51 protein-coding genes, 1 pseudogene and 3 riboswitches (2 of these 55 only partly in view) are annotated in these 56,664 nt (G+C 73.6%); of the genes and pseudogenes, 32 read left to right on the forward strand and 20 right to left on the reverse strand.

The window, feature by feature from the left end; translation table 11 throughout:
* The 3 genes in view from thiM to thiD are tightly spaced (each overlapping or abutting the next) and all read left to right on the forward strand, a layout consistent with a single transcriptional unit that may run on beyond the window.
* Positions 1-440 carry the 3' portion of a hydroxyethylthiazole kinase gene (gene thiM / locus ABD644_RS08200; protein ID WP_344688269.1) on the forward strand. The gene continues 373 nt to the left of window position 1, outside the view, so 440 of the gene's 813 nt are visible here — the last part of the coding sequence; the start codon falls outside the window, past its left edge; the stop codon is at positions 438-440.
* Complete coding sequence (gene thiE, locus ABD644_RS08205; RefSeq protein WP_344688270.1) at positions 437-1,111, forward strand: thiamine phosphate synthase; 675 nt, start codon at positions 437-439, stop codon at positions 1,109-1,111. Before thiM ends, thiE begins: the two co-directional genes overlap by 4 nt.
* Complete coding sequence (thiD, locus tag ABD644_RS08210; protein WP_344688271.1) at positions 1,108-1,917, forward strand: bifunctional hydroxymethylpyrimidine kinase/phosphomethylpyrimidine kinase; 810 nt, start codon at positions 1,108-1,110, stop codon at positions 1,915-1,917. The genes thiE and thiD overlap by 4 nt, the downstream gene beginning before the upstream one ends.
* Before the next feature lie 8 nt (positions 1,918-1,925).
* Here thiD and bluB read toward each other — a convergent pair whose 3' ends face one another.
* The 3 genes from bluB to ABD644_RS08225 form a co-directional block, all read right to left on the reverse strand.
* Positions 1,926-3,683: a 5,6-dimethylbenzimidazole synthase gene (bluB, locus tag ABD644_RS08215; RefSeq protein ID WP_344688272.1), complete on the reverse strand. Its 1,758-nt coding sequence runs from the start codon at positions 3,681-3,683 to the stop codon at positions 1,926-1,928.
* The gene (gene thiC / locus ABD644_RS08220) at positions 3,680-5,425 is read right to left on the reverse strand and encodes a phosphomethylpyrimidine synthase ThiC (protein WP_344688273.1); all 1,746 of its coding nucleotides are present in this window, start codon (positions 5,423-5,425) and stop codon (positions 3,680-3,682) included. The genes bluB and thiC overlap by 4 nt, the downstream gene beginning before the upstream one ends.
* Positions 5,419-5,531: riboswitch (TPP riboswitch) on the reverse strand. Its footprint overlaps the gene before it by 7 nt.
* Positions 5,532-5,619: 88 nt before the next feature.
* The gene (locus ABD644_RS08225) at positions 5,620-6,399 is read right to left on the reverse strand and encodes a S1 family peptidase (RefSeq protein ID WP_344688274.1); all 780 of its coding nucleotides are present in this window, start codon (positions 6,397-6,399) and stop codon (positions 5,620-5,622) included.
* Positions 6,400-6,512: 113 nt separating this feature from the next.
* On the opposite strand from ABD644_RS08225, the gene ABD644_RS08230 reads away from it, so the two are divergent.
* Genes ABD644_RS08230 through ABD644_RS08240 form a run of 3 tightly spaced genes read left to right on the forward strand, consistent with a single transcriptional unit; the run spans position 6,513 to position 8,379 of the window.
* A complete protein-coding gene (locus tag ABD644_RS08230; protein WP_344688275.1) occupies positions 6,513-7,064 on the forward strand; it encodes a histidine phosphatase family protein in 552 nt (183 codons plus the stop codon).
* Positions 7,055-7,582: a bifunctional adenosylcobinamide kinase/adenosylcobinamide-phosphate guanylyltransferase gene (cobU, locus tag ABD644_RS08235; RefSeq protein WP_344688276.1), complete on the forward strand. Its 528-nt coding sequence runs from the start codon at positions 7,055-7,057 to the stop codon at positions 7,580-7,582. Before ABD644_RS08230 ends, cobU begins: the two co-directional genes overlap by 10 nt.
* 38 nt (positions 7,583-7,620) lie before the next feature.
* A complete protein-coding gene (locus ABD644_RS08240; protein ID WP_344688277.1) occupies positions 7,621-8,379 on the forward strand; it encodes an adenosylcobinamide-GDP ribazoletransferase in 759 nt (252 codons plus the stop codon).
* A 7-nt stretch (positions 8,380-8,386) separates the two neighbouring features.
* Here ABD644_RS08240 and cobN read toward each other — a convergent pair whose 3' ends face one another.
* Both cobN and ABD644_RS08250 read right to left on the reverse strand, forming a co-directional pair.
* Positions 8,387-12,016, reverse strand: a complete 3,630-nt coding sequence (cobN, locus tag ABD644_RS08245) for a cobaltochelatase subunit CobN (RefSeq protein WP_344688278.1) — start codon at positions 12,014-12,016, stop codon at positions 8,387-8,389.
* Positions 12,017-12,067: 51 nt separating this feature from the next.
* A riboswitch (cobalamin riboswitch) is annotated at positions 12,068-12,137 on the reverse strand.
* Positions 12,138-12,214: 77 nt separating this feature from the next.
* Complete coding sequence (locus ABD644_RS08250; protein WP_344688279.1) at positions 12,215-13,279, reverse strand: alpha/beta fold hydrolase; 1,065 nt, start codon at positions 13,277-13,279, stop codon at positions 12,215-12,217.
* Here ABD644_RS08250 and ABD644_RS08255 point away from each other — a divergent pair.
* From ABD644_RS08255 to ABD644_RS08270, 4 genes are all read left to right on the forward strand, one after another.
* On the forward strand, positions 13,278-13,484 hold the full coding sequence (locus ABD644_RS08255; protein ID WP_344688280.1) for a hypothetical protein: 207 nt from the start codon (positions 13,278-13,280) through the stop codon (positions 13,482-13,484). The two genes, ABD644_RS08250 and ABD644_RS08255, sit on opposite strands and share 2 nt — an antisense overlap.
* Positions 13,485-13,497: 13 nt before the next feature.
* Positions 13,498-14,661 carry a precorrin-3B synthase gene (locus tag ABD644_RS08260; protein ID WP_344688281.1) on the forward strand — a complete coding sequence of 388 codons (1,164 nt, stop codon included), beginning with the start codon at positions 13,498-13,500 and terminating at the stop codon, positions 14,659-14,661.
* A gap of 97 nt (positions 14,662-14,758) precedes the next feature.
* On the forward strand, positions 14,759-15,379 hold the full coding sequence (locus tag ABD644_RS08265) for a precorrin-8X methylmutase (protein WP_344688283.1): 621 nt from the start codon (positions 14,759-14,761) through the stop codon (positions 15,377-15,379).
* Positions 15,376-16,878, forward strand: a complete 1,503-nt coding sequence (locus tag ABD644_RS08270; protein WP_344688284.1) for a precorrin-2 C(20)-methyltransferase — start codon at positions 15,376-15,378, stop codon at positions 16,876-16,878. The genes ABD644_RS08265 and ABD644_RS08270 overlap by 4 nt, the downstream gene beginning before the upstream one ends.
* A 6-nt stretch (positions 16,879-16,884) precedes the next feature.
* Here the strand turns inward: ABD644_RS08270 and ABD644_RS08275 are convergent, their stop codons facing one another.
* Both ABD644_RS08275 and ABD644_RS08280 read right to left on the reverse strand, forming a co-directional pair.
* Positions 16,885-18,540 carry an ATP-binding protein gene (locus ABD644_RS08275; RefSeq protein ID WP_344688286.1) on the reverse strand — a complete coding sequence of 552 codons (1,656 nt, stop codon included), beginning with the start codon at positions 18,538-18,540 and terminating at the stop codon, positions 16,885-16,887.
* A gap of 96 nt (positions 18,541-18,636) precedes the next feature.
* A complete protein-coding gene (locus ABD644_RS08280; RefSeq protein WP_344688287.1) occupies positions 18,637-19,368 on the reverse strand; it encodes a cobalt-precorrin-6A reductase in 732 nt (243 codons plus the stop codon).
* A 26-nt stretch (positions 19,369-19,394) separates the two neighbouring features.
* Here ABD644_RS08280 and ABD644_RS08285 point away from each other — a divergent pair, with 26 nt between their 5' ends.
* The gene (locus ABD644_RS08285) at positions 19,395-20,486 is read left to right on the forward strand and encodes a cobalt-precorrin-5B (C(1))-methyltransferase (protein ID WP_344688289.1); all 1,092 of its coding nucleotides are present in this window, start codon (positions 19,395-19,397) and stop codon (positions 20,484-20,486) included.
* On the opposite strand, the gene cobM is transcribed toward ABD644_RS08285, so the two are convergent.
* Entirely contained in the window at positions 20,483-21,226 is a 744-nt protein-coding gene (gene cobM / locus ABD644_RS08290; protein ID WP_344688291.1) for a precorrin-4 C(11)-methyltransferase, read from the reverse strand. The two genes, ABD644_RS08285 and cobM, sit on opposite strands and share 4 nt — an antisense overlap.
* Positions 21,223-22,458, reverse strand: coding sequence for a precorrin-6y C5,15-methyltransferase (decarboxylating) subunit CbiE (gene cbiE / locus ABD644_RS08295; protein ID WP_344688293.1), 1,236 nt, complete (start codon positions 22,456-22,458; stop codon positions 21,223-21,225). The genes cobM and cbiE overlap by 4 nt, the downstream gene beginning before the upstream one ends.
* 51 nt (positions 22,459-22,509) lie before the next feature.
* Between cbiE and ABD644_RS08300 the strand changes: the two genes are divergently transcribed.
* The 16 genes from ABD644_RS08300 to egtD all read left to right on the forward strand — a co-directional run bounded on the left by ABD644_RS08300 (position 22,510) and on the right by egtD (position 39,007).
* Complete coding sequence (locus ABD644_RS08300; RefSeq protein ID WP_344688294.1) at positions 22,510-23,469, forward strand: cobalamin biosynthesis protein; 960 nt, start codon at positions 22,510-22,512, stop codon at positions 23,467-23,469.
* Positions 23,466-24,968 (forward strand): cobyric acid synthase, encoded by a 1,503-nt coding sequence (locus tag ABD644_RS08305; RefSeq protein ID WP_344688296.1) that lies wholly within the window; start codon positions 23,466-23,468, stop codon positions 24,966-24,968. The genes ABD644_RS08300 and ABD644_RS08305 overlap by 4 nt, the downstream gene beginning before the upstream one ends.
* A gap of 54 nt (positions 24,969-25,022) precedes the next feature.
* Positions 25,023-25,164: riboswitch (cobalamin riboswitch) on the forward strand.
* A gap of 71 nt (positions 25,165-25,235) precedes the next feature.
* On the forward strand, positions 25,236-27,284 hold the full coding sequence (locus ABD644_RS08310; protein WP_344688298.1) for a putative cobaltochelatase: 2,049 nt from the start codon (positions 25,236-25,238) through the stop codon (positions 27,282-27,284).
* Position 27,285: 1 nt separating this feature from the next.
* Positions 27,286-27,900 (forward strand): cob(I)yrinic acid a,c-diamide adenosyltransferase, encoded by a 615-nt coding sequence (gene cobO / locus ABD644_RS08315; protein WP_344688300.1) that lies wholly within the window; start codon positions 27,286-27,288, stop codon positions 27,898-27,900.
* Positions 27,901-27,914: 14 nt separating this feature from the next.
* The gene (locus ABD644_RS08320; protein ID WP_344688302.1) at positions 27,915-29,321 is read left to right on the forward strand and encodes a cobyrinic acid a,c-diamide synthase CobB; all 1,407 of its coding nucleotides are present in this window, start codon (positions 27,915-27,917) and stop codon (positions 29,319-29,321) included.
* Positions 29,308-29,697 carry a cobalamin biosynthesis protein gene (locus ABD644_RS08325; protein ID WP_344688303.1) on the forward strand — a complete coding sequence of 130 codons (390 nt, stop codon included), beginning with the start codon at positions 29,308-29,310 and terminating at the stop codon, positions 29,695-29,697. Before ABD644_RS08320 ends, ABD644_RS08325 begins: the two co-directional genes overlap by 14 nt.
* A complete protein-coding gene (gene cobC / locus ABD644_RS08330; RefSeq protein ID WP_344688304.1) occupies positions 29,694-30,848 on the forward strand; it encodes an Rv2231c family histidinol phosphate aminotransferase CobC in 1,155 nt (384 codons plus the stop codon). Before ABD644_RS08325 ends, cobC begins: the two co-directional genes overlap by 4 nt.
* A complete protein-coding gene (gene cobT / locus ABD644_RS08335; protein WP_344688305.1) occupies positions 30,734-31,828 on the forward strand; it encodes a nicotinate-nucleotide--dimethylbenzimidazole phosphoribosyltransferase in 1,095 nt (364 codons plus the stop codon). The genes cobC and cobT overlap by 115 nt, the downstream gene beginning before the upstream one ends.
* Entirely contained in the window at positions 31,825-33,024 is a 1,200-nt protein-coding gene (gene cobA / locus ABD644_RS08340; RefSeq protein WP_344688307.1) for a uroporphyrinogen-III C-methyltransferase, read from the forward strand. Before cobT ends, cobA begins: the two co-directional genes overlap by 4 nt.
* Positions 33,025-33,081: 57 nt before the next feature.
* Positions 33,082-33,378 carry a type II toxin-antitoxin system VapB family antitoxin gene (locus ABD644_RS08345; protein ID WP_344688308.1) on the forward strand — a complete coding sequence of 99 codons (297 nt, stop codon included), beginning with the start codon at positions 33,082-33,084 and terminating at the stop codon, positions 33,376-33,378.
* Positions 33,375-33,704 carry a type II toxin-antitoxin system PemK/MazF family toxin gene (locus tag ABD644_RS08350; RefSeq protein ID WP_344688309.1) on the forward strand — a complete coding sequence of 110 codons (330 nt, stop codon included), beginning with the start codon at positions 33,375-33,377 and terminating at the stop codon, positions 33,702-33,704. Before ABD644_RS08345 ends, ABD644_RS08350 begins: the two co-directional genes overlap by 4 nt.
* 454 nt (positions 33,705-34,158) lie before the next feature.
* On the forward strand, positions 34,159-34,341 hold the full coding sequence (locus ABD644_RS08355) for a hypothetical protein (RefSeq protein ID WP_344688310.1): 183 nt from the start codon (positions 34,159-34,161) through the stop codon (positions 34,339-34,341).
* Positions 34,342-34,864: 523 nt separating this feature from the next.
* Positions 34,865-36,070, forward strand: a complete 1,206-nt coding sequence (egtA, locus tag ABD644_RS08360) for an ergothioneine biosynthesis glutamate--cysteine ligase EgtA (protein ID WP_344688311.1) — start codon at positions 34,865-34,867, stop codon at positions 36,068-36,070.
* Positions 36,067-37,344 carry an ergothioneine biosynthesis protein EgtB gene (gene egtB / locus ABD644_RS08365; protein WP_344688312.1) on the forward strand — a complete coding sequence of 426 codons (1,278 nt, stop codon included), beginning with the start codon at positions 36,067-36,069 and terminating at the stop codon, positions 37,342-37,344. The genes egtA and egtB overlap by 4 nt, the downstream gene beginning before the upstream one ends.
* Positions 37,344-38,042, forward strand: coding sequence for an ergothioneine biosynthesis protein EgtC (gene egtC, locus ABD644_RS08370; protein WP_344688313.1), 699 nt, complete (start codon positions 37,344-37,346; stop codon positions 38,040-38,042). Before egtB ends, egtC begins: the two co-directional genes overlap by 1 nt.
* Entirely contained in the window at positions 38,039-39,007 is a 969-nt protein-coding gene (egtD, locus tag ABD644_RS08375; protein WP_344688314.1) for an L-histidine N(alpha)-methyltransferase, read from the forward strand. Before egtC ends, egtD begins: the two co-directional genes overlap by 4 nt.
* Before the next feature lie 189 nt (positions 39,008-39,196).
* On the opposite strand, the gene hemA is transcribed toward egtD, so the two are convergent.
* The 3 genes and pseudogenes from hemA to ABD644_RS08390 form a co-directional block, all read right to left on the reverse strand.
* Positions 39,197-40,474, reverse strand: a complete 1,278-nt coding sequence (gene hemA, locus ABD644_RS08380) for a glutamyl-tRNA reductase (RefSeq protein WP_344688315.1) — start codon at positions 40,472-40,474, stop codon at positions 39,197-39,199.
* Between the two features lie 338 nt (positions 40,475-40,812).
* Entirely contained in the window at positions 40,813-41,772 is a 960-nt protein-coding gene (locus ABD644_RS08385; protein WP_344688316.1) for an IS30 family transposase, read from the reverse strand.
* A 47-nt stretch (positions 41,773-41,819) separates the two neighbouring features.
* A pseudogene (locus ABD644_RS08390) lies at positions 41,820-43,070 on the reverse strand (IS256 family transposase).
* 214 nt (positions 43,071-43,284) lie between these two features.
* Between ABD644_RS08390 and ABD644_RS08395 the strand changes: the two are divergent.
* Together ABD644_RS08395 and pabB are read left to right on the forward strand one after the other, a co-directional pair.
* On the forward strand, positions 43,285-43,731 hold the full coding sequence (locus ABD644_RS08395) for a tRNA-specific adenosine deaminase (RefSeq protein ID WP_344688318.1): 447 nt from the start codon (positions 43,285-43,287) through the stop codon (positions 43,729-43,731).
* A complete protein-coding gene (pabB, locus tag ABD644_RS08400) occupies positions 43,728-45,488 on the forward strand; it encodes an aminodeoxychorismate synthase component I (protein ID WP_344688319.1) in 1,761 nt (586 codons plus the stop codon). The genes ABD644_RS08395 and pabB overlap by 4 nt, the downstream gene beginning before the upstream one ends.
* A 210-nt stretch (positions 45,489-45,698) precedes the next feature.
* Here the strand turns inward: pabB and ABD644_RS22700 are convergent, their stop codons facing one another.
* From ABD644_RS22700 to ABD644_RS08410, 3 genes are all read right to left on the reverse strand, one after another.
* A complete protein-coding gene (locus ABD644_RS22700) occupies positions 45,699-45,965 on the reverse strand; it encodes an SRPBCC family protein (RefSeq protein WP_425547416.1) in 267 nt (88 codons plus the stop codon).
* 520 nt (positions 45,966-46,485) lie between these two features.
* A complete protein-coding gene (locus ABD644_RS08405) occupies positions 46,486-46,797 on the reverse strand; it encodes a type II toxin-antitoxin system PemK/MazF family toxin (RefSeq protein WP_344688320.1) in 312 nt (103 codons plus the stop codon).
* On the reverse strand, positions 46,787-47,020 hold the full coding sequence (locus tag ABD644_RS08410) for a hypothetical protein (protein WP_344688321.1): 234 nt from the start codon (positions 47,018-47,020) through the stop codon (positions 46,787-46,789). Before ABD644_RS08410 ends, ABD644_RS08405 begins: the two co-directional genes overlap by 11 nt.
* A gap of 618 nt (positions 47,021-47,638) precedes the next feature.
* Here ABD644_RS08410 and ABD644_RS08415 point away from each other — a divergent pair.
* Entirely contained in the window at positions 47,639-48,391 is a 753-nt protein-coding gene (locus ABD644_RS08415; protein ID WP_344688322.1) for a tyrosine-protein phosphatase, read from the forward strand.
* An 18-nt stretch (positions 48,392-48,409) separates the two neighbouring features.
* Here ABD644_RS08415 and ABD644_RS08420 read toward each other — a convergent pair whose 3' ends face one another.
* Positions 48,410-49,591, reverse strand: a complete 1,182-nt coding sequence (locus ABD644_RS08420) for a thiolase family protein (protein WP_344688323.1) — start codon at positions 49,589-49,591, stop codon at positions 48,410-48,412.
* A 74-nt stretch (positions 49,592-49,665) separates the two neighbouring features.
* Here ABD644_RS08420 and ABD644_RS08425 point away from each other — a divergent pair, with 74 nt between their 5' ends.
* Positions 49,666-50,883, forward strand: a complete 1,218-nt coding sequence (locus ABD644_RS08425; protein WP_344688324.1) for an acyl-CoA dehydrogenase family protein — start codon at positions 49,666-49,668, stop codon at positions 50,881-50,883.
* An 18-nt stretch (positions 50,884-50,901) separates the two neighbouring features.
* On the opposite strand, the gene ABD644_RS08430 is transcribed toward ABD644_RS08425, so the two are convergent.
* From ABD644_RS08430 to ABD644_RS08445, 4 genes are read right to left on the reverse strand one after another with little or no spacing between them, the layout of a single operon-like run.
* Positions 50,902-52,389, reverse strand: coding sequence for an AMP-binding protein (locus tag ABD644_RS08430; RefSeq protein WP_344688325.1), 1,488 nt, complete (start codon positions 52,387-52,389; stop codon positions 50,902-50,904).
* Between the two features lie 3 nt (positions 52,390-52,392).
* Positions 52,393-53,868, reverse strand: a complete 1,476-nt coding sequence (locus ABD644_RS08435) for a hypothetical protein (protein ID WP_344688326.1) — start codon at positions 53,866-53,868, stop codon at positions 52,393-52,395.
* Positions 53,865-55,235, reverse strand: a complete 1,371-nt coding sequence (locus ABD644_RS08440) for an acetyl-CoA carboxylase biotin carboxylase subunit (protein ID WP_344688327.1) — start codon at positions 55,233-55,235, stop codon at positions 53,865-53,867. Before ABD644_RS08440 ends, ABD644_RS08435 begins: the two co-directional genes overlap by 4 nt.
* 10 nt (positions 55,236-55,245) lie before the next feature.
* On the reverse strand, positions 55,246-55,764 hold the full coding sequence (locus ABD644_RS08445) for an acetyl-CoA carboxylase biotin carboxyl carrier protein (RefSeq protein WP_344688328.1): 519 nt from the start codon (positions 55,762-55,764) through the stop codon (positions 55,246-55,248).
* 196 nt (positions 55,765-55,960) lie between these two features.
* Here ABD644_RS08445 and ABD644_RS08450 point away from each other — a divergent pair, with 196 nt between their 5' ends.
* Positions 55,961-56,664, forward strand: the 5' portion of a protein-coding gene (locus ABD644_RS08450; protein WP_344688329.1) for a FadR/GntR family transcriptional regulator. Its footprint extends 61 nt past the window's final position; the window shows 704 of its 765 coding nt (coding positions 1-704); its start codon is at positions 55,961-55,963; the stop codon falls past the right edge of the window.

Raw genomic sequence — 56,664 nt, forward strand, 5'->3', positions numbered from 1 at the left:
GCGGGAACGCCTCGGAGGTGATGGCGCTCGCCGGCGCAGGCGCGGGCGGGCGGGGCGTGGACAGCACCGCGGGAACCGATGACGCCGCCACCGCCGCCGCCGAGCTGGCCCGGCGGACCGGTGGCGTGGTGGCCGTCAGCGGGGAGGTCGACCTGCTCACCGACGGAACGCGAACCGTCCGGGTGGGTGGCGGTTCGGTGCTCCTGACGAGGACGACGGGTGCCGGGTGCGCGCTCGGCGCCCTCGTCGCCGCCTACGTCGCCGCCACCGACGACCCGCTGACCGGAGCGGTCGCCGCCCACGCCCACGTGGCACTCGCCGCGGAACGAGCCGCGGCGACGGCCGCCGGACCGGGCACGTTCGCCGCCGCGTGGCTCGACGCACTCGACGCGGTCGACGCCGACGCGCTGGCGAAGGCAGACGTGCGCGTCGCCCGATGAGACCGCCGTTTGACCCGACGCTCTACCTGGTCACCGACACGCAGCTGTGCGCGCCGCGGCCGGTGGCCGACGTCGTCCGGGCGGCGGTGGCCGGTGGGGTGACCGCGGTGCAGGTGCGCGACAAGGGCGCCTCCCGTCGCGACCTGCTCGCCCTCACCAGGGCGGTGCAGGAGGCGGTCGCGGAGGTCCCGGGGGTGGCCGTCGTGGTGAACGACGCGGTCGACGTCGCGCTGCTGGCCGCCGCCGACGGCGTGCATGTTGGCCAGGAGGACCTGCCGGCCACCGAGGTGCGGGCCCTGATCGGCCCCCGACGGCTGCTCGGCCTGTCGGTGTCGTCGCCCGCCGAAATCGCTGCCGCCCTGGCACTGCCGACCGGGACGCTGGACCTGGTCGGCGTGAGCCCGGTGTGGGGAACGCCGACCAAGCCCGATGCCGGACCGGCTCTGGGCCTGGACGGGACCCGCGAGCTGGCGGCCGCCGCCCGCGCCGGGGGGCTGACCGCCGTGGCCATCGGTGGCATCGGCGCCGACCGGGCCGCAGAGGTCGCGGCCACCGGGGTCGACGGCATCTGCGTGGTGTCGGCCCTCTGCGCGGCGGCCGACCCGGCGTCCGCGGCCCGGAAGCTGCGTCGAGAACTCTCCCGAGGCGTGCCCGCCGAGGTGTACCGGTGACCGCCGTGGCCCTCACCGTCGCCGGTAGCGACCCCAGCGGTGGCGCCGGCGTGCAAGCAGACCTGAAGACGTTCAGCGCGCTGGGCGCCTACGGCACCGCCGTCCTCACCGCGCTGACCGCGCAGAACACCCGTGGGGTCACCGGGGTCCATCCGGTCCCGGCCGCGTTCGTCGAGCTGCAGCTGCGTACCCTGCTCGACGACGTCGAGGTGCACGCCACCAAACTCGGCATGCTGGGCACCGCCGAGGTGGTGCGCGAGGTGGCCGCCGTGCTCGCCGAGCGCCGTCCCGGCCCCGTCGTCTGCGACCCCGTGATGGTCGCCACGAGCGGGGACCGGCTGATCGACGAGGCCGCGGTGTCCGCCGTCCGCGACGAGCTGCTGCCGCTCGCCGACCTGGTCACACCGAACGTGCCGGAGGCCGCGGCACTACTCGACGTCGCCCCGGCCACCGACGTCGACGCCCTCCCGGAGCAGGCCGTCGCCCTCCTGACGCTGGGACCGCGCGCCGTGCTGCTCAAGGGCGGGCACCTCGGCGGCGAGGAGAGCGTCGACGTGCTGGCCTCCGCTCAGGGCGTGCACGTCACCCGGCGCCCGCGGGTGCCCACGACCGCGACTCACGGCACCGGGTGCACGCTCTCCTCGGCGATCGCCGCGCTCGCGGCCTGCAGGCCAGGCGCCGGGTGGCCCGTGCTCGTCGACGGCGCCCGCGACTACCTGCAGCGGGCGCTGCGGGCCGGGAATGGGCTCGACATCGGCTCCGGCCACGGTCCGGTGCACCATTTCGCCGGGATCTGGCCTGACTGACCGGCGCGTCAGTGGTCGGCCCGCGCGGCACCGCGCCGCAGCGCGAGGCCGTCGAGGAGCAGGCCGGTGGCCAACGCCGCACCGACGCCTTCGCCGGCGCGCATCCGCAGGTCGAGCAGCGGCTCGACGCCCAGGTGCTGGAGCACGAGGGCATGCCCGCCCTCGCGGCTGCGCTGGCCGGCGACCAGGCAGGCCTGGACGGCAGGTTCGAGCTGCACCGCCACGAGGGCCGCGAGTGAGACGGCGAAGCCGTCGAGGACGACGACCGCGCTCGCCTCCGCTGCACCTCGTGCGACCCCTGCGAGCACCGCCAGTTCGGGGCCTCCGAGCTCGGCCAGGGTGAGCAGCGGGTCCGCACCCAACGTCGGGTGCGCCCGTCGTGCCCGGTCCACCGCGGCGGACACCGCCGCGTGCTTGCGCTCGAGCATTGCCGCGTCCGCGCCGGATCCGAGACCGACCACCGCGGCGGGGTCGGCACCGAGCAGCCCGCAGGCGAGGGCGGCCGCCACGGTCGTGTTCGCGACGCCGATCTCCCCGAGCGCGACGATGCCGGTCGCGCCCACGTCCCTCCCCAGCCGGTGCCCGGCCTCGACGAGGTCGTGCGTGTCCGCGAGCGTCATCGCCGGCGCGTGCACCAGGTCCCCGCGGGGTCCCGGCGGCCGCAGGCCCGTGACACCGGGGACGGGTGTCCCGGCCACCCCTGCGTCGACGATCCGCAGCTCCAGGCCGACCGATCGGGCGGCGACGGCGCCGAGCGAGGTCCCGTGGACGGCGGCGTCCAGCACGTCCCGGGTGACCGACGAGCGGTAGGGAGAGACCTCGTGCACCGCGACGGGATGGTCCGCGGCGGCCAGGAGGAGCACCCCTCCGGCGGCCGCACCGCGGCCCAGCGCCACGGCGCGGTCGATCGCCCGGTCCAACACCCCCAATGAGCCGGGCACGGTGAGCAGCCGGTCCGCCTCGTCCCGGGCGCCGACCACCGCGAGCTGGTCGGGCGCGCGCATTCGCGATGGCGGCGCGGGGGGCGCCCCGCCATCGTCGGGCCAGCGGTCGGTGAGCACGACGTCGCACAGCGGGAGCCGCCGTGACCAGCCCGCGCGTTCCAGCCCGGGCGCCGGCGGGCGCTCGTCGGGCCAGCCGAGGCACAGCCAGCCCAGCGTGACCACGCCGTCGGGCAGGCCGAGCAGCGCGGCCAGGTCCTCCGGGCGGAAGAGGGTGACCCAGCCGACGCCCAGCCCCTCCGCCCGGGAAGCCAGCCACAGGTTCTGGATCGCGGCCGCGCAGCTCCACAGGTCGGCGTCGGGGAACGTGGCCCGGCCCAGCACCCCGGCTGCCGGGGTGCGCCGATCACAGCAGACGACGATCCCCAGCGGGGCCTCGCGGACGCCCTCGAGCTGCAGGTCGAGCAGGCGGCGGCCCGCGTCCGCGTCGAGTCCGGCCGCTTGGCGCAGCCGCTCGCGGTCGGTGAGGACCGCTGCCCGGTCCCGGACCTCCGGGTCGCGGACGATCAGGAACCGCCACGGCTGGCTGTGCCCGACCGACGGGGCGGCATGGGCCGCCCCGAGTACCCGGTCCAGCACCTCACCGGGCACCGGGTCGGGCCGGAACCGGCGGACGTCGCGCCGGGCCCCGATGGCCTCGTACAGCCCCGCCCGGAGACCCGGTGTCAGCGCCCAGCCGGTGGGGTCGGCAGCTCGCTCAGAGGCGGCCGACCCGTCACCGACGAGCGGCACCGGCCGGGGCCACACCCGCTCGCCCGGGGTCACGGTGCTACGTCGCCAGCGGCAGCTGGATGCGGCCGCCGTGCGCGGTGAACTCGGCCGCCTTCCTTCAGCCCCGCCTCGATCGCCTCCTCCGACGTCAGCCCCCGCTCCTCCGCGTAGCGGCGCACGTCCTGCGAGATGCGCATCGAGCAGAAGTGCGGGCCGCACATGGAGCAGAAGTGCGCCGTCTTGGCCGGCGCCGCGGGCAGCGTCTCGTCGTGCATCGACCGGGCGGTGTCGGGATCCAGGGCCAGGGTGAACTGGTCCTCCCAGCGGAACTCGAACCGGGCGTCGGACAGCGCGTCGTCCCACGCCTGAGCGCCGGGGTGGCCCTTGGCGACGTCGGCGGCGTGGGCGGCGATCTTGTAGGCGATCATCCCGTCCTTGACGTCGTCCCGGTCGGGCAGTCCCAGGTGCTCCTTGGGCGTCACATAGCAGAGCATCGCCGTCCCGTGCCAGGCGATCATCGCCGCGCCGATCGCCGAGGTGATGTGGTCGTAGCCGGGCGCGACGTCCGTGGTGAGCGGGCCCAGCGTGTAGAAGGGCGCCTCGTGGCACAGGTCGAGCTGCAGGTCCACGTTCTCCTTGATCTTGTTCATCGGCACGTGGCCCGGGCCCTCGATCATCACCTGGACGTCGTGGTCCCAGGCCACCGTGGTCAGCTCACCCAGGGTGCGCAGCTCGGCCAGCTGCGCCTCGTCGTTGGCGTCGTACACCGAACCCGGCCGCAGCCCGTCGCCGAGGGAGAAGGTGACGTCGTAGGCACGCAGGATCTCGCAGAGCTCGGCGAAGTGGGTGTAGAGGAAGTTCTCCTGGTGATGGGCCAGGCACCAGGCCGCCATGATCGACCCCCCGCGGCTGACGATGCCGGTCTTGCGCCGGGCGGTGAGGGGCACGTACCGCAGCAGGACGCCGGCGTGCACGGTCATGTAGTCGACGCCCTGCTCGCACTGCTCGACCACGGTGTCGCGGTAGACCTCCCACGTCAGCTCCTCGGCCTTTCCGCCGACCTTCTCCAGGGCCTGGTAGATCGGCACTGTGCCGATCGGCACCGGGGAGTTGCGCAGGATCCACTCGCGGGTGCTGTGGATGTTGCGGCCGGTGGAGAGGTCCATGACCGTGTCCGCGCCCCACCGGGTCGCCCAGGTCATCTTGTCCACCTCCTCCTCGATGGAGGAAGCGACGGCCGAGTTGCCGATGTTGGCGTTCACCTTCACCAGGAACTCCCGGCCGATGATCATCGGCTCGGACTCCGGGTGGTTCACGTTCGCCGGGATCACCGCTCTGCCTCGGGCGACCTCGGCACGCACGGTGTCGACCGACACTCCCTCCCGGACGGCGATGAACTCCATCTCCGGGGTGATCAGACCCCGCCGGGCGTAGCCGAGCTGCGTCACGGCCGCGTCGCCGACAGCCCGCCGGGGGCGGCGGCCATCGCCCCCGAAGACCGCGTCGAGGTTGCGCAGGTCACCGGGACGGCGCCCGTCGTCCTCGGCTCGGACCGGTCGTCCCTCATAGATCTGGGTGTCCGCGCGCTCGGCGATCCACGCCGCGCGCACGGCCGGCAACCCGGTGCGGACGTCGGTCTCTGCGGCCGGGTCGGTGTACGGACCCGACGTGTCGTACAAGACGACGGAGTCGCCGGTGCTGAGCACGACCTCGCGCATCGGTACCCGCATGTCCGGACGCGGGCCCGCCAGGTACGTCTTGCGGCTGCCTGTGAAGGTGGTGGACGGAGCTGTCACGGGGATCCCCTCCCTACGCCGGTACGAACCGGATCAGGTTGTGGCGGTCAGCGGCCGTCTCAGCCGTCTTCTCAGCCCGGTACGCCGGGCTCCCGCGGTGGCGGGACCACTGTAGGGCAGCCAGGCACCCGGGATCGGACCGGCTGTGCCGGCCTCGACGCGACGCGGCAGCTCGCGGAACGCGCGCCCCGTGGTCAGGGCAGGTCGGTCACCACGGAGCTCACCCAGCCGGCGACGACATCGACCCGGGCGGTCGTCTCCTGCAGCCGGTGGGGGCAGTTCGGGCCGCCGCTCTCCACCGAGACCAGGATCGGGCTCGAGCCGCTGGGAGTCGCGAAGTAGGGCGCGCCCGAGTCGTACGGGCACGCACTCGTGGTGGGCGCGGGCCAGTAACCCTTCACCAGGACGTCGACCGTCTTGACGGCGCTGACCTTGACCTCGCCCCAGTAGAGCTGGTCGCTGGGCGCGCCCGCGCTGCTGGTCGCGCCCCAGCCGGCGAAGGTCAGAATCTGCCCCTTCCTCGGCGCCTGGGTGTTCAGGTCGAGCGGGGCGATGCCGTCGACCGGGGCGTCGAGCCGGGCCACGGCGATGTCGTTGACGCCGGACTGCTCGACCCACTCGACGGTCCGGGTCACGCCGGCGGCGGGGTCCGTGGTGTTGGCGGTCCCGAGGCGAGCGGTCGCTGCGTAACGGGGTGCCCCACTGACACGATTCCGGTTCCCGTCGTGGAAGCAGTGACCGGCGGTCATGATCCAGGTCGGGGAGATGAGCACACCCGAGCACGCGCTGTCGTACGTCGTCCCGTCCGATCGCGTGATGTCATCCAGCCGCAGCTGCACCGCGAACGGGAACTGCCCCTCCTGTGCCGCGACGCCGTTCGCGATGGCGGCGGCCGGTGCCACACCCAGCGCGCCCACGGCGAGGACGGCGACCGCCGTGGACACGGCTCGGGCGAGCAGACGACGCAGCCGCATGAGATTCCCCCGTGGTGGATCGGCACGAACCAGCGGAGGGTACCGCGCACCCCGCCACCGACCACGAGCACGCTCGGAACCGCCTCGGGGGCTTGGCTAGGCTCCCACCCACCATGGCCGCCGCGATCACCCTGCTGCTCGTCCGCCACGGTCAGAGCGAATGGAACGCCGCGGGCCTGATGCAGGGGCAGACGCCGCACCCACCGCTCACCGAGCTCGGCCACGTCCAGGCGGCCGGCGCCGCGCGGGAACTGGTGGCCCTGCGACCCGATGCACTGCTGTCCAGCGATCTGGTGCGGGCCACCCAGACCGCCGAGTACTGCGCGCGAGCCACGGGCCTGCGCTTCGCCACCGCGCCCGAATTGCGCGAGCAGGGGTACGGCGTCCTCGAGGGCCGTCCCTCGCGCGAACTCTGGGACCTCGTCGACTGGACCGACCCGCACTGGGCCGCGGAGGGCGGCGAGAGCCTCGCGCAGCTGCACGGCCGGGTCGCGGCCTACCTCGGTCAGCTGTGCGCCGAGCCGCCGGCGGACGTCATCGCGCTCGTGACCCACGGCGACACCATTCGGGCGGCACAGGCGGTGGCGGCCGGGCTCGGGCCCGAAGCCATGCCCGCGGTCACCCCGCACAACGGCTCGGTGACCCGGCTGGAGGTATGCCCGTGAGCCGCATCCTGGTCCTCGGCGGCAGCCGGTCGGGCAAGTCGGTGCACGCCGAGTCGCTGCTCGCCGGCCGAACCGACGTCACCTACCTCGCCACCTCCCGCTCCGCCGGCGAGGATGCCGAGTGGGCCGCGCGGATCGCGGCCCACCGTGCCCGCCGGCCGTCGTCGTGGACGACGGTCGAGACGACGGACCCCTCGGCCCTGCTGCGGGAGGGTGCGGTCCTCGTCGACAGCGTGACCACCTGGGTCGCCGCGCTGATGGACGACGCCGGCAGCTGGAGCGACGAGCCGGGCGCGGGCGACCGGCTCACCGCACGGTGCGACGCCCTGGTCGAGGCCTGGGCGACGACACCGGCCCACGTCGTCGCGGTGAGCGACGAGGTGGGCCTGGGCGTGATCCCCGAGACCCGTTCCGGGCGTCAGTTCCGTGACGTCCTGGGGGCGGTCAACCAGCGGCTGGCCGGCAGCGCGGACGAGGTCTGGTTCGTCGTCGCGGGCCTCCCGCAGCGCCTGCGGTGAGCGCGCCGGAGGTATCCGGTTCCCCCACGGGACGTGCGATGAGGTGGACCGGGCCGCTCGAGTCCGCCGCGCTGCTCACCGTGCTGCCGGTGCCCGCCCGAGCAGCGGCCTCGACACGGGGGGTGCTGCCGTGGGCGCCACTCATCGGGCTGGGCCTGGGCGGGATCGCCGCGGGCGTGGCCCTGGCGGGCAGCCGGTGGGTGTCCCCCGGTACCGGTGCGGTACTGGCCGTAGGCGTCCTCGCGCTGCTCACCCGCGGGCTGCACCTGGACGGGCTCGCCGACACCGCGGACGGGCTCGGTCCGCTGCGGGGTCGGGAGCGGGCGCTCGAGGTGATGCGCCGGGGCGACGTCGGCCCGTTCGGCGTGATCACCCTCGTGCTGGTGCTCCTGCTCCAGGTGACCTGCCTCGCCACTCTCCTGGCCGGGGAGGACGGGTGGCTCCCGCTGTGGGCCGCGGTCGTCACCTCCCGGCTGGCGATGGCGCGGGCCGGCCTGCCCGGGATGGCCGTCGCCGAGGGCTCGAGCCTGGGGCGCGCGGTCGCCGGAACAGTCTCCCGCCGGTGGTTGCTGGGCTGCGCGTTGGCCGCGGTCGCACTCCTCGCGCCCGCCACCGGCGCCGACCCGGCTCGTGCGGGCGCCCTCGCCGGAGCCGCCGCGGTCGGTCTGCTCGCGGCCGAGGTGGTGTCCCGCCGGGGGCGGCGCCGGCTCGGCGGCGTGAACGGCGACGTGATGGGGGCGATGGGCGAGACCGCGACGGCGGCGGCGCTGCTCGCCGCCGCGGCGCTCTGGCCCTGACCACCCGTCAGGCCGGGGCCCCCTGCTGGGCCGGGGTGTCCCCACCCTCCAGGTCGCCCTCGGTGTCGAGGTAGGCCTGCTGGAGCTCGGCCAGCAGCGCCGGATCCGGCTCGGCCCACATCTTCCGGTCGACCGCCTCGAGCAGCCGCTCGGCGATCCCGTGCAGCGCCCAGGGATTGGACTTCTCCATGAACTGCCGGTTCTCCGGATCGAGCACGTACGTCTGGGCGAGCTTCTCGTACATCCAGTCGGCGACCACGCCGGTCGTCGCGTCATAGCCGAACAGGTAGTCGACGGTGGCGGCCAGCTCGAAGGCGCCCTTGTAGCCGTGCCGGCGCATCGCCTCCAGCCACTTCGGGTTGACCACGCGGGCCCGGAACACCCGCGAGGTCTCCTCGGTCAGCGAGCGGGTGCGCACCTGCTCGGGCCGGGTGGAATCGCCGATGTAGGCCGCCGGCGCCGTCCCGGTCAGCGCGCGGACCGTCGCCACCATCCCGCCGTGGTACTGGAAGTAGTCGTCGGAGTCGGCGATGTCGTGCTCGCGGGTGTCGACGTTCTTGGCCGCGACGGCGATCCGCTTGTAGGAGGCCTCCATGTCCGGCCGGGCCTGCACGCCGTCGAGATCCCGGCCGTAGGCGTAGCCACCCCAGACCGCGTAGACCTCGGCGAGGTCGGCGTCGCCGCGCCAATTGCGGCTGTCGATGAGCGACAGCAGCCCGGCCCCGTAGGCACCCGGCTTGGAGCCGAACACCCGGGTGGTGGCCCTCCTCCGGTCGCCGTGCGTGGCGAGGTCGGCCTCGACGTGCGCCTTCACGAAGTTGACGTCGTCGGGCTCGTCGAGCGAAGCCACCAGCGTCACCGCGTCGTCCAGCATGGTCACCACGTGCGGGAAGGCGTCGCGGAAGAAGCCGCTGATCCGCACGGTGACGTCGATCCGCGGCCGGCCGAGCTCCTCGAGAGGGACGGGCTCGAGTCCCGTGATCCGGCGCGACGCGTCGTCCCACAGCGGGCGGACGCCGAGCAGCGCGAGCACCTCGGCGATGTCGTCACCGGACGTGCGCATCGCCGAGGTGCCCCACACAGAGAGCCCGACGGAGCGCGGGTAGTCGCCGGTGTCGCTGCGGTAGCGCTCCACCAGCGACTCGGCCATCGCCTGCCCGGTCTCCCAGGCCAGCCGCGACGGTACCGCGCGGGGGTCGACGGAGTAGAAGTTGCGGCCGGTCGGCAGCACGTTGATCAGCCCGCGCAGGGGCGAGCCCGAGGGGCCGGCCGGCACGTAGCCGCCCTCGAGGGCGTGCAGCGTCGCGTCCAGCTCGTCGGTGGTCCGCTCCAGGCGGGGCACGACCTCGTCGACGGCGAACCGCAGCACCGCGGCCACGCCCTCGTCGTCCCGGCCGAGCACCTCCCGGACCACGTCCTTGACGGCCGCCGGCACCCAGCCGCGCGCCTCCATGCCGGCTACCAGCGCCGTGGCCTGCGCCTCGACGGCGTCGGTGGCGTGCAGACCCGCCGAGCCGTCCTCGGTCAGACCGAGCGCCTCGCGCAGGCCGGGCAGCGCGACGGCTCCCCCCCAGATCTGCCGCGCGCGCAGCATCGCGAGCACGAGATCCACCCGGTTCTGGCCGGCCGGCGGGGTGCCGAGGACGTGCAGCCCGTCGCGGATCTGCGAGTCCTTGATCTCGCACAGCCAGCCGTCGACGTGCAGGACCATCTCATCGAAGTGGTCGTCCTCGGGGCGCTCGTTGAGCCCGAGATCGTGGTCGAGCTTGGCGGCCTGCAGGAGGGTCCAGATCTGCGCGCGGACCGCGGGCAGCTTGGCCGGGTCCATCGCGGCGACGTTGGCGTGCTCGTCGAGGAGCTGCTCGAGCCGGGCGATGTCGCCGTAGGTGTCGGCGCGGGCCATGGGCGGCACCATGTGGTCGACCAGCGTGGCGTGGGCCCGGCGCTTGGCCTGGGAGCCCTCGCCGGGGTCGTTGACCAGGAACGGGTAGATCAGCGGCAGGTCGCCGATCGCCGCGTCCGGGCCGCAGGAGGCCGACATCCCGACCGTCTTGCCGGGCAGCCACTCGAGGTTGCCGTGCTTGCCGACGTGCACCAGGGCGTGCGCACCGAAGACCGAGCGCAGCCACCAGTACGCCGCGAGATAATGATGGGACGGCGGCAGGTCGGGGTCGTGGTAGATCGCGATCGGGTTCTCGCCGAAGCCGCGCGGCGGCTGCACCATCACCACGACGTTGCCGGCCCGTAGCGCGGCGAAGACGATGTCGTCGCCGTCCACGAACAGCGCGCCCGGGGGCTCGCCCCAGTGCGCGACCATGGCGTCACGCAGGTCGGCCGGCAAGGTGTCGAACAACGCGCGGTACTCGGCGGCGGGGATGCGCACCGGGTTGCCCTCGAGCTGCTCGGAGGTCAGCCAGTCGGCGTCCTGCCCGCCGGCGGCGATGAGGGCGTGCACCAACCGGTCGCCGTCGAGGTCGGCGACACCGGGCAGCGCATCCGGGCCGTCGAACGGGCCGATGTCGTAGCCCTGGCCGGCCATGGCGGCCAGCAGCCGGACGACGGAGGCGGGCGTGTCCAGGCCGACGGCGTTGCCGATCCGCGCGTGCTTGGTCGGGTATGCCGACAACATCACGACGACCCGCCGCTCGGCCGGCGGGGTGTGCCGCAGGCGCGCGTGGGCGACCGCGGTGCCGGCCACGCGGGCGGCGCGCTCGGGGTCGGCGACGTAGGAGGTCAGGCCGTCGTCGTCGGTCTCCTTGAAGGAGAACGGCACGCTGATCAGCCGGCCGTCGAACTCCGGGATCGCGACCTGGTTGCCCACGTCGAGGGGCGAGAGGCCGTCGTCGTCGGCGGCCCACTCGGCCCGGGACCGGGTGAGGCACAGGCCCTGGATCACCGGGATGTCGAGGGCGGCGAGCGCGCCGACGTCCCAGGCGCCGTCGTCCCCCCCGGCCTGTGCCGTGGCCGGGCGCGAGCCACCGGCCGCCAGCACGGTGACGACCATGGCGTCCGCCGTTCGCAGCGTGTCCAGCAGGCCGGGATCGACGGTGCGCAGGCTGGCCGTGAAGACTGGCAGCGCCTGGCCGCCGGCGTCCTCGATCGCCGTGCAGAGGGACTCGACGAACGCGGTGTTCCCGGCCAGGTGGTGCGCCCGGTAGTAGAGAACGGCGACCCGCGGGCCGGCGGTCGTGCGCGCCTCGCGGGCCAGCACGCCCCAGTCCGGCGCGACCGAGGGCGGCTCGAAGCCCTCGCCGGTGAGCAGCACGGTGTCGGACAGGAACCGGTGCAGCTGGGTCAGGTTGTCGGGACCGCCCTGCGCGAGGTAGCCGTGCGCCTCCGTGGCCAGGCCCATGGGCACGGTGGAGAGCTCCATCAGCTCGGCGTCGGGCACCTGCTCACCGCCGAGGACGACGACGGGCGCGGGGCCGGCCAGCAGCGGGGCGAGCATCTCCTCGTACTGCCGCCGCACCCCGAGGATCCGGACGACGACCACCGCACTGCCCTCGACCAGCGCGGCGATGCCCGCGTCGCCGAGCCGGGCCGGGTTTCCCAGCCGCCAGTCCGCGCCGCTGGCGCGGGCCGAGAGCAGGTCGGTGTCACTGGTGGACAGCAGGGTGAAGACGGGCTGCTCGCTCAACGGGCTACCTCAATCGGGGTCCGCGCCCCGGGTCGTCGGGCACGGCAGCCGGAGTGTCTGGCTCGCCCGGTCCTCCGGGCTCACAGTGGCGGGACCGCACCGGGCTCGCACCGGCTTCCTCGCTGCACTGCCGTGATCGCGACGACGCTACCGCTCGTCGCCCGGCACCCGGCCGCCGACCTGCGCCCGCCGCTGCGATCAGACGGGTGTCTCCAGCAGGTCGGAGAGGTTCCGGTCGACCTCGGCCAGGTAGCTCTGCTCGAAGCCGAAGAGGCCGAAGTGACCGCAGACGCTGGGCAGCGTCCGCAACTCGCTGTTGGGGATGAGCGCCTGCTCGGCTGCGCAGTCCCGGGGCGGGAAGAACATGTCCTCGTCGATGGGCATCACGAACGTCTTCGCCGTGATGCGGCCGAGAGCCTGCGCGAGGTCTCCCCCGGTGTGACGGGCGACGTCGCCGCGCTGCCACTTCCACGCCATCGTCAGCAGAGCGTTCGGGTCCATCTGCAGGAACACCGCCTCGATGAAGTTCTCCAGGAAGTCCTCCGTCGTGGCGAAACGGGTGTCGCCCACTTCAATGCCCCGCCAGAACTCGGTCTTCCAGAACTCCGTCGACAGTCCGAGGACGGCCCAGATGTCGGCGTGGCGGCGGAGCCCGTCCGCCACCTCGGTGTGCGAGGAGTACTCCCCTCCCTGGAACCCGGGGTCGGAGGTGATGGCGTCCATGAGGGTCTTGGTGAACAGGAAGTCGTGGGGGGTGTTCTGCGCCGTCCCGGCCAGGGGGGCCGCCCTGAGCACCATCTCGGGAAAGCGGACCGCCCACTCGTAGGTCTGCTGGGCACCCATGGAGCCGCCGACGACCAGCGCGAGCCGCTCGATGCCGAAGCGGTCGACCAGGAGTTGACGCTGGGCACGGACGTCGTCGCCGATGCGTACCTTGGGGAACTTCGACATCGCGATCGGGCCGGTGCTGTTGTGCGGCGACGTCGACAGGCCGTTCCCGATCTGGTTGACGACGACGATGAACCACCGCGACGGGTCCAGCGCCCGGCCCGGGCCGATGTAGGCCAACTCCCAGGTCTGGTGGGTGCCGCTGAACCAGGTGGGGATGAGGATGGCGTTGTCCTTCGCCTCGTTCAGCTCGCCGTACGTCGCATAGGCCAGTTGCAGCCCGGGAATGCTGCCGCCCTCCTCAAGGTCGAAGTCCCCGATGTCGTGCAGCTCGTAGGCTCCCTGCACCTCGGGCGTGTAGAAGTCGTTCTGCATGGTCGGTCTCCTCCTCGTCCCGGTGGTCGACGGCGCACGTACGCACGGCCGGCGAGTGCACCGGTGTCGAGCCGACCTGATCGTGGCCCGCGCCGACCCGACGTGCGACCGCATCGGCAGCCTGACCGGCCGCGCCTCTCCCCGCCCCGTCCGCTGCCACCGGATCCTGGCCGACGCGGCGGACGACCCGTCGGGGGCGACGTAGCCTCGGCAGCGCCATGACCGCCCCCCTGACGCCGCGCACCCGGGCCGACGCCTGCCCCGGCGCGCTGCAGACCCACGCGGCCGCCGACGGGGCGCTGGCACGCGTGCGGATCCCCGGTGGGACGCTGACCGTCGCCCAGCTGCGCGTCTTGAGCGAGGCCGCGCGGGTCCTCGGGGATGGCGCGCTGGGGCTGACCAGCCGCGGCAATGTCCAGCTGCGCGGTCTGGGGCCGGGCTCGGAGAGCGAGCTCGGCGACCGACTGGCGGCCGCGGGCCTGCTGCCCAGTGCCCCCCACGAGACGGCGCGCAACGTCCTGGCGAGCGTGCTCAGCGGCCGGACCGGTGGCGTGCTCGACGTCCGCCCGTGGGTGGCCGCCTTCGATTCCGGGCTGTGCGCCGACCTGTCGCTCGCCGCACTCCCGGGCCGGTTCCTCGCGACCTTCGACGACGGCCGCGGCGACGTTGCCGGCCTGGGCGCGGACGTCGCGCTGCTCGCCCTCGACGCGGGCACGGTGGCGCTCCTGCTCGCCGGCTCCGACACCGGGCTGCGCACGACCCCGGACAGCGCCGTTCCCCTGGCGCTCGCCGCCACCCGCGCCTTCCTCGACGAGCGCTCGGCCCAGGGCGGCACCGCCTGGCGCGTGGCCGACCTGGTCGAGGGACCGGCGCGGATCGCCGCCGCCCTCGGCGGCCCCCGGCACGAGACCGTCCCGGTCCCGACTGCGCCCCTGTCCGGCCCGGCCGGTGCCGTGGCGCAGGACGACGGGCGGACGGCGCTGGTCGCGGTCGTCCCGCTGGGTCGGCTCTCCGGCGAACAGGCCGACCTGCTCGCCGGGATCGCCGACACCGACCTCCAGGTGACGCCGTGGCGCAGCGTCGTGGTCCCGGACCTGGCAGGCGGGGCAGCAGCCGGCGAGCTGTCGGCCGCCGGGCTCGTCCTCGACCCCAGCAGCCCATGGCTGCAGGTGACCGCCTGCGCCGGGCGCCCCGGCTGCGCGAAGTCGCTCTCCGACGTCCGGGCCGACGCCACACGGGCCGTCTCTACCGGCCTGCTGCCAGGGGGCGGCGCGCGTCAGCACTGGGCCGGCTGCGAGCGCCGCTGCGGCCGCCCGGCGGGCGGCGTCCTGGACGTCGTGGCGACCCCGGCCGGCTACCGGATCGGCCCTCCCGCGTCCTGAGCGGCTCCGTCCGCGGGACGGCGGCGGTATGGCGCGACGTAGCCTCGCTGCGGCACAGTGCCGCCACTTCCCGAGCCGACGGAGACCCGCGCACCGCATGTACGAGTACGAGAAGGACGGCGCCGAGATCTACCGGCAGTCGTTCGCCACCATCCGTGCCGAGGCCGACCTCGGCCGGCTGCCGGCCGACGTGGCGCGGGTGGGCGTCCGCATGATCCACGCCTGCGGGCAGGTCGACCTCGTGGGCGACCTGGGCTTCTCCCCCGGCGTCGTGGCACGGGCCCGTGCCGCGCTGGACGCCGGCGCGCCGGTGCTCTGCGACGCGCAGATGGTCGCCTCTGGGGTGACCCGCCGCCGGCTGCCGAAGGGCAACGACGTCGTCTGCACGCTCAACGACCCGCGCACCCCGGAACTGGCCGCCCGGCTCGGCACCACCCGCACCGCCGCCGCGCTGGAGCTGTGGGGCGACCGGCTCGATGGCGCCGTCGTCGCCATCGGCAACGCCCCGACCGCGCTGTTCCACCTGCTGGAGATGGTCGCCGCCGGCGCCCCCCGTCCGGCCGCCGTCCTCGGCATCCCGGTCGGGTTCATCGGCGCAGCGGAGTCCAAGGAGGCGCTGGCCGCCTCCGACCTGGAGTTCCTGGTCGTGCGCGGCCGGCGGGGCGGCAGCGCCATGACGGCGGCCGCCGTGAATGCGATCGCGAGCGACGTCGAATGACCGGGCGTCTGTACGGGGTGGGGCTGGGCCCGGGCGACCCGGAACTGGTCACGGTCAAGGCCGCCCGGCTCATCGGCGCCGCCGATGTCGTGGCCTTCCACGCGGCCCGGCACGGCCGGTCGGTGGCCCGCGGGGTGGCTGCGCCCTACTTGCGGGAGGGCCAGATCGAGGAGCTACTCGTCTACCCGGTCACCACGGAGACCACCGACCACCCCGGCGGCTACCAGGGCGCGATCGACGAGTTCTACGAGAACGCCGCCGCCCGGCTGGCCGCTCACCTCGACGCCGGGCGCGACGTCGTCGTCCTCGCCGAGGGCGACCCGTTCTTCTACGGCTCCTACATGCACATGCACAAGCGGCTCGCACACCGGTACCCGACCGAGGTCGTGCCGGGCGTAACCAGTGTCAGCGGGGCGGCCGCGGCCGTCGGCCGGCCGCTCGTCGAGCGCGACGAGGTACTCACCGTGCTGCCCGGCACGCTGCCGGCCGAGGAGCTGGCCGAGTGGCTGGCCACCACCGATTCCGCCGCGGTGATGAAGCTCGGCCGCACGTTTCCGCAGGTGCGAGAGGCGTTCGAGCGCGCCGGTGCGCTCGGCCGCGCGCTCTACGTGGAGCGGGCGACCACCGACCGCGAGCGGACCATGCCGCTGGCCGACGTCGACCCCGCGAGCGTCCCCTACTTCTCCCTCGCCCTGCTACCCAGCGCGCTCACCGACCCGGTCGCCGTGCCGTACCACCCGGCGGCCGGCGACGGGCACGGCGGCGAGGTCGTCGTCGTGGGGCTGGGTCCCGGCTCGCGCGCCTGGACGACCCCGGAGGCAGCCGACGCGCTCGCCTCGGCCGACGTCCTCGTCGGGTACGGCCCCTATCTGGACCGGGTGCCGGCCAACCCCCGCCAGGAGCGGTGCCCCAGCGACAACCGGGTCGAGGCCGAGAGGGCCGCGCACGCGCTGGAGTTCGCCCGGTCAGGACGGCGCGTGGCGGTGGTCTCCAGCGGCGACCCGGGGGTGTTCGCGATGGCCGCGGCCGTGCTCGAGGTCGCGGACCGGCCGGAATTCGCCGGCGTCCCGGTGCGGATCGTGCCCGGCCTGACCGCCGCGCAAGCGGTGGCGGCCAAGGTGGGGGCACCGCTGGGCCACGACTTCTGCGTGCTGTCGCTATCCGATGTCCTCAAGCGGTGGGACGTCGTCGTCGACCGGCTGCGGCACGCGGCCGCCGCGGACCTCGTGATCGCGCTCTACAACCCGCGGTCGAAGCACCGGCCGCACCAGTTGGGCGAGGCGCAGAAGGTGCTGCTGGAGAACCGGTCGCCCGACACCGTGGTCGTCGTCGGTCGCGACGTCGGCGGACCGGAGGAGCATCTCACGGTCACCACGCTCGGCGACCTGGACCCGGAGACGGTCGACATGCGCTGCCTGGTCCTCGTCGGCTCATCGCAGACCCGGGTCAGCCCGCCTGGGCGGGTCTGGACCCCGCGCAACTACCCGAGCGAGCGCTGACCGCATCTATTCCGATTGCGGGTCGATGGCTGGCACATAAACGCGGGCCCTTGTCTTGCCAACCGCTCGAATCAGACCCTCTGACGTGAGATCAACCAGTAGGCCCTTCACAATCTCGCGGGGAACGTCGAGTTCCTCCGCAGCCTCGGCCACCGACAGCCGCCCTCGCGTCTGCACGAGCTGAACAAGCTGTTCCCGCCGCCGGGCCTGTGCCGCGATGCCGTACGAACCCACGCGGGCCACGATTTCGCGACTGAGCTCGTAGTAGGTCCCTCCCCGTTCTCCGACCTGAACGAGAAGAGCCTTGAAGAACATTCCGCGAAGCAGCGCCGGGACGTCGACGTCTGGCCCCAGAAGTGCTCGAACACTGCGCCGAGTAACCCGCCCCTCGTGACGAGCTTGCACCAGGACGCGCCGCTCGTCGGCCGTCATCTGCGTCGCGCTGAGCATGGACAACCACACCTGGTCATCGAGACTGACGGGCGACTCGCTGCGGAGGACGACCGTTACGGAGGCGTCGGTCGCGGACCAGGTCGGTTCCGGCAGGAGGCGTCCCGCCATCCCCTCGTACATGCGATCCACGCCCTCCCCGAACTCATCGACCAGTTCGAGGCTCTTCAGAGCGCCCATGAGTCGCGAGTTTCGAGAGAAGTGTTCGTCTCTGAGGTTCTCGAGGGTCACGTGCCCTGCTAGTCCGCCAGGGCTACGCACCTCCAAGCGGTCAGCGAACAAGGTGACGTCCACCGTTCCGCCCGACAGCTGGTAATCCCGGTGCGCCAGGGCGTTGAGCAACGCTTCACGAAGCACCTCGCGAGGGAAGACGGGAATGATTTCGCGACGTAGCCCCACCACCGCTTCGTGCCGCTCTCCCGAATTCTCGATGAGGGCGACAAGGTCCTCAACTAGTCGAGACAAGGGAGCGCTCAGCGTGTGCCTTGACCTTGACGCTCCGGTTCGGGATGCAGCACCTTGCCGATCGACGAATTGGACCCGCGCACCCTTGATGTGTGCATCCGGAGTGGCACCGACCAGAACGACCCCGGCCACGGTCGGCACCCAGTTCCCAGCTCGGTCTACGGCCAGCCCAAGCTCTGCCATGCTTTTCAAGGCAGTGCGCCGAGTAGCTCTAGGGCGCTTCTGCGCCGCGAGGAGCTGGTTGAGCGCGTCGAGGTCGATATCGGAGGCTCCAGCACTCGGAACGGGATCATCTTCGCGCGGATGCAGGGTTACTGCTCGTACGAATCGAGCCAGCGCGTCACCTCGGAGGGGGTGGTTCGACGAGCCCACCCGGCGGAGAACCCGACCGTTGGGTGTGGTGACCAAGCGCCCGCTGACTGCCGGAACCTCGATGAGCACGACAGGAACACCGCCGACCAGCAGTTCGTGAGTGCTCAGCGACACTTCTACGTCATGGCCTGCGGTCATTACTCCGTCGTAGACCGCCTGCTCGAGTCGCGCGCCCGAGATGTTCCGGTCGTCGTCCACGCCGATGACGACGAGACCACCAGTGGTCATCGCCATGGCCGCCAAGGTGTCGGACAAACCTTTGGGTACGCGGGACTTGAAGTCCAGACGCTCGTGTTCGACCTTGCCCACCGCGTCCCAGAAGTCGACGGACGAGACCTCCGTGGAGGTGAAGAGGTCTTGAGGGGTGAGCGCCACGCCCTCCAACTTACTCGAATGTTGACCAGGAGGAGGTCCTTCAGTCGACGCAGTCCTTTAAGATTCTCGAATCATGAAGCGGAGAGTCGACGCGGCTCACCGGTCGGGTAGCCAGGCCAGCGCGTCCTCGACCGTGGCTACCGTGGGCACGCCGGCCGGCAGCGGGGGCCGGCGGACCAGCACCACGGGCAGCCTCAGCTCGCGAGCGGCGGTGAGTTTGGCCGCCGTCATCGCACCGCCGCTGTCCTTGGTGACGACGACGTCCACGCGGTGCTGCCGCATCAGCGCGAGCTCGTCGGAGACGGTGAAGGGCCCGCGCGCGAGGACGACGGTGGCGCGCGGCGGCAACGGTGGCTCCGGCGGGTCGACCGACCGTACGAGGCACCGGGCGGTGAGCCCGGCGAAGGCAGCAAGCCCGAGCCGCCCGGTGGTGAGGAAGACCGACTCGAAGCCGGCCACCGCGGTGGCGGCCTCGGCCAGCGAGTCGACCCGGCGCCAGTCGTCCCCGAACCGCGGCGTCCACCCCGGGCGCTGGAGCCGGAGCAGCGGGACGCCGGTGAGGCCGCACGCCGCGGCGGCATGCGCCGTCATCGCCGCGGCGAAGGGATGGGTCGCGTCGACCACCGCGGCCGTCGGATGAGCCCGCAGCCAGGCAGTGAGCCCGGCCACGCCCCCGAAACCACCGACACGCACCTCGCCCGGTGGCAACAGCGGATCGGCGACCCGTCCGGCCAGCGAGCTCAGCACGTCGACGCCGTCGTCGACCAGCGCCGTGGCCAGCCGCCGCGCCTCGCCGGTGCCACCGAGAACCAGCACCCGCCCGGTCACGCCAGGCGCCCGTGCATGCTGATCAGGTGACCGACGCGGGGCGCGAACGCAGCACCGGGCTGCGCTACGGCTGGACCACGGGCGCCTGCGCGACCGCCGCGACCACCGCCGCCTACACCGCGCTGCTCACCGGCGAGTTCCCCGACCCGGTGACCATCGATCTGCCGAAGGACAAGCACCCGTCCTTCGCGCTGGCCACCGAGCGGCTGGAGGACGGCGCGGCGAGCGCCGGCATCGTCAAGGACGCCGGCGACGACCCCGACGTCACCCATGGCGCCCTCGTCTCGGCCCTCGTCACGCCCGGCGAGCCGGGCAGCGGGGTGACGTTCCGCGCCGGCGAGGGGGTCGGCACGGTGACCAAACCCGGCCTGCCGCTGGCCGTCGGCGAACCGGCTATCAACCCGATGCCGCGACGGTTCATCACCGAGCACGTGGCGGCGGTCGCGGCCCGGCACGGCGGCACCGGCGACGTCGTCGTCGAGATCTCCGTCGCCCACGGCGAGGAGCTGGCCCGCCGGACCTGGAACCCCCGGCTGGGCATCGTCGGCGGCCTGTCGATCCTCGGCACGACGGGTGTCGTCGTCCCGTACTCGTGCTCGTCGTGGATCGACTCGATCCGCCGCGGCATCGACGTCGCCCGGGCGGTCGGCCACACCCACGTGGCCGGCTGCACGGGCTCGACCAGCGAGCGAGTGGTCACCGAGCTGTACGGGCTGCCCGAGGACGCGCTGCTCGACATGGGCGACTTCGCCGGCGCGGTGCTCAAGTACCTGCGTCGGCACCCCGTCCCGCGGCTGACCGTCGCCGGCGGCATCGGCAAGCTGACCAAGCTCGCCCAGGGCCACCTCGACCTGCACTCGGCCCGCTCGCAGGTCGACACCGACGCGCTGGCGGAGCTGGTGCGCGCCGCCGGCGGGCCGGCGCGGCTCGTCGAGGGCGTCCGCGGCGCCAACACCGCGCTGGACGCGCTGCAGCAGTGCCAGGCGGTGGGGCTGCCGCTGGGCGATCTCGTGGCGGCCGGCGCGCGGACGACGGCGCTCAGCGTGCTCCGGGAAGCGCCGGTCGAGGTCGACGTCGTGGTGATCGACCGCGCCGGCACCGTGGTGGGGCGCGCCTAGGAACGGCATCTCGTCGTCGAGTACAGGTGGCTGTCGGGGAACTCCCCGGCGGCCAGCACCGAGCCCACGATGACGATCGCCGTCCGCTTCACCCCGGCGGCCTCGACCTGCTCGGCGATGTCGGCCAGGGTGCCGCGCAGGACCAGCTCGTCGTCGCGGCTGGCCCGCGCGACCACCGCGACCGGGCAGTCGGCGCCGTAGTTGGGCAGCAGCTCGGGCACGAGCTCGGCGATCCGCTGGACGGCGAGGTGCAGCACCAGCGTCGCGCGCGAGGCGCCGAGGGTGGCGAGGTCCTCCCCCGGCGGCATCGGCGTCGAGCGAGCCGACGTCCGGGTCAGGATCACCGTCTGCCCGACGCAGGGCACGGTCAGCTCCCGCCTCAGGGACGCCGCGGCCGCGGCGAAGGCGGGCACTCCGGGGACGACGTCGTAGGGCACGCCGGCGGCGTCCAGCCGGCGCATCTGCTCGGCCATCGCGCTGTAGACCGACGGATCGCCGGAGTGCAGCCGGGCGACGTCGAGGCCGGCCTTGTGCGCGGCGACCAGCTCGGAAGTGATCGCGTCGAGGTCGAGGTCGGCGGTGTCGACCAGCCGGGCACCCGGGGGCGCGGTGTCCAGTAGCTCCCGCGGCACCAGCGCGCCGGCGTAGAGGCAGACCGGCGCCGCGGCGAGAATGCGCGCGGCCCGCAGCGTGATCAGGTCAGGCGCCCCCGGGCCGGCCCCGATGAAGAACACGGTCACTTCCACACGCTCCAGATGGTCACGGGCATCGCGGGCTTCCAGCCGGTGAACCGGCCGACCGGCTCGGCCCGCTGGACGGCGATCCGCACCAGCTCGCCCCCGACGCGGGCGAACCAGCCGGCCAGCACCGCCTCGCTCTCCACCGTCACCGCGTTCGCGACCAGCCGGCCGCCGGGCCGCAGCGCCGCCCAGCAGGCGTCCAGCAACTCGGGCGTCGTGGCTCCGCCACCGACGAAGACGGCGTCCGGCCCGGGGAGGCCCGCCAACGCCTCCGGCGCGCGCCCCTCCACGACCTGCAGGCCGGGTACGCCGAGCCGGGCGGCGTTCGCGCCGATCCGCCGGGCCCGGTCGGGCTGAGACTCCACCGCGACCGACCGGCACGAGGGGTGCGTGCGCATCCACTCGATGCCGATCGAGCCGGCACCGGCGCCGACGTCCCACAGAAGCTGGCCGGGCAGCGGGGCGAGCCTGGCCAGCGCGACCGCGCGGACGTCGCGCTTGGTGAGCTGCCCGTCGTCGTCGAACACCTCGTCGGGCAGGCCCGGCACGGTCGGCAGCGCGACGGTCCCGGGATCGGGCACCACCTCGATCGCGGTCACCACGAGCGGGTCGGTCGGCGCGCCCGGCCAGCCGGCGGCCGTCGCGGTCTGGGCGCGCTCGCCCGGCCCGCCCAGCTGCGCGAGCGCGGTCATGGCACTGGCCCCGTAACCACGGTCGGTCAGCAACCGGCCGACCTGCGCGGGCGTCTCCCCGTCGGAGCCGAGCACGAGCAGCCGCCGCCCGGGGGTCACGTGAGGGGTCAGGAGGTCCAGCGGCCGGCCCACCAGGCTCACCACCGTCGTCTCCTCGACCGCCCAGCCCAGCCGGGCGCAGGCCAGCGACACCGACGACGGGTACGGGATCACCCGGACCTGCTCCGCGCCCAGCAGCCGGGTCAGCGTCGTGCCGATGCCCGAGAGCATCGGGTCGCCGCTGGCGAGGACGACCACGGCCCGGCCCGCGTGCTCGTCGAACAGCCCAGGCAGCGCCGCGCTCATCGGCGAGGGCCACGGCACGCGCTCGGCCGGCACCGATGCCGGCACCAGCGCGAGCTGGCGGGCGCTGCCCACGAGCACCTGGGCCCGCTCGATCGCCGCCGATGACGCCGGCGCGAGCCCGGACCAGCCGTCGGCACCGATGCCGACCACCACGATCGGCGTCCGGCTGCCGTCGGCAGAGCTGGGAAGGGCCATGTCCGCCGATCCTAGGGACGGGCGGCTTTCCGGGGTTGACACGATGGGGGCGTGAGGACGCCGGCAGGACACGTACCGACCGCGGCCGGGCTGGCCCTGGGCGCGGTGGCCGATCTGCTGCTGGCCGACCCCCGGCGGGCCCACCCCGTGGCCGGGTTCGGCGGCGTCGCGGCCGCCCTCGAACGCCGGGTCTGGCGGGACTCCCGCGTGGTCGGTGCCGGGTACGCCCTCGCGCTGACCGTCGCGACGGCCGGCGTGGGCGCCGGGCTGCAGGGCGCCACCCGGCGGCACCCCCTCGCCCGTGCCGTGGTCACCGCCGCGGCTACGTGGACGGTGCTGGGCGGCACCTCGCTGGGCCGGACGGCCGGGGACATGTACTCCGCGCTGCGGGCCCGGGACCTGCCCGCCGCCCGCGCCGTCCTGCCCTCCCTGGCCGGGCGGGACCCGAGCGGCCTCGACGAGCCGGAGCTGGCCCGGGCCACCGTGGAGTCGGTCGCGGAGAACACCGCCGACGCCGCCGTCGCCCCGTTGTTCTGGGGTGCGGTGGCCGGGCTGCCGGGGCTCCTGGGCTACCGGGCGGTGAACACCCTCGACGCGATGGTCGGGCACCGGTCGGCCCGGTACGAGCGCTTCGGCTGGGCGGCCGCGCGGCTGGACGATGTCGCCAACTGGCTGCCCGCCCGGCTCACCGCGGCGCTCACGGCGGCCTGCGCCCCGGTGGCCGGCGGCTCCGCGAGCGGGGCGCTGCGGGCCTGGCGGCGCGACGGTGCCGCGCACCCCAGCCCCAACGCGGGCCGCTGCGAGGCGTCGATGGCCGGAGCGCTCGGCGTGCGACTCGGCGGCCGCAACGTCTACGGCAGCCGGGTCGAGGAACGCCCGGAGCTGGGCGACGGCCCCCGGCCCGGGACGGCGGACATCGCCCGTGCCGTCCGGCTGTCGCGGGCGGTGTGGCTGTCGGCCGCGGCCCTCGCGACAGCCACCCGGCTGGCCCGGCGCGGGAGCCCGGCGTGAGCGGGGCGCTGCTGGTCGCGGGCACCACGTCGGACGCCGGGAAGTCCGTGGTCACCGCAGGCATCTGCCGCTGGCTGGTGCGCCAGGGCGTGTCGGTGGCCCCGTTCAAGGCGCAGAACATGAGCAACAACTCGATGGTCACCGCAGACGGCGCGGAGATCGGCCGCGCCCAGGTCATGCAGGCCGCCGCCGCCCGGGTCGCGCCCGAGGCGGCGATGAACCCGGTCCTGCTCAAGCCCGGCGGCGAGAACTCCAGCCAGGTCGTCGTCCTCGGCCGCGCGGTCGGCGACGTCACCGCGCTGTCCTACCGGCACCTGAAGGCCGCCCTGCGGGAGCAGGTGCTCGACTGCCTGGCCGACCTGCGATCCCGGTTCGACGTGGTGGTCTGCGAGGGCGCCGGCTCCCCCACCGAGATCAACCTGCGGGCCGACGACATCGCCAACATGGGGCTGGCCACCGCCGCGCAGCTCCCGGTCGTCGTCGTCGGCGACATCGACCGCGGCGGCGTCTTCCCGGCGCTCTACGGCACCGTCGCCCTCATGCCCCCGGACGACCAGCGGCTGGTCGCGGGCTTCCTGATCAACAAGTTCCGTGGCGATGTGCGGCTGCTGCAGCCGGGCCTGGAGCAGCTCGCGGCGCTCACCGGGCGGCCGACGCTCGGCGTCCTCCCGTGGCTGGGCGGGCTGGACCTCGACGCCGAGGACTCCCTCGGCGTCGGCACCGCCCGGGGTGCCACGGGCCCGCCGCACGGCGAGGAGGTCCTCCGCGTATCGGTGGCGCGACTGCCCCGGCTGTCCAACTTCACCGACCTGGACGCGCTGGCCGCCGAGCCGGGCGTGCTCGTCCGCTACGCCACCCGCCCCGAGGAGCTGGCCGACGCCGACCTCGTGGTGCTGCCCGGCACGCGCGCCACGGTCGCCGACCTCGCGTGGCTACGGGAGACCGGACTCGCCGACGCCGTCCTGCACCGCGCGGCCGAGGGCCGGCCGGTGCTGGGCATCTGCGGCGGCCACCAGATGCTCGCCCGGACGATCACCGACGACGTGGAGTCCCGCACCGGCACGGTCGCCGGGCTCGGACTGCTCCCGACCGAGGTGCGCTTCGGCCGCGAGAAGACGCTCGGCCGCCCGGTCGGCACCGCGCTCGGGCAGCCGGTGCACGGCTACGAGATCCACCACGGCGTGGTCAGCGTCGACGACGGCGCGGAGCCGTTCCTCGACGGCGCCCGCTCCGGCTCGGTCTGGGGCACCACCTGGCACGGCGCGCTGGAGAACGACGGGTTCCGCCGCGCGTTCCTCACCGAGGTCGCGCGGCACAGCGGGCGGCGATTCGTCCCGGCCCCCGGCACGGACTTCGCCGCCGTCCGGGAGGCCCAGCTGGACCGGCTGGGAGACCTGGTCGAGGAGCACGCCGACACCGGCGCGCTGAAGAGGCTGCTGGAGGACGGCGCTCCCGACGGCCTGCCACTGCTTCCGCCCGGGGCCGGGGGTGCCCGGTGACGAGCCCCGACCGCGCCCGTGGTCTGATGGCGGCGCCACACACGACGGCAGTGGAGGAAGCCCGGTGCGATTCCGGGCGCGGTCCCGCCACTGTGACCGGGGAGCCCACCCCCACGTTCGGCCACTGCGACTGAGGGTCTCGACCCTCCCGAGCGGGAAGGTCGGGGGCGGGCGTCGATCCGGGAGCCAGGAGACTCTCGCCGTCGTCCCTGCCACCTCCGGGCGTGGACACCCGGGGAGAGGACGCGCGATGCGCGATCGATCTGCATGACCTATCCGTTCGGTGCCGTCGTGGGCATGGACGACATGCGCCTGGCGCTGCTCCTCAACGCCGTCTCCCCCGCCATCGGCGGTGTCCTCGTGCGCGGGGAGAAGGGGACGGCGAAGTCGACGACGGTCCGCGCCCTGGCCGCCGTCCTGCCACCGGTTGACGTCGTCCCGGGCTGCCGGTTCGCCTGCGACCCCGCCGCGCCCGACCCCGGCTGCCCGGACGGCCCGCACGACAGCGCCGTTGCTGGTCAGACCCGCCCAGCGCGCCTCGTGGAGCTGCCCGTCGGCGCCTCGGAAGACCGCGTCGTGGGCGCCCTCGATCTCGAGCGCGCACTCACGGAGGGGGTCAAGGCGTTCGAGCCGGGCCTGCTGGCCGCCGCCAACCGCGGGGTGCTCTACGTCGACGAGGTCAACCTGTTGCACGACCACCTGGTCGACCTGCTCCTGGACGCCGCCGCGCTGGGCACCGCCTACGTCGAGCGTGAGGGCGTCTCCGTGCGGCACGCGGCCCGGTTCCTCCTCGTCGGGACGATGAACCCCGAGGAGGGCGAGCTTCGCCCCCAGCTGCTCGACCGGTTCGGTCTCACCGTCGAGGTCGCCGCCCCCCGCGATCCGGCCGAACGGGCCGAGGTCGTCCGGCGCCGGTTCGCCCACGACGCCGACCCGGCTGCTTTCGCCGCCACCTGGGCGACCGACGAGGCCGCGCTCGCCACCCGGATCGCCGACGCGCGGGCCCGCCTCGCGCGCGTCGTCCTCTCCGACGGCGCGCTGCGCCAGGTGACCGCGGTGTGCGCGGCCTTCGACGTCGACGGCCTGCGCGCCGACATCGTCACCGCGCGGACCGCGATCGCGCACGCCGCCTGGTGCGGACGCGACGCGGTCACCGAGGACGACGTCCGGGTCGCCGCCCGGCTCGCCCTGCCGCACCGCCGCCGCCGCAACCCGTTCAACGCACCCGGGCTGGAGGAGGACACGCTCGACCAGGCGCTGTCCGACGCCAGGCCCGACGAGCCCGAGGACGACGGCCCCGAGGACGACGGCCCCGAGGACGACGGGCCCGGCGGCACCCCGCCCCCTCCCCCGCCTCCCGGCGTCGTCGACGACGGAGGTACCGCTGGAGGGCCGTCGACGCCGGACGTCCCTGGGGGTTCCGGTGGTGAGGGCGGTACCGGAACGAACAGCGGCGGGCCGGCGCCGGAGCGGGCGGCCGCGACGCCCGGCGATCCGTTTCGCACCCGACGGCTGGAGGTGCCGGGCATCGGTGCGGGCGCGGCCGGCCGACGGTCCAGGGCCCGGTCCGAGCGCGGCCGGCTGGTCGGTTCGACACGCCCCACCGGGGCCGTCAACAAGCTGCACCTGATCGACACCGTCCTCGCCGCCGCGCCCCACCAGGTCACGCGCGGCCGCCGCGGTCCCGGCCTCCGGATCGCCCGCGAGGATCTGCGGCAGGCGACGCTCGAGGGCCGTGAAGGAAACCTGGTCCTGTTCGTCGTCGACGCCAGCGGCTCCATGAGCTCACGGGCCCGCATGGGCGCGGTCAAGGGCGCTGTCCTCTCACTGCTGCTGGACGCCTACCAACGCCGCGACAAGGTCGGCCTGATCACGTTCCGAGGCTCCAACGCCGAGGTCGCGTTGCCGCCGACGTGGTCGGTGGAGGCCGCCGCGGCCCGGCTCACCGACCTGCCCACCGGCGGCCGCACCCCGCTCGCCGCCGGGCTCCTGCGCGCGCACGAACTGCTGCGGGTCGAGCGTGTGCGGGATCCGCAGCGCCGACCGCTGCTGGTCGTCGTCACCGACGGCCGGGCCACCGGGGCGCGCGGCGGCAGCCACCTGGCCGAGGCCCACGCCGCGGCCGGCCTGCTGGCGGCGGCGGGGACGGCGGGCGTCGTCGTCGACTGCGAGTCCGGCCCGGTCCGGCTCGGACTGGCCAGAACCCTGGGCGCCCACCTCGGGGCGCAGACCCTCCGCCTGGAGGAGCTGGCAGCCGATGCGCTCGCGGCGACGGTCCGCCAGGCCCGCCGGACACCTCTACGGAAGGCTGCCTGAGATGCCCCAGGGCAAGGTCGAGGTCGTCCCCGAGGACGGGCTGACCACCCGGCAACGGCGCAACCGGCCGCTGCTGGCCGTCCACACCGGCCAGATGAAGGGCAAGTCCACCGCCGCGTTCGGCATGGCCATGCGCGCGTGGACCCAGGGCTGGTCGATCGCGGTGTACCAGTTCGTCAAGAGCGCCAAGTGGAAGGTCGGCGAGGAGAACGCCCTCACCGCCCTGGGCCGGTTGCACGAGCAGACCGGCGAGGGCGGTCCGGTGGTCTGGCACAAGATGGGCAGCGGCTGGAGCTGGTCGCGCCGGCAGGGCACCGAGGTCGACCACGCCGCCGACGCCGCGGAGGGCTGGGCGCAGATCAGGCGCGACCTCGCCGCCGAGGCGCACCGCTTCTACGTGCTCGACGAGTTCACCTACCCGATGAAGTGGGGCTGGGTCGACGTCGACGAGGTGGTGGCGACCCTCGTCTCCCGGCCGGGCAACCAGCACGTCGTCGTCACCGGGCGCGACGCGCACCCGAAGCTGATCGAGGCGGCCGATCTCGTCGTGGAGATGACCAAGGTCAAGCACCCGATGGACGCGGGCCAGAAGGGCCAGCGGGGCATCGAATGGTGAGTTCGGGTGGGCGGATGGTGCCACGGCTGGTGCTGGCCGCGCCGAGCAGCAACGCCGGCAAGACCTCGGTCGCCACCGGGCTGATCGCCGCGTTCACCGCGCGCGGGCTGGCCGTCTCGCCGCACAAGGTCGGTCCCGACTACATCGACCCCGGCTACCACGGCCTCGCAGCCGGCCGCCCTGGCCGGAATCTGGACCCGTGGCTGGTCGGTGAGGAGCGGGTCGCCCCGCTGTTCCTGCGCGGGGCGCTGCATCCGGCTCCCGCGGACCTGGCGGTCGTCGAGGGGGTCATGGGCCTGTTCGACGGGGCGACCCACCCCTCGGTGGAGCCCGGCTTCGCCTCCACCGCGCACGTCGCGACGCTGCTGCGCGCCCCGGTGGTGCTGGTCGTGGACGCCTCCGCGCAGGCCCGCAGCGTCGCCGCCCTCGTGCACGGCTTCGCCACCTTCGACACAGGCGTCAGGCTGGGCGGAGTGATCCTCAACCGGGTCGGCAGCGACCGGCACGAGGCGATCCTGCGGGCGTCGCTCGGGGCGGCCGGCGTGCCGGTGCTCGGCGCGATCCGGCGGCTGGAGCAGCTGCACACGCCGTCCCGGCACCTCGGTCTCGTGCCCGCGGCCGAGCGGTCGACGGAGGCGGTGACCACCGTGCGACGGTTGGGCGAGGTGGTCGCCGACGGGGTCGACCTGGACGCCGTCCTCGCGCTGGCCCGCACCGCTCCCCCGCTCGACGCCGCCGCATGGGATCCGGCCACCGAGGTCCGGCCCGTCACCGGGCGGCCGCGGATCGCCGTGGCCGGTGGCCCGGCCTTCACCTTCGGGTACACGGAGAACGCCGAGCTCCTGAGCGCCGCCGGCGCCGAGGTGGTCCCCGTCGACCCGCTGCGCGACGAGGCCCTGCCGGACGGGACGGCGGGGCTCGTGATCGGTGGCGGCTTCCCGGAGGTCTACGCCGCAGAGCTGTCGGCCAACGAGGCGCTGCGTGCCGACGTCGCTGCCCTGGCCGCCGCCGGGGCGCCGGTCGCGGCGGAGTGCGCAGGCCTCCTGTACCTCGCCCGAGAGCTGGACGGCGTTCCGATGTGCGGCGTCCTCGACGTGCGGACGGCGATGTCGCCGCGGCTGACGCTCGGCTACCGCGCGGCCGTCGCGACCGGGAACTCGGTGCTGGCCGCGGCGGGGACGCGGGTGCGCGGGCACGAGTTCCATCGCACCCACGCCGAGCCCGTCGCGGGCCCGACGCCTGCCTGGCGGTGGTCGGCCGCCGGGACGGAGGGTTTCGCGGCGGGCAGCGTGCACGCCTCCTACCTGCACCTGAACTGGGCCGGGGCGCCCGCACTGGCGCACCGGTTCGTCACCGCCTGCGCGGCCGCCGGCTCCGCCGGGCCGACGCGGCGCGCGGAGCGGCAGCATGCCCATCGCTGAGGGCTTCCCGCCTACGTCGCCGAGGGGTGATGTGCTGACGGTGGGGATCGGCGCGATGTCGGGGGTCAGCGCCGACGAGGTGCTCGCCGCCGTCGACGCCGTCCTCCCTCCCGGCACCGCCGCCGTGCGGCTCGCCACCGTGGACTGCCGCGCGTCGGAGCCGGGCCTCACGGGTGCCGCCGCACGGCGAGGATGGCCGCTGACCGGGTACACCGCGGCGGAGCTGTCCAGGGTCCCGGTTCCCACACCGTCCACCCGCGTGGCCGCGCTGGTGGGGACGCCGTCGGTGGCCGAGGCCGCGGCGTTGATTGCCGGCGGGACGCTGGTGATGAGGAAGACAGTGGTCGGCCGCGTCACGGTGGCGGTCTCGGCATGACCGATCTCCGTCACCACGGGGACGCCGAGCTCGCCCCCGGGCTGGTCGACCTGGCGGTGAACGTGCGGCCCGGCGCTCCGCCGCCGTGGCTGCGGACAGTGCTGCACGAGGCGCTCGACCAGAGCGCCCGCTATCCGGACGGCGGCCCCGCGCGTGCCGCGGTCGCCGCCGCGCACGGCCGGGATCCCGCCGAGGTGCTGCTCACCTCGGGGGCTGCGGAGGCCTTCGTGCTGCTGGCCCGGGCGCTGGCGCCGCGCCAGGCGGTCCTCGTCCACCCGTCCTTCACCGAGCCGGACGTGGCGCTGCGCTCGGCGGGGCATCCGGTGTCCCACCTGGTGCTCAGTGCCGATGACGGTTTCCGGCTGGATCCGGGGGCCGTCCCGGACGACGCCGACCTGGTCGTCCTCGGCAACCCCACCAACCCCACCTCGGTGCTGCACCCCGCGGCAGACGTCGCCGCGCTCACCCGGCCGGGCCGGGTGCTTGTGGTCGACGAGGCGTTCGCCGACACCGTCCCGGGCGAGCCGGCGTCCATGGCCGGAAGGCGCGACCTCCCGGGTCTGCTCGTCGTCCGCAGCCTGACCAAGACCTGGGGGCTGGCCGGCCTCCGGGTCGGCTACGCGCTCGGGCGGGCAGACCTGATCGGCGCGCTCGCCGCCCACCAGCCGCACTGGCCGGTCTCCACCCCGGCCCTCGCCGCGCTGGAGGCCTGCAGTTCTCCGGGAGCCCGCGCGGAGGCCGACGCGGTCGCCCGTGAGCTGGCCGGCCGGCGGGCCGCGCTGCTGGACGCCCTCCCGACGGGCGTGACGGTGGAGGGCGACCCCTGCTCGTCCTTCGTGCTGCTGCGCGTCCCCGACGGCGCACGGGTGCGGGGGGCGCTGCGCGACCGGGGGTGGGCGGTGCGCCGGGGGGACACCTTCCCGGGGCTCACTCCGGACCACTTCCGGATCGCCGTCCGCGACCCGGTGACCTCGCGCGCCTTCTCGGCTGCACTGGCCGAGGTCATGACCATGCACCACGTCCCCGAGGAGAACCGTTGCTCACCCACCCGACGCCGTTCCCCGACACGCTTCTCGGTGCCACCATCGCCGCCGTCATCCCCCGGGACGCCGCCGCCGAGCGGGCCGCCCGCGAGCGACTGGACGCGATGACGAAGCCGCGAGGTTCGCTCGGCGTCCTGGAAGACGTCGCGGCCCAGCTGGCCGGGATCGCCGGCAGCTGTCCCGCGCCCCTCCCCACCCCCGCGACTGTTGCCGTGTTCGCCGGGGACCACGGGGTGCACGCCCAGGGCGTCACGCCGTGGCCGCAGGAGGTGACCGCGCAGATGGTCGGCAACTTCCTCGGCGGCGGAGCCGTCGTGAACGCCTTCGCCGCCGAGGTCGGTGCCACGGTGGTCGTGGTCGATGTGGGCGTCGCCGGCCCGCTCGACCCGGCCGACGGACTGCTGGACCGGAAGGTGCGGCTCGGCACCGCCGACCTCTCGGTGGAGCCGGCCATGACCCCCGACGAGGCCCGCCGTGCCGTCGAAGTGGGTATCGAGGTCGCGACATCGCTGGCACCCGGCTCGGGCTGCCTGATCACCGGCGACATGGGGATCGCGAACACGACGGCCTCGGCGGCGCTCGTGTGCGCCTTCACCGGGGCAGCCCCCGCCGCCGCGACCGGCCGCGGCACCGGCGTGGACGACCCGACACTGGCCCGCAAGGTCGAGGTCGTCACCCGGGCCGTGAGCCGGCTGACCGAGCCGCCCACGACCCCGGAAACGGCACTGGCCGTCCTGGCAGAGATCGGCGGTCTCGAGCACGCAGCCCTCGCGGGATTCATCATCGGGGCTGCTGCCTCCCGCACGCCGGTCCTGCTCGACGGCGTGATCGCGGGCTCCGCTGCGCTCGTCGCTGCCGCCCTCTGCTCTCCGGCCCTGGAATACGCGCTGGCCGGGCACACCTCCGCGGAGCCGGGTCACGGCTTCGCCCTGGCACACCTCGGTCTGCGGCCGCTGCTCGGCCTGGACCTGCGCCTGGGCGAGGGCACCGGCGCGGTCCTGTCACTGCCCCTGGTGACCAGCGCGGCACGCGCGCTGCGCGACGTCGCGACGTTCGACTCCGCCGGCGTGACCGAGAAGAGCGGATGACCGCCGGTGACGACAGGCCCGGGGTCCTGTACCCCGTGGGCCTCCCGTTGCTCGACCGGCGAGTGGTCGTGGTCGGCGGCGGCCAGGTCGCGCACCGACGCGTGGCCGGGCTGCTGGACGCCGGGGCCCGGGTGACCGTGGTCAGCCCGGAACTGACCACGGCACTGGAGGCGCGCGCCGCGGCCGGGGCCATGACGTGGGTGCGACGTCGGTACGAGGCCGGGGACCTCGACGGGGCCTGGTATGCCGTGGCGGCGACCGGCGACCCGGCAGTGGACTCGGCGGTGGCCGCGGAGGCCGATAGGAGTCGCCTGTTCTGCGCGCGGGTCGACGACCGTGCCGAGTCGAACCCCTGGACCTCACCGGCCGGTCGGCCAGGCGATCTCGTGGCTGCGGAGGCCGGCGGTGTCGTCGGCGGAGCCACCCGGGCCGACGCGGGCGCCCGGACCGGGTGCGTGGTCCTGGTCGGCGGCGGTCCCGGCGACCCGGGCCTGATCACGGTGCGGGGCCACCAGGCGGTCACCCAGGCCGACGTCGTCGTCGCCGACCATCTAGGGCCCCAGTCGCTGCTCGCCTCGCTGCCGCCCGAGGTCGAGGTCATCGATGCCTCGAAACTGCCGCGCGGGCGCTCGATGGCCCAGGAACAGATCAACGCGTTGCTGGTCGAGCGCGCGCTGGCGGGCAAGCGCGTCGTGCGACTCAAGGGCGGTGACCCGTTCGTCTTCGGCCGCGGGATGGAAGAGGTCGAAGCCTGCATGTCCGCCGGGGTGCCGGTCGAGGTGGTCCCCGGTGTGACCAGCGCCGTCTCGGTGCCGGCACTGGCCGGTATCCCGGTGACGCACCGCGGCCTCACGCACGAGTTCGTCGTGGTCTCCGGACACGTGCCACCCGGGCACCCCGACTCGCTCGTCGACTGGGCTGCCATCGGACGGCTACGGGGCACCGTCGTCGTCCTCATGGGGGTGGAGACCGCAGCCGCTGTCGCGGGCGCGCTCATCGCCCATGGACGGGCGCCCGACACGCCGGTGGCGGTCGTCACCGACGGCTCGACGCCCAGTCAGCGGGTCCTTCGCACCACTCTCGCCGGGCTTCCTGCCGCCATGGCCGAGGAAAAGATCCGGCCACCCGCGGTCTGGGTCGTCGGGGATGTCGTGCGACTGACCCCCCACCTCGACCCGCTGGTTGGCCATCGGTGAGATGCGGCATCTACGACTGGCAGTGGTGACGCTGTGCCGTTGAAGGATGCAGTCCGCGTGGCGCTGGTGGGCAGCCGTCATCAGCTCCCGGGGACGACTTCGTGGCATGATTGTGGCATGAGTAGAACACGGCTTAGCACGACCGTCGACGACGACCTCCTCCAGGCCGCTCGACGTGTGCGATCCGGTGACACCGACGCCGCCATGATCGATGAGGCGCGGCGCGCGCTGGTGGCGCGCCACCGTTCGGCCGAAGTCGAGGCGAGCTACTCCGCCTACGACGAACACCCGCTCGACGAACCAGACGAGTGGGGTGATCTGGCGTCGTTTCGCGAAGCCGCTGGACGGTCGTGACCACGCTGCCCTCGCGCGGTGAGGTCTGGTGGTGCGAGCTGGCCGAGATCGGGCGCCGCCCGGTCGTGGTCCTCTCCCGCGACGCGGTGATCCCCCGACACCGGCGCGCACTCGTCGCACCATGCACCACCACCATCCGCGGCCTCGTCAGCGAAGTCGGCCTCGAGCCCGGCGAGGACCCGGTCCCCCGCCGCTGCGTGGTCAACCTGGACTCGATCGAGAGCGTCTCTGTCGCGGTCCTCGTCGAGCGGCTCGGACGGTTGGCAGACTCGCGCATACGGCAGATCTGTGAAGCCCTCGCCGTCGCGGTCGACTGCGCGGACTGACACTTCTCGATCCATGCCGCCGGCCACCGTCCCGCACGACTTGCCCGGTGAGCCGTCCCGGACGGGGAGGACAAACGGACCCCGCTCCTCGGGGCCGGCGTGGGCAGCAATGGCGCCGCGTACCGCATCGCTCGACCGGCCGCTGGGTGAGCGACAACGAGGAGCCGCTCCTCCGGCCGGCCCTGTGGCTCTGAGGCCACGCAGAAGGCACGCAACTAGCCCAACATGGCGCTGAGCAGCCGAGATGGTGCCTGGAGTCCCACGCCTTCCAAGCTGACTGTGTGGGTTCGATTCCCGTCACGCGCTCAATTGCGATGTCGCGGGACACGGTTCACAGGTGTCGCGCGACATCGTTCATGTTCTGGCCTGTGGTTGGTAGTCCCGGGGCGGGTACGCCCACGGCCGGTGGCAGCCGTACCGGGCCGGTGACTTCGCCCTGGTCCACGAGCGCGGCGTGCACGGCTTCCGGAATGACACCGACGACCCCACCTCGTTCCTCATCCTGTACACCCCGGGCATCGCCCGCGTGAAGTTCTTCGCCGAGATCGCGGACCTGGCCAACGGCGGGCGCACGCTGCAGGGACACGCGCGCACCGCGTTGTACGCCCGACACGACCAGGTCATGGTGGACGACTGAGCCTCGATCCACCGTCGATCTTGCTGGGTCGAGTCGATGTCGAGCTGATCCTGTTCGCGGGCGGTTGACGTGGCAGGGCCGCCCGCCCGTGCGGCGCTTCCGCTGCTGCTCTCCGGTCGGGGCGCGAGGGTGGTCGGGCGTGAGCAAGGGCCGGTGTTCGGGGGCCGATAGTCGGCTCGATCCGGCGCAACGAGCCGCCTCACGCGTGCGGGCCGGGCTCGTGGTAACCGCGTTGTAGATCGAGTTCAGCAACGCCTGGCCAGGGCGGATGTCGGCTCTGCGGCCGGGCTCGCGCGACCCGCCTCCGGGGCCGTGGGCGACTGGCACTCAGCGGGCGGTTGACACCCGCGGCGCGCGGTGAAGGATGGGGTCCGAGGACGGCCACACGTGATGGGCCGCCCCCGCACCGACCCGCGGTCGATTCCGACCGGTCCGGACCTGGAGGGGGTGGGGCCCGGTGGCCCCCAGTCCGAGAACACCTCTGCCGTGCGCACCGTCGGCGCTGGACGAGGCGGTCGACCACGTGACCCGCGCCGCGCTGTGGTCCGGCCCGGTCGGGGCAGTCGGCCTGGAGCTGGAGGGGCACCTGGTCGACCCGGCCGCCCCCGCTCGTCGAGTGCCGTGGGGACGCATCCGCGCCGCCGTCGGGTCGGTGGGGGCGCTCCCGGGCGGGAGCCGCGTGACCGTGGAGCCGGGCGGGCAGGTGGAGCTGTCGAGTCCTCCGCTGCCGGGGGTCGCGGCAGCCGTCGCGGCGCTGCGCGCCGACCGGGCCGTGCTCGCCAGCGCGCTGACCGACGCGGGCCTGGCGCTGGCGATGGTCGGCGCGGATCCGCTGCGCTCCCCGGGGCGGGTCAACCCGGCCCCGCGCTACGCTGCGATGGCCGAGCACTTCGCCGCGGTGGGCTGCGCGCCGGCGGGCCTGGCGATGATGACCAGCACTGCGTCGCTGCAGGTCAACCTGGACGCGGGCCCCGCCGCCGGGTGGCCGGACCGGGTGGCGCTGACCCACCAGCTGGGCCCGGTGCTGGTCGCGCTTTCCGGCTGCTCGCCGCTGCTTGACGGGCGGAGCACCGGCTGGCGTTCGACCCGGCAGCGGATCTGGGGCGAGCTGGACCAGGCGCGGTGCGGGCCGCTGCTCGGCTCGGGTGACCCGGCCGCGGGGTGGGCCGCCTACGCGCTGTCGGCGCCGGTGATGCTGGTGCGCGATCCCGGCCGGGGGTCGGCGGAACCGGTCCACGGCCGTACGACGTTCGCCGACTGGGTGACCGGCGAGGCCGAGCTCGGCGGGCGACGGCCCACGCCGGCGGACCTGGACTATCACTTGACCACGCTGTTCCCGCCGGTCCGCCCCCGCGGATGGCTGGAGATCCGCTACCTGGACGCCGCACCGGAGCCGTGGTGGCCGGCACTGGCGGCGGTGACCGCCACTCTGCTGGACGACCCCCTCGCCGCCGATCGGGCCGCGGCCGCCAGCGCCCCGGTCGCCGGGGCCTGGGATCGCGCGGCCCGATTCGGCCTGGCCGACGCCGGCCTGCGCCGCGCCGCTCGTGCCTGCCTGGCTGCCGCGCTGGACGCCGTCCCGGCCGAGCTGCGCCCGGCAGTGACCGCCCTGGCCGAACTGGCGGACCGGGGCGCGAGCCCCGGGGACGCCCTGCTGGCTGCCGCCCGCACCGGCGGGCCGGCCGCTGCCCTGCTGGCCGGCATCGACCTGCCGGAGGGACATCGATGACCGACCTGCCCGGCCGGCTTGCCGCCGAGCTCGCCGCCGCCCGCGACCGCACGCTGCTGCTCACCGACCACGACGAATCGGAGCTGCTGCGCCAGCACAGCCCGCTGATGAGCCCGCTGGCGTGGGACCTGGCGCACGTGGGCCAGCAGGAGGACCTGTGGCTGCTGCGCCGCGGCGACGGCCAGCGGCCCGGGCTGCTGCCCCCGGACGTCGACGCCCTCTACGACGCGTTCACCCACCCGCGCGCCATCCGCGTCCGGCTGCCGCTGCTGCCGCCGGTGGAGGCGCGGGCGTTTTGCCGCGAGGTGCGCAGCCGGGTGCTCGACCGGCTCGACCACTTCTCCGAGGCCGACGACCCGTTCGACTTCGCGATGGTGGTCAGCCACGAGCAGCAGCACGACGAGACGATGCTGCAAACCCTGCAGCTGCGCCCCGGCCCGCCGCTGCTGGAACCGGGTGATCCCCTGCCCTCGGGCCGGCCCGGCGTCGCGGGCACCTCCGTGCTCGTGCCGGGCGGGCCCTGCCGCCTCGGGGTCGACGCCACCGACGAGCCGTTCTCGCTGGACAACGAGCGGCCCGCGCACTGGGTCGACGTGCCCGGGTTCCGCATCGGCCGGGTGCCGGTGACCAACGCCGAGTACGCCGCCTTCGTCGCCGACGGCGGCTACACGACGGCCCGCTGGTGGTCGCACCGCGGCTGGGAGCACCGGCGGCAGGCCGGGCTGGATCGGCCGCAGTTCTGGGGCCGCCACGGCACCCGGACCCGGTTCGGCGTGGTCGAGCCCCTGCCACCGGACGAGCCGGTCCAGCACGTCACGTTCTTCGAGGCCGAGGCCTACGCCGCCTGGGCGGGCGCCCGGCTGCCGACTGAAATGGAGTGGGAGAAGGCGGCGGCCTGGGACCCCGTCACCGGCCGCCGCCGGCGCTTCCCCTGGGGCTCGGCCGAGCCGACCGCGGCCCTGGCCAACCTGGGGGGCGGTGCGCTGCGTCCGGCACCCGTCGGCGCCTACCCGGCGGGCGCGTCGGCGTACGGGGTGGAGCAGCTGATGGGCGACGTCTGGGAGTGGACGTCCTCGCCGTTTCGGCCCTGGCCGGGCTTCCGGCCGATGCTGTACGCCACCTACTCCGCGCCGTTCTTCGACGGCGACTACCGGGTGCTGCGCGGCGGCTCGTGGGCGGTGGCCACCTCGATCCTGCGGCCGAGCTTCCGCAACTGGGACCACCCGATCCGGCGGCAGATCTTCAGCGGCATCCGGCTGGCCTGGGACGCCTGATGTGCCGACACCTCGCCTGGCTGGGGCGGCCCAGGACCCTGGCCGACCTCGTGCTCGACCCGCCGTCCTCCCTGCTGGTGCAGTCCTGGGCCCCGCGGCGGCAGCGGTACGGCGTGGTGAACGCCGACGGCTGGGGGGTCGGTTTCTACGTACCCGGCCGGGCCGAGCCGGCCCGCTGGCGGTCCGCCCGCCCGCTGTGGAGCGACGCTTCGTTCGCCTCCGTCGCACCCGTGGTGAACTCCGGCTGCGTGCTCGCCGCGGTGCGCTCGGCGACGCCGGGCATGCCGATGGAGGAGAGCGCCGTCGCGCCGTTCACCGACGGCCGCTGGCTGCTCTCGCACAACGGCAGGGTCGACCGAGCGGCGCTCCCGCCGTCGCGGCAGGCGGAATCCGCCTGCGACAGCGCGCTGCTTGCCGCCCTCGTCTTCGCCCGCGGGGCCGCGCGCCTCGCGGCGACACTCCGGGAGGTGGCGGCGCTCGACCCCGCCGCCCGGCTCAACCTCCTCGCCACCGATGGCACCCGGCTGCTCGCCACCACCTGGGGCGACACCCTCTCGATCCTGACCACCCCCGAGGGCACCGCGCTGGCGAGCGAGCCCTACGACGACGACGGCCGCTGGTGCGACGTCCCCGATCGGCACCTGGTCGAGGTCGGCCCGGACGGTGTCTCGCAAACGCCACTGGAGGAACCCGCATGACCATCCCCCTCGTCACCCACCTCGGCCCCGACGACACCACCGCGGCGCTGCGCGCCGACGCCCTCGCGGGGCTGACGTCGACGCCGAAGACCCTGCCGCCGCGCTGGTTCTACGACGAGCTCGGCAGCGAACTGTTCGACGAGATCACCCGGCTGCCCGAGTACTACCTCACCCGCGCCGAGAGCTCGGTGCTCCAGACCCATGCGGCCGGCATCGCCGCAGCCACCAGTGCCGATGTGCTGGTCGAGCTCGGCAGCGGGACGTCGGAGAAGACCCGGCTGCTGCTGACGGCGCTGCGCGAGGCCGGAACGCTGCGCCGGTTCGTGCCCTTCGACGTCGACCCGTCCGTGCTCCGGTCGGCCGCCGCCGCACTGGTCGAGGAGTACCCCGGGCTGGCCGTCGAGGCGGTCGTCGGCGACTTCACCCGGCACTTGGACGAGCTGCCGCGCGACGGCCGCCGGCTGGTCGCCTTTCTTGGCTCCACCATCGGCAACCTGGCGCCGGCCGAGCGGGAGGCCTTCCTCGCCGTCCTGGCGGGCACGCTGGTCCCAGGCGAGGCGTTCCTCCTCGGCACCGACCTGGTCAAGGATCCGGCCCGGCTGCTGCGCGCCTACGACGACGCCGCCGGCGTCACCGCCGCGTTCAACCGCAACGTGCTCGCCGTGCTCAACCGGGAGCTGAAGGCAGATTTCGACCTCGACGCCTTCGACCACGTGGCGCTCTGGGACGCGTCGGCTGAGTGGATCGAGATGCGCCTGCGGTCCCGGACCGCCCAGACGGTCAGCGTGGCCGCACTCGACCTGGAGGTCCGATTCGCCGCCGGCGAGGAGCTGCGGACGGAGATCTCGGCCAAGTTCCGCCGCGCCGGTGTGGAGCGGGAACTGGCCGCCGCCGGCCTGACCATGACCCACTGGTGGACCGACGCCGCCGGCGACTTCGCGCTCTCGCTCGCCGTCCCCGCCTGAGTTGCTTCGGCGGCGGTGCCCGGTAGAGACGCGCGTGGGCTCGGCAGCGTTCCGCAGTGTCTCCGCCGCTCCGGCCCGACGTCGCCGCGCCGATCGGCCACCCGGCCGGCACAGGTCCACGCCCTCGAGCCGCGAGCCGAACACGACCGCGGGAACTCGGTGTTTCCCGTCGGTATGAGCGGTGCGCCGTCAGCGGATGGCCTCGCTCCCCGCTGGGTCGAACAGCCGCCGCAGCGCCTCGACGTAGAGTCGCCCGTCGGGGTCCGCGGCGAGTTCCCGCGCGCGGACGGTGGGCCCGTGCAGGAACTTGCGCAGGATGCGGTGCACGGCCGCCTCGGTCTCGACCCGGTGCTGCTCGGTGAGATCGGGGAGCCGACCGGACAGGCGGACCATCTCGGATGCGGCGAGCGCGTCGACGCGGGCGCGCATCGCCCCGATGATCGGCCCCGACTCCGCCGCGCGTTGCGCATCCACGCAGGCGGCCACCTCCTGGGCGATGATCGCGCGGACCACCGGCATGTCGTCGGGTCTTCGTGCCTCGGCGAGGTGCCGGCCCAGCGCCGCGATGTCGACGAGCGTGACGCCGGCCAGTCGGCCGACCTCCGACTCGACGTCCGGAGGCATACCGAGGTCCAGCACGAACATCGGGCGGCTGCTGGCGGCCGACCGAGCGGCGCGGACCTGCTCTGCCAGCACGAGCGGAGCGGGGCAGCCGGTGGCGGTGACCAGCAGATCGGTGTCGGCGAGCGCGGTGGGGACGTCGTCCGCCCCTAGCGGCGTGCCGCCGACGGACGCGGCCAGCCGCGTGGTCGCGGGCTCGTTGCGGCCAGCCACCGATAGCCGCCCCACCCCGGCCTGGTGCAGCAGCCGGACGGCGAGCTTGCCCGCACCACCGGTCCCCAGGACGAGGGCATGGCGGCCCTCGAGCCCGCCGAGCGCCTCCCCGGCCAGCCCCAAGCCGGTTCGCGCGAGCGAGATTCCTGCTGAACCGATCCGCGTCCGCGTCCGCGCCCGCTTGCTGGCCCGCAACGCCGCGTCGATCAGGCGGGTGAGCACCGGGCCGGCGGTTCCTGCCTCGGTGGCCGCGTGGGTGGCGGCTCTGAGCTGGGCGACGATTTGGTCCTCGCCCACTGCCATCGAGTCCAACCCGCACGCGACGGTGAACAGGTGCTCGACCGCCGCGGCGTCGACCCGAGTGCGCGCCGTCCGCAGGTACTCGCCGACCGGGACGGGCCCTCTGGCGGCCATCAGGTCCGCAACTGCCCCGGTCACCTCGGCCACCGGTCCGCGGGTCGCCGCGTAGACCTCGAGCCGATTGCAGGTCGACAGCACGACCACCTCGTCGATGGGCGGCGTGCCGCAGAGCCGGGCCAGCACGTCGTCGAGCTGTGCGGAGGGCACGACCAGCTTCTCCAGGAGCTCCACCGGGGTGATCCGATGAGAGAGGCCGACCGAGACGATCGTCATCGCTTGCGCCCCTCCTGTTGCTCCCGTCACGGTCATCGTCTGAGCCGGGCGGAAGGGCGGTCAACCCCAAGATTGGGGCTACGGGTGGCCCTATGCCGGGGAAGCTGCGCCAGGTGTGAGGCCCTGTTGACATCGACGACCGTGCCACTGGGGAAGCGCGCGTCGGGCGAGGCGAGCCATACGACGGCCGAGGCAACCTCCTCCGGGCAGGCCACCCCTTCGTACCCGGACCAACATCGTCATCGCACAGAAAGCAGTCGTCGTCCTGGTAACGACCTGGACGCGGGGTCAATTTTCGGCCGTGGCGGATTCGCGTAGTCGTCGCAACGCTGACCGGTTCACCCTGCCAGTTCCGTCTCCATGACGCGGGCTGGGCTGCGCCAAGTGAGTCGCCTCCGCGGGCGGCTGTTGATGCGCTGTTCGACCGCCCGTAGATCGGCGAGCGTGAAGGTGCGCAGATCGCTGCCCTTGGGGAAGTACTGGCGGAGGAGTTTCGTTGGTGTTCTTGTGGTGCCGCGCAGCCACGGGGTGGCCGGCGGCGCGAAGAAGATGCCGTCGGCGAAGTGCTCCTCGAGCAGGTGGTGGTAGGCCATCTCCGAGCCCTGGTCCCAGGTCAGGGTCTCCCGGGCCAGCGTCGGAAGGTCGGCGAGGACCGGGAGCATGGCGACGCGCAGGTGCTCGGCGCTGTGCCCGTCGCGCAGGTGCACCAGCCGTAGGTAGCCGGTGCGCCGGTCGACCAGGGTGCCGATCGCCGAGCGGCTGGCCCGGCCGACGATCAGGTCGCCCTCCCAGCCGCCGATCCGGGCGCGTTCCTCGACCACGGGCGGGCGCTCGTGCAGCAGCCGGCCCGGCGCGGCGAAGCGCGGCGTGCGCGCCATCGGGCTGCGCCGGCGCTTCCGCAGTGGCCGTCCGGTGCGCAGCTTCTTGGTCAATGCCCTGCTCAGGCCGCCTTTTCCGCCGTGGTAGAGGGCCTGGTAGATGGTCTCGTGGCACAGGTGCCACGCCGGCCGGTCGGTATGGGCCTCGCGCAGATGCGCCGCGATCTGCGCCGGACTCCACTCCTCCTCCAGCAGGGCCTGGACGATCTGTCGCAGTTCCGGATCCCGGGACAGGAGCGGACGCCCCGGCCGCCGCGATCGCTCTCGAGCGCGAGCGCGGGCCAGGTCACCGTCGTAGACGCCGCGATCGTGCGGTCGGAGATGGCGGCAGAGTTCCCGGCTGATCGTCGACGGGGACCGTCCCAGCCGACGGGCGATCTCGCGGACGCCGAGCCCTCGTCCACGTAGGGTGGCGGTCAAGCCCGCTGGCGTGGTGTGTGTCGACCTCCGCGTGATCTTTGGTTCTCTCAGGCGCTGAGCGCCGGGATGGTCACCTCCTCGATCGTGGTGTCGGTGTCGGAAACGGGTCGGAGGCGGCAGCGGGCGAGGACGTCGAGGCCGAGGTAGCGGCGGCCTTCGGTCCATTCGTCGTGCTGCTCGGCGAGCACGGCACCGACCAGGCGGATCGCGGAGTCGCGGTCAGGGAAGATGCCCACGACGTCGGTGCGCCGGCGGATCTCGCGGTTGAGACGCTCGCTGGGGTTGTTGCTCCAGATCTGCCGCCAGACCTCCTTGGGGAAGGCGGTGAAGGCCAGCACGTCGGGGCGGGCGGCCTCGAGGTGCTCTGCCACCCTCGGCAGCTTGTCGGCCAGGGCGTCGAGCACCCGGTCGAACTGGGCGTGCACCGAGGCGGCGTCGGGCTGGTCGTAGACCGAGTGCAGCAGCGCGCGCACCCACGGCCAGCTGGCTTTCGGGGTCGCGGCCATCAGGTTCGCGGCGTAGTGGGTGCGGCAGCGCTGCCAGCCGGCGCCGGACAGGGTCGCGCCGATCGCGTCGACCAGCCCGCGGTGGGCATAGGAGGTGACCAGGGCGACGCTGGTGAGGCCACGGGCGGTCAGGTCGCGGAAGAAGGCCAGCCAGCCGGCGCCGTCCTCGGCGGAGGTGACCTGCAGGCCGAGGATCTCCCGGTGCCCGTCGGCGTTCACCCCGGTGGCGACGAGAGCGTGCACGTTGACCACTCGGCCGCCTTCGCGGACCTTGAGCGTGAGGGCGTCGGCCGCGACGAACGTGTAGGGCCCTTGGTCGAGGGGCGGTGGCAAAAGTCCGCGACCTGCCCGTCGAGGTCTTTGGCCATCTCGCTGACCTGGGACTTCGACAGGCGGGTGATCCCGAGGCTCTCGACGAGCTTCTCCATCCGCCGGGTGCTCACCCCGAGCAGGTAGCAGGTGGCGACCACGGTGGTCAGCGCCCGCTCGGCCCGCCGGCGGCGTTCGAGCAGCCAGTCGGGGAAGTACGAGCCGGACCGCAGCCTGGGGATGGCGAGGTCCAGCGTGCCGGCCCGGGTGTCGAACTCCCGGCTCCGGTAGCCGTTGCGGACGTTGGTCCGCTCCTCACTGCGCTGGCCGTAGTCGGCGCCGCAGACGGCGTCGGCCTCGGCCTCGGCGGACATCAGCGTGTTGATGAGCGTGGTCAGCATCTGCCGCAAGCAGATCCGGTGAAGCCTGGGCCAGCTGCTCGTGCAGGAAGCGGGCAGGGTCGATCATGGGTGCGGCGGTCATCGCGTGGAACTCCTCGATCTTGAGCGGGAACTCAGTTCGAAGAGTCACGCGGTGGCCGCCTGCACGTCTACGCCAGCGCCCTCACCGGGCTGCTCGCACACCACCTTGGGGGAAGCCACTCCGCGAGCACGCCGCTCTCGATCGGTGACCTGCTGCGTTGTAGCCCCATATGTTGTGCACCTCGACCTCGCCCGACGACCGGAGGACGCGACAGATGACCGAGGACCTCGCATCGGCCGCGCCAGCGCCGCCGCCGCACCAGGAAGCGGACCGGGAGTTCCTCGGTCTCGCGATCGAGCAGGCGCGACTCGGGTGGGCCGAGGGCGGTGTGCCCATCAGCGCTGCTCTGGTGCACGACGGGCAGGTGCTCGCCGTCGGTCGCAACCGCCGGGTGCAGATGGGCAGCGCGATCCGGCATGCGGAGACCGACTACATCGAGCAGGCCGGGCGGCTGCCCGCGTCGGTGTACCGGAGGAGCCCGGTGACGGAACGCGACGCGGCGACGCTGGCCACCAGTGCCTTGGCGGCACAGGCCGGCGCGTGGGGAGTGCGGGTCCACGACGTGGCGCCCACCGTCGACGCCGTCCGCACCGTGGCCGCGACCCTTGCTCACCGGCGCCACGGGACGTCCGGGCGATACGCCGCCAGGCGGGCTGGATGAGCTCTTCTGCGGCCTGGGCCCGGTTCGACGACCTGGTGTCCGGAACCGCCCTGCTCTTCTCGCCCCCGCACCGCGTCCTCACCGCGCGTCGTCCGGAGGACGTCGTGCCCGTGCTGGCAGAGGTGGACCGAGCCACCGCCCGCGGTGATTGGGCCTTCGGCTACGTCTCCTACGAAGCGGCGAGCGGCCTCGACCCCACGCTGGCGGTGAGTACGGGCAGCCCGGAGGACCCGCCGCTGTCGTGGTTCGGCCTCTGCCGGCCCCCCGCCCAGGTCGCCCCGGTGGACCGCCCAGCCCGGAACGCGCCGGCCGCCGCGTGGGCACCCGGCTGGAGCGCCGACGAGCACGCCCGCGCCGTCGCCCGCGTGCGCGACTACATCGCGGCCGGCGAGACGTACCAGGTCAATCTCACCGATCGACTGCGCACGAGGCTCGACGGTGACCTGCGCGAGTGGTATGCCGGGCTCGCGCTGGCCCAGCGCGGCGCGTCCAACGCCTACCTCGACCTGGGACGCCACGTCATCGCGAGTGCGAGCCCGGAGTTGTTCTTCGACTGGACCGGCGACCGGCTGCGCACCCGCCCGATGAAGGGCACCGCCACCCGGGGCCGCACCACCGCGACCGACCGGGAGCAGGCTCACCGGCTGCGGACCAGCGACAAGGAACGCGCCGAGAACTTGATGATCGTCGACCTGCTCCGCAACGACGTCGCCCGCGTCGCCGAGGTCGGCACGGTGGACGTGCCGGAGCTGTTCGCCCTCGAGCGCTACCCGACCGTGTGGCAGCTGACCTCCGAGATCACCGCACGGACACGTCCGGACGTCGACCTGGTCGACGTCTTCCGGGCGCTGTTCCCGTGCGGCTCGGTCACCGGCGCCCCCAAGACGCGGACGATGCAGCTGATCCGAGACCTGGAGAGCGGTCCCCGCGGCGTCTACTGCGGCGCGATCGGCCTGGTCGCCCCGCCCGGAGCCCCGTTCCGGGCACGGTTCAACGTCGCCATCCGCACCGCTGTGATCGATCGGGCCACCGAAACCGCCGTCTACGGCGCCGGAGGGGGCATCACGTGGGACTCCGACCCGGCCGCCGAGCACGCCGAGCTGCTGGCCAAGGCCGCTGTCCTCACCGCGCCGCCCCCGGACTGCGAGCTGCTCGAGACGCTCGCCTACACGCCCGGGGAGGGCCTACGGAACCTCGACCGGCACCTGGCCCGGCTCGCTGACTCGGCCGAGTACTTCGGCCATCCCTGTAACCTCGCTGAGATCCGGCGGGCCGTCGACGCGGCACTGCCTGATCGCGGCGAGCCGGCACGGGTCCGCATCCGGCTGTCACGCCGAGGCCGCGTCTCGGTCGACATCGGCACTCTCCCGGCCGCCTCCCGCGTCCCGGTCTGCCTGGCGATCGACGACCTTCCGGTCGACTCAGCGAGCGTCTGGCTCGCTCACAAGACCTCGCGCCGCGACGTCTACGAGGACCGTGCCGCGTGCCATCCCGGAGCTGACGACGTCGTCCTCGTCAACGAACGGGGCGAGGTCACCGAGACCACGGTCGCCAACCTCGCGATCCGGATCGACGGCTGCTGGTGGACGCCGCCGGTCTCCGCCGGGTGCCTTCCCGGCGTGGAGCGCGCCCGGCTGCTGGAACGGGAAGTGCTGCAGGAGCGCGCCTTGAGCATCGCCGACCTGCACGACGCCACCGGCCTCGCGGTGGTCAATTCGCTGCGCGGCTGGCGTCCCGCCGTCCTGATTCCCGGGTGACTGCCGCCTGAACCCAGGTCACCTCCGCCGTCCCCGGCGCTCCGTGGGGCCCGGATGGACTGCCGGGGCACGCTGCCCGGAAGGCTTAGGAGCCGGTATCGGCGTGCACGGGTGACGTCCCGCCCCGTGATGTAGTCCAGTCCGGTTCGCGGGCTCTTCTGCAACTCGGACCATGACGCCATCCGGGTCGGCTACAACTACATGCGTTCGCTAGCTACCGAATGGGTCCGGACCTGGGTCAACGCCAGCGCCCGCAGACCTCAGGCGTGTGAGGAAGTGCGCCCAACCGATCGCGTGCTGGGACGCCTCCCCTATGGGCAGGTCTCGGTGCTCGACGGTGAGCTTGGTCCCTCCGGCTACGGCCTCGAAGGTGACTTCGACCGTACTGCTGCCGGGCGGCAGCACCGACGAGCCGGCGTGGCCCCAGGCGATCACCAGTCGCCGTGGCGGGGCGACCTCGATGGAGTGGACGGAGATGTCGACCTTTCACGAGACGGTGAAGATCAAGGCCGATCCGGACGTGACCTGGGGGCCGGCGATCTGGTCGCCGTCGATCGCTGAATCCCGGGAATCGCCAGCCTCACGATGGACGGCCCGACCCGGGTGTGCACCTTCAAGGACGCCGGGGTCAGCGCGATCGTCAGCCGCCTGCGTGAATCGCCGGCGCGAGTGACGGAGGTTGCGGCGCCCATCCCCATCTCGCGCACCGCCGTGTCCGCGCACATCCGCGTGCTGGAGGGTCCTGGCGGGAGCCAGCGGCATGACGAGAGGCAGCAGCGCCAGCTCGTCGACCCAGCAGCGCGGCAGAGTGGCACCACCGGGCACGGTCGCATGTCAGGCCAGAGCGCCGTCGTCGTCTCACCCCACCTGACAGCCCATCCCCGCACTCGGTCCCGGAGCGCTCCGGGTGCCATGGACGACGATCACCCGAGGTCGCTTTGGGTCGAGGGCTCGTGCCCGGCAGCGGACTGGTGGCGGGACAGGTGCCGTGTGTTCGTCATAGGCCGAGGACCAGGCGCAGCGCGGCGTCAACCTGGCGCAGTTCATCGAAGCTGAGGTGCCCGGCCGACTCTCCCAAGCGATGCGGATCCACGGCACTGGTCTGCTCGGCCAGCACCCGGGTCGGGCGGCCCTCGATGGACACCTCCGGACGGAAGGTGGCCGCCCGTGCCGAGGTGGACGTGGGCGCGACCAGCCAGGTCGACAGCGGTAGCAGGTCGGACTGGACGACGACCGCGTAGCGGACGCCGGCCTGCTCATGGCCCCGGACCCCACGGGGAGCGCGCAGGCGGTAGACCTCACCACGCACGCAGTGTCTCCATATCCCGAAGAACCTGAGCCGCCTCGGCGCGGTCGGCGTCGTCGCTTGCCAAAGCAGCGGCCTCTACGCGCAACCTGTCCTGCGCTGCCGTCTTGGCGGCCTCGATCAGAGCTGCTCGAACGGCGGTGGAGACGGAGGTGCCGTCTTGCGTCAGGACGGCCAGCGCCCGCCGGGCGTCTTCATCGGGACGGAAGGTGATCGTCTCAGCCATGCTTCCAGTGTCTCACGGGATGTAAGACGTGGCAGGAGCTGTCGGGAGGCCCTCCGGAGGCGAGCCCGAGGCTGAGGCAATCGGAAGGCACGGACGCTGCCCGATAAGCCACTGACCAGTAAAGACACCGCTCAGAGAAGCAAGCCTTCCAGGCTGGCCATGGCGGTTCGATCCCGGTCACCCGCTCCACCGCGGTGTCGCGGGACACCGTTCACAGGTGTCCCGCGACATCGTTCGCGTCGCGGCCTGCACCGCACCCGCACGTATCTTGGTCGGCTAGGAGCGTCTACCGGGATCCGGAGCCGGGACAGCGTCAGCCCGGTTCCCGCCATGGCCATCGACAAGCAGCACTCGTCCGACCCAGGGGCGGATCAGCGGTGCAGCTCCACGATCACAGTCCGGCCGTGTCGATCGAGCAGGCACGGAAAAGGCCTGGGGCTCCCCGCTCGCGTCGTACGCCACGACCCGGGGGCACGAGCACCGGTTTCTCGACGTGCTCGCGGAAAGGCATCTCAGCGGTGCGGCTGCACGACGACGCCCGGCGCCGGAGATCTCGGGCTGCAGGCCGCCGCGCCTGTCGGTTCCTCGGTGCGGTCATCCGACGTCTATCGTGCCGACATGGCGTGGCACTCACTGGACGGCGCTCTGAACTTCCGAGAGGTAGGAGGTCTGCCCACCTCCGATGGTCGACGTCTCCGGCGTGGACGCCTGTTCCGCAGCGACACCCTGCAATTTCTCACCGAGGACTCGGTCCGCCGGCTGACCACAGATCTGGGTGTGGCGACGGTGGTCGACCTACGGCTGCCCTACGAGGTCCAGGTGGAGGGCCGCGGTCCGCTCGCCGAGCTGCCGCACCGCTACCACCACCTGCCCTTCCTGGTACGGGGCAGCGAGCAGCAGGGCAACGCCACTCCTCGCTTCACCAGCGAGGACGACGTCATCGTGCAGCACTACCTCGGCTACCTGGCGAGCTCCCCCGACGCCGTCGCCGGAGTCGTCGCAGCCCTGGCCGAGCCCGGCGCTCTCCCCGCGGTCGTGCACTGCGCGGCGGGCAAGGACCGCACGGGAGTGGCCGTCGCCGTGGTGCTCACCGCCGTGGGGGTGCCCGCCGACGTGATCGCCGCCGAGTACGCAGCCGGCGCCGAGCGCATGGACGAGGTCTTCGGCCAGCTGCGCCGGATGAAGAGCTACGGCGAGCGGCTGGACGCGCTGCCGGCCGAAGCCCGGATCACCGAGGCGACGACGATGGCCCGATTCCTGGCCGCGGTCGAGCGGGAGTACGGCGGTGTCCGCCGGTTCCTCGACGACCAGGGGGTCGACGACGCGATGGTGGAGCAGCTGCGCGAGCAGCTGACCGAATCGGCCGGTTGAACCGGGCCAGCATTCGGGTCAGAGGCGTTCGAGCACCGTGGCGTTCGCCATCCCGCCGCCCTCGCACATGGTGACGAGGCCGTACCGCCCGTCCCGGTGGTCGAGGACGTCGAGAAGCGTGGCCAGCAATCGACCGCCGGAGGCGCCGACGGGGTGCCCGTAGGCGATCGCCCCTCCCCAGGCGTTGAGCAGCTCCGGGTCGGCCCCGTACTCGGCCTGCCAGGCGAGCACCACCGATGCGAAGGCCTCGTTCACCTCGATGGCGTCGAGATCGGCGAGCTGCAGTCCGGCCCGCGCCAGCACCTTCCCGGTGGCCGGGATCGGGCCGGTGAGCATCATGATCGGGTCGTCCCCCACGACGGTCCCGGCGACCACCCGTGCGCGCGGCTCCAGCCCGAGCCTCCGCGCCCCACGCTCGGACACCACGAGCGCCGCGGCCGCACCGTCGGACACCTGCGACGAGGACCCGGCCGTGACGACCCAGCGGATCTCCGGGAAGCGCGCCGCCGTGGCCTCGTCGAGGAAGGCCGGGCGCAGCCGGGCCAGACCTTCCGGCGTCGTCCCCTCCCGGATGCCTTCGTCGGCGGCGACCGTGCCGCGCTCGGTGGCCACCGGCACGATCTGGCGCTCGAGCAAACCGGCGGCCCGCGTCGCGGCGGCGCGCTGCTGCGAGCGAGCGGCGAAGTGGTCGCAGTCCTCGCGGGTGAGCCCCCACTTCGCCGCGATGAGTTCGGCCGAGATCCCCTGGTGGACCAGCCCCTCGGGCCAGCGAGCCCGCAGCCGAGGACCCTGGGCATCCGCGCCCTGCCGGTCGGCCCGCATGGGCACCGTGCCCATCATCTCCACGCCGCAGGCAACCACGACATCCTGCGCGCCACTGGCCACCGCCTGCGCGGCCAGGTGCAGTGCCTGTTGCGCGGAGCCGCACTTGCGGTCGACGGTCATCCCCGGCACCGAGGCCGGCCAACCCGCGGCCAGCACCGCGTGGCGAGCGATGTTCCCGGCCTGCTCCCGGGCCGGGATGCCGCACCCGGCGACGACGTCGTCGACCTCGCCGGGGTCGACGCCCAGCCGCGTCACGAGCGACTCGAGCACACCGGCGAGCAGGTCGACCGGGTGCACTCCCTGGAGCGCGCCGTCGGGCCGGCCGCGGCACACCGGGGTGCGGATCGCATCGACCACCAGAGCTGTGCCGTCCATACGGCGACGCTACTAGGGTTCGGACGCAGACATCGGATGTTTGGCACTGGGCCGAACGAGGACGGGAGCGCATCGTGGACTTCGCGCCGGACAGCCGGACCACCCAATTGGCGGCAGAGCTGCGCGCCTTCGTCGACACTCGCGTCATACCGAGCGAGCCGCTGTTCGCCGATCAGGCGCAGACCTCGGGCTGGGATACTCCGGCGGTCATCGAGGAGCTCAAGGCCGAGGCGCGGTCCCGGGGGCTGTGGAACCTGTTCCTCCCCCGGGAGCACCACGAGCGCCACGGCTACGGCGCGGGGCTGACCAACCTGCAGTACGCACCGCTGGCCGAGATCACCGGGCGCAGTCCCCTCATCGCCCCGGAGGCGGTGAACTCATCCGCACCCGACACCGGCAACATGGAGCTGCTCTCCCTGTTCGGCACCGACCAGCAGCGGGAGGAGTGGCTGGAGCCGCTGCTCGCCGGGGAGATCCGCTCGGTCTTCTCGATGACCGAGCCCGCTGTCGCCTCCTCCGACGCCACCAACATCGCCACGGCCATCCGGCGCGACGGCGATGACTACGTGATCCAGGGGCGCAAATGGTGGTCGTCGGGTGCGATGAGCCCTCGGTGCCGGGTCGCGATCGTCATGGGGGTCACCGACCCGGAGGCCGACCCGCACCGCAGGCAGTCGATGATCCTCGTCCCGCTGGACACCGCCGGCGTCCGGATCGAGCGGGCGACCAGCGTGTTCGGCTACACGGACAGCACCCACGGCGGCCACGCGGTGATCCACTACGACGACGTCCGCGTGCCGGCCGAGAACCTGCTGGGCGAGCCGGGGTCGGGATTCGCGCTCAGCCAGGCCCGGCTCGGCCCCGGGCGCATCCACCACTGCATGCGGCTGCTCGGCATGGCCGAGCGGGCCGTCGAGCTCACGGTCGACCGGGTGAAGGCACGGGTCGCGTTCGGCAAGCCGGTGGCCGAGCAGGGTGTCGTCCAGCATTGGATCGCCCAGTCCCGCATCCAGATCGAGCAGGCCCGCCTGCTGGTGCTCAAGACCGCCTGGCTGATCGACACCGTGGGCAACCAGGGCGCCCGCACCGAGATCGCCGCGATCAAGGTGGCCGTACCCGAGGTGACGAAGTACGTCGTCGACCGCGCGATCCAGGCGCACGGTGGGATGGGGGTCAGCCAGGACACCCCGCTGGCCGCTCTCTACGCGCAGGCGCGGCTGCTGCAGATCGCCGACGGCCCGGACGAGGTCCACGAGATGGTCATCGCCCGCAGGGAATTGCGCGCCCGCTGACCCGGCGGGCCCGGCCGATCAGCCGGGGCGCTCGGCGTCGCGGACGCTGCGCCGGAGGATCTTGCCGGCCGGGCTCTTCGGCAGGTCCTCCCACACGGCCAGCGACCGCGGCTTCTTGTAGCCGGCGATCCGCTGCCCGGCATAGGCGAGCAGCTCCTCCTGCGTCGGCGCCGGGACACCAGGCCGCAGCGACACCACCGCGTGCACGGTCTCGCCCCACCGCTCGTCGGGCAGCCCGACGACGGCTGCTTCGCGGACCGCCGGGTGCCCCGTGAGCACGTCCTCGACCTCGCGCGGATAGACGTTGGACCCGCCCGAGATGATCACGTCGTTGCGCCGGTCGACCAGGTACAGGAACCCCTCGTCGTCCATCCGGCCGATGTCACCGGTGTGCAGCCACCCCCCGCGCAACGTCTCCGCCGTGGCTTCCGGCCGGTTCCAGTAGCCGCTCATGACGTGCTGCCCCCGGGTGACCACCTCGCCCGCCTCCCCGGTCGGCACCTCGCGGTCCTCGTCGTCGACCACGCGGACCTCGACCAGGGTGTAGGCGCGCCCGGCGGAACCGACCCGGTCGTGCTCGTCCGGCTGGAGCAGCGTGATCGCCATCGGCGCCTCCGCCTGCCCGTAGGTCTGCGCGAGCACCCGCCCGAAGGCCTGCTGGGCCCGCTCGGCCACCGACGGCGGGATCGGTGAGGCCCCCCAGCAGAGCCGGCGCAGCGCGGGCACGGAGAGGTCGGCCACCGACGGGTCGTCGACCGTCATCGCGATCATGGTGGGGACGAGGAAGGTGGCCGTCGCCCGCGTGCGCTGGAGCTCCTCCAGGTAGTCCGACGGCGTGAAACGGCTCATCACGACGTTGTGCGCGCCCCGTACGTAGTGCGGCAGGAAGAAGGCGCCGCTGGCGTGGATGACCGGCGCCGCATGCAGCATCACGTCGTCCGGGCCGACGTCGGGCAACAGGTCGACCAGGAAGTGGGCCAGCTCGGCGTGCTCGCCACGCATCGTGAGCACGGCGCCCTTGGGCCGCCCGGTCGTCCCACCCGTGTACCCGAACCGGTACGGCGCCTCGACGTCTCGCGGCACGTCGCAGATCTCGACCGGGCCCGACCAGCACGTCCGGTCGAGCCAGTCCGACCCATGCACGACCGCGAGGTCGGGGGCGTCCAGAGAGGTGCCGCCGACCAGGTCGTCCCCGGCCACCAGGCCGCGGGCGCCCGAGTCGGTGAGCTTGTAGGCCCACTCGTCCGGCGTCTCCCGGTGGTTGAGCGGTACCCGGACCAGCCCGGACTTGGCCAGCCCGTAGTACACGACCAGGCCCTCGAGGCCGTTGGGCAGGAGCACCCCCACCCGGTCACCGGGCGCGAGCCCGCTGGCCAGCAGCGCCGAACCGACCCGGTCGGTCGCCTGGTCGAACTCGGTGAAACTCACCGTCCGGCCGTCGCAGGTGAGCGCCGGGCGATCGCGATAGCGGCGGGCGGTGGTGCGGATGAGGGAGCCGATCTGCACCGCTCAGCCCTCCCCGCCCGGGTGCCGCCGGAGCTCCAGGTGCGTGTGCCCGTGCGAGTAGGACGCGTAGGCAGCGCGGGTCTCGCGCACGAGCCGGCGGAGGAAGACCGCTTCCGGCGTCGCCGCCTGAGGCAGGTCGCGGGCCACCGGACCGCTGGCGTAGGTCTTGTCCACGTCGGGGCCGGGGATCAGCACGCGCAGGATCAGCTCCTCATCGGACAGTGTGTCGCCGTGCTCGTGGCGCAGTTCCGCGATGGTGGGCTGCGGCGGCGTCCAGGAGACGAACTCCTTGCCCCGACCGGAGCCCAGCGCCTTGTCCAGCACCTCGGGGTCGACCGGCGCGGGCGTCTTCCCCATGTGCCCGGCCAGGTAGATGAGGTTCTCGTCGGGGATCATCGAGTACCGCTCGCCGGTCACCACGTTGAGCAAGGCCTGGATGCCGACCAGCTGGCTGAACGGGGTGGCCATGATGGGCCAGCCCATCTCGGCTCGGACCCGAGTCACCTCCTCGAGCACCTCGCCCATGCGCTCGGGCATCCCGTACTGCTGCAGCTGGTTGCGCAGGGTCCCTGTCATCCCACCGGGGAGCTGCTGGTCGGCCACCGCCACCGAGTACTCCCGCGGCGCCCCCACCGGATGTCCCTCGTTGACCGCCACGCGGGCGAAGTGGTCGCTGATCTCGGCCAGCGGGCCCACGTCGATGGCCGGCTGGAAGCCGCGACGCTTCAAGTTGTCGGCCGTGACGTTCGCCGAAGGCATCGACGGCCCGTTGGCCAGCGACTCGGCGGCGGTGTGCAGGATCGAGATCCCGGCCTCGACGCCGATCAGGTGGTTGACCGACGCCAGACCGGTCGTGTTGTGGAAGTGCATCTCCAGCGGCACGTCCCCGGCGGCCGCGACCATCGCCGGGAGGAAGTGCTCCGCGCGCCGGACGTCGAGCACCCCCGCTTCGTCCCCCAGCAGGACCGATGCCACACCGGGGACCGCGGCCAGCCGCGAGACGACGTCGGCGAAGTACTCGTCGGTGTGCACCGGGGAGGTGCCGAACATGACCTGCGGTGACGGCGTCGCGCCGGCCGAGATGACCGTCTGGGCCAGGCGGCCCATCTGGTCGGTGTCGTGCAGGCAGTCGAAGATCCAGAAGCTGTTGATCCCGTGCTTGGCAAGCGTGGTCACCCACAGGTCCATGACCGAGTACGGCGTGAGCCCCATGCCGACCGCCCCGTTGCTGCGGGTGCCGGCACGCAGCGTCGCCCCGGGCAGCTGCTCCCGGATCAGGTCGAGGCCCTCCCAGGGGTTCTCGTGCCAGTGGCGCACCTGCACCTCGAACATCGACGAACCCGTGACGTCGATGACGGAGTAGCCGACCCGGTTGACCAGGTCGAGGACGGGGAGCGCGTGCCCCGCCCGCATCCGCATCCCCCACAGGCTCTGCTGGCCGTCGCGCAGCGTCTGGTCCACGAACTCGATCCGCGTCATGCGGCCGGTGCCCCTCTCCACTCGGGCAGGAATTCCTGCTCGATCCAGCGCGTGTGGTGCCGTTCGGCCCGGAACTCCTCCGCGCCGAGCACCGCCCGCAACAGCTCCGCAGTCGTCGGCACCCCCTCGATCACGAGGTGGGCCAGGCCCCGGTCGAGGCGGTCGAGGGCCGCCTCCCGGTCGGGCCCGTGCGCGATCACCTTCGCCAGCAACGAGTCGTAGTGCGGCGGGATCCGGTAGCCACCGAAGACGTGCGTGTCGATCCGCAGCCCGCCGCCCACCGGCTCCACCCACCGGGACACCAGGCCCGGGACCGGTGCGAAGTCCTGCCGGGGGTCCTCGGCGTTGACCCTGACCTCGACCGCGTGTCCGCGCAGCACGACGTCCGACTGGCGCACCGGAAGCCGGTCGCCACCGGCGATGGCCAGCTGCGCGCGCACGATGTCGATGCCGGTGACCATCTCGGTGACCGGATGCTCGACCTGGACCCGGGTGTTCACCTCGAGGAAGGACCAGATCCCCCGGTCGACGTCGACGACGAACTCGACCGTGCCGGCACCGACGTAGTCCAGCGCACGGCACAGCTCGACGGCCGCGGCGCAGAGGTCGCGGCGGATCTCCTCGGGCACGGCGCGAGCGGGCGCCTCCTCGATCAGTTTCTGGTAGCGCCGTTGCGTCGAGCAGTCCCGCTCCCCGAGGTGCACGATCCCGCCGTGGTGGTCGGCGAGCACCTGCACCTCCACGTGGCGGGCCCGCGTGATGAATCGCTCGAGATACATCCGCCCGTCACCGAAGGCCTGCTGCGCCTCGTGCGTGGCCCGGCCGAAGGCCTCCGAGAGCTGCTCCCCCGAATCGACGCGCACCATGCCGCGGCCGCCGCCGCCGGCAGCCGCCTTGAGCACGACCGGGTAGCCGATGCCGTCGGCGACGGCACGGGCCTGGACGGCGTCGGCCAGTGTGTCCGAGCCCTCGCCGACGGGGATGCCCAGGGACTCGGCCAGCTCCCGCGCGACGGCCTTGTCCCCACCGCGCCGGATGGCGTCGGCCGGTGGACCGACGAACACCAGGCCGTGCTCGGCGCACGCCTCGGCCAGCTCGGGCCGCTCGGCCAGGAACCCGTAGCCCGGGTGGACGGCGTCGCAGCCGGTGCCGAGCGCGGCCGCCACGACCCGCCCGATGTCCAGGTAGCTGTCGGTGGCCGACGCGGGCCCGATGCAGACCGCTCGGTCGGCGACCAGCGCGGCCCGCGATTCCCGGTCGGCCTCGGACACGGCGACGACGCTGCGCAGCCCCTCGTCGGCACAGGCGCGCACCACCCGCACGGCGATCTCGCCACGGTTGGCGACCAGGACCTGCCGCAACGTCACGGCTGCGGCCTCACGACACGGGGTCGAGGACGAAGAGGACCTGACCGTGCTCGACCATGGCACCGTTCTCGACCTCGACCGACCGGACCACCCCGGCGACTCCCGCCTTGACGTGGTTCATCAGCTTCATGACCTCGACGATGCAGACGGTGTCGTCGGGGCCCACGGTCTGTCCCGCGTCGACGAAATGCGGCGCGCCGGGCTGGGGCGAGCGCCAGAACAACCCCACCGAGGGGGCGGTGATCCGCAGTGCGCCGTCCGCACCGGCGCTGCCTCCCGCCCCGGCAGGGACGCCGGGGGCGGCGGCCGGGGCCGTGCGGGCGGGCTCGCTCGGCAGTGCCGGCCGTTCCGGGCCCGGGGCGTCAGGGGCCGCCGGACGGGCTGGGGGCGGTGCCGCGGCGCCGGCCGGCGGTCTGCCGCTGCGGGACAGAGCCAGTTGCGTCCCGTCGATCGAGAGCGTCATCTCGTCCCACTCCGACGCCTCGAAGGCAGCGATGAGCGACTGGACGTCCTCGGGGGTCAGCGACACGACGCGGCTCCTCGCGATCCCTTCCAGCTGCGGCCGGCGATGACGGCGGTCGCAGGCGCCGGAGTGACCGGCACCACAGCAGGATGCCACAGACATCCGATGTCTCGGCACTCCCAGGGGGTGATCGCCCCCCGGTTCGGCTCACTCCGGCGTTAGCATCGCCAGGAGAACCAGTTGCCGGTCGGAGGTCTGTCCTGTGGGTGTCACCGATGCCGCGATCGAGGCGATCCGCGATCTGATCGCGGACGGTCGCCTGGCGCCGGGTGACCGGCTCCCGCCGGAGCAGGAGCTCGCCACGGAACTCGGCGTGTCGCGCAACTCGCTGCGCGAGGCCGTGAGCGCGCTGTCCCAGGCGCGCGTCCTCGATGTGCGGCGCGGTGACGGCACCTACGTCACCAGCCTGGCGCCCGGCCTGCTGATGTCGGGGCTGAGCTTCGTGATGGACCTCATGCGGGGGCAGACGCTGCTGGAGATCTTCGAGGTCCGGCGCCTGCTCGAGCCGGCTGCGACCGGCCTGGCCGCCCACCGGATCACCTCCGGGGAAGTCGCCGACCTGCGAGCGTCGCTGGACGAGCTCCGCGCCGCCGTCGACGTGGAGGAGCAGATCGCGCTGGACGTCGAGTTCCACGCCGCGATCGCCCGCGCCACGGGGAACGAGACACTGTGCTCGGTGCTCGACGCCCTTTCCACGCGCGGCCTCCGGGCCCGGCTGTGGCGCGGATACACCGAGGGATCCAAGATGGCCTGGGCCCTCGACCAGCACGAGCAGATCATCAACGCGCTCGAGGTCGGCGACCCCGTGCTCGCCCGCGCGGCGGCCACCGTGCACCTGGCTGCGTCCGAATCGTGGCTGCATCAGCTCGTTCACGAGGAGGCCGATCTGACGGGCGCCGACCCCAC

It is taken from the genome of Blastococcus jejuensis (assembly GCF_039534705.1).
Classification (GTDB): domain Bacteria; phylum Actinomycetota; class Actinomycetes; order Mycobacteriales; family Geodermatophilaceae; genus Blastococcus_B; species Blastococcus_B jejuensis.

What these genes read in the sequence shown, in the direction of transcription:
- hemA (WP_344688315.1), bottom strand. Translation starts at nt 40,474, where the DNA reads ATGACGATCGTCTCGGTCGGCCTCTCTCATCGGATCACCCCGGTGGAG.
- ABD644_RS08255 (WP_344688280.1), top strand. Translation starts at nt 13,278, where the DNA reads ATGGTCGGTCTCCTCCTCGTCCCGGTGGTCGACGGCGCACGTACGCAC.
- pabB (WP_344688319.1), top strand. Translation starts at nt 43,728, where the DNA reads ATGAGCTCTTCTGCGGCCTGGGCCCGGTTCGACGACCTGGTGTCCGGA.
- ABD644_RS08320 (WP_344688302.1), top strand. Translation starts at nt 27,915, where the DNA reads ATGGTGCCACGGCTGGTGCTGGCCGCGCCGAGCAGCAACGCCGGCAAG.
- ABD644_RS08240 (WP_344688277.1), top strand. Translation starts at nt 7,621, where the DNA reads ATGAGGTGGACCGGGCCGCTCGAGTCCGCCGCGCTGCTCACCGTGCTG.
- cbiE (WP_344688293.1), bottom strand. Translation starts at nt 22,458, where the DNA reads ATGGCCCTTCCCAGCTCTGCCGACGGCAGCCGGACGCCGATCGTGGTG.
- thiE (WP_344688270.1), top strand. Translation starts at nt 437, where the DNA reads ATGAGACCGCCGTTTGACCCGACGCTCTACCTGGTCACCGACACGCAG.
- cobO (WP_344688300.1), top strand. Translation starts at nt 27,286, where the DNA reads ATGCCCCAGGGCAAGGTCGAGGTCGTCCCCGAGGACGGGCTGACCACC.
- ABD644_RS08435 (WP_344688326.1), bottom strand. Translation starts at nt 53,868, where the DNA reads ATGACGCGGATCGAGTTCGTGGACCAGACGCTGCGCGACGGCCAGCAG.
- ABD644_RS08395 (WP_344688318.1), top strand. Translation starts at nt 43,285, where the DNA reads ATGACCGAGGACCTCGCATCGGCCGCGCCAGCGCCGCCGCCGCACCAG.
- cobU (WP_344688276.1), top strand. Translation starts at nt 7,055, where the DNA reads ATGCCCGTGAGCCGCATCCTGGTCCTCGGCGGCAGCCGGTCGGGCAAG.
- egtB (WP_344688312.1), top strand. Translation starts at nt 36,067, where the DNA reads ATGACCGACCTGCCCGGCCGGCTTGCCGCCGAGCTCGCCGCCGCCCGC.
- ABD644_RS08250 (WP_344688279.1), bottom strand. Translation starts at nt 13,279, where the DNA reads ATGCAGAACGACTTCTACACGCCCGAGGTGCAGGGAGCCTACGAGCTG.
- ABD644_RS08260 (WP_344688281.1), top strand. Translation starts at nt 13,498, where the DNA reads ATGACCGCCCCCCTGACGCCGCGCACCCGGGCCGACGCCTGCCCCGGC.
- cobC (WP_344688304.1), top strand. Translation starts at nt 29,694, where the DNA reads ATGACCGATCTCCGTCACCACGGGGACGCCGAGCTCGCCCCCGGGCTG.
- ABD644_RS08265 (WP_344688283.1), top strand. Translation starts at nt 14,759, where the DNA reads ATGTACGAGTACGAGAAGGACGGCGCCGAGATCTACCGGCAGTCGTTC.
- ABD644_RS08230 (WP_344688275.1), top strand. Translation starts at nt 6,513, where the DNA reads ATGGCCGCCGCGATCACCCTGCTGCTCGTCCGCCACGGTCAGAGCGAA.
- ABD644_RS08415 (WP_344688322.1), top strand. Translation starts at nt 47,639, where the DNA reads ATGGCGTGGCACTCACTGGACGGCGCTCTGAACTTCCGAGAGGTAGGA.
- ABD644_RS08310 (WP_344688298.1), top strand. Translation starts at nt 25,236, where the DNA reads ATGACCTATCCGTTCGGTGCCGTCGTGGGCATGGACGACATGCGCCTG.
- egtC (WP_344688313.1), top strand. Translation starts at nt 37,344, where the DNA reads ATGTGCCGACACCTCGCCTGGCTGGGGCGGCCCAGGACCCTGGCCGAC.
- cobA (WP_344688307.1), top strand. Translation starts at nt 31,825, where the DNA reads ATGACCGCCGGTGACGACAGGCCCGGGGTCCTGTACCCCGTGGGCCTC.
- ABD644_RS08410 (WP_344688321.1), bottom strand. Translation starts at nt 47,020, where the DNA reads ATGGCTGAGACGATCACCTTCCGTCCCGATGAAGACGCCCGGCGGGCG.
- ABD644_RS08270 (WP_344688284.1), top strand. Translation starts at nt 15,376, where the DNA reads ATGACCGGGCGTCTGTACGGGGTGGGGCTGGGCCCGGGCGACCCGGAA.
- ABD644_RS08420 (WP_344688323.1), bottom strand. Translation starts at nt 49,591, where the DNA reads ATGGACGGCACAGCTCTGGTGGTCGATGCGATCCGCACCCCGGTGTGC.
- ABD644_RS08225 (WP_344688274.1), bottom strand. Translation starts at nt 6,399, where the DNA reads ATGCGGCTGCGTCGTCTGCTCGCCCGAGCCGTGTCCACGGCGGTCGCC.
- egtD (WP_344688314.1), top strand. Translation starts at nt 38,039, where the DNA reads ATGACCATCCCCCTCGTCACCCACCTCGGCCCCGACGACACCACCGCG.
- ABD644_RS08325 (WP_344688303.1), top strand. Translation starts at nt 29,308, where the DNA reads ATGCCCATCGCTGAGGGCTTCCCGCCTACGTCGCCGAGGGGTGATGTG.